Consider the following 57671-nt stretch of genomic DNA (forward strand, 5'->3'; position numbering starts at 1 on the left):
ATACAGCGCATTTTTGATACCGCGTCAGAGTTTGTTTCGGGGGAGCCGAACGGGCAACTGACCGATATGCGCTTTGATGTTGCGATGGTCGATGGGCAGGGCCGGATTGAGATTTTGGAGAATGCTCTGGGCATTTAAAGTGAAAGTGTCATTGCAACCCGGCGCGTGGCGGGCCATGTAATTCCCTGAACATTGGGAGAGTTTTGCATGTCGCTCAAAGTTGCCATTCAGATGGACCCGATCGAACCGATCGACATCAACGCTGATAGCACGTTCCGCATCGCCCTAGAGGCGCAAAAACGCGGGCATGAGTTGTTCTATTACACACCGGACAAACTTTATTGGAACAACGGTCGCGTGATGGCGCGTGGCTGGCCGCTGACGCTGCGCCGTGAAAAGGGCAACCATTTTACGCTGGGCGCGGAAACAGATGTGGACCTTGGCGAATGGGATGTTGTCTGGCTGCGCCAAGACCCGCCCTTCGATATGGGGTACATCACGACCACCCATCTGTTGGAACGTATCCACCCGAAAACGCTGGTGGTGAATGACCCGTTCTGGGTGCGCAACTTCCCCGAAAAGCTGTTGGTGCTGCAATTCCCAGATTTGATCCCGCCCACCCTGATCGCGCGGGATTTGGCGACGATCCGCGAATTCAAAGACCATCATGACGATATCATTCTGAAACCGCTTTACGGCAACGGCGGTGCTGGCGTGTTCCGGCTGGACCCAAACGACAGAAACCTGTCGTCGCTGCACGAATTATTCACTGGGCTAAGCCGTGAGCCGCTGATCGCACAGAAATTCCTGCCCGATGTGTCCAACGGCGACAAGCGGGTGATCCTTGTGAATGGCGAACCCGTCGGTGCCATCAACCGCGTACCTGCCAGTGGCGAGACGCGGTCCAACATGCACGTTGGCGGGCGGCCCGAAAAGATTGGCCTGACCAAACGCGATCTGGAAATCTGCGAGGCGATTGGCCCAACCCTGCGTGATCATGGCCAGATCTTCGTCGGCATCGACGTGATCGGCGATTATCTGACCGAAATCAACGTGACCTCGCCCACGGGCATTCAAGAGCTTGAGCGTTTCGATGGAACGAATGTCGCTGAAAAAATCTGGGAAGTGATAGAGGCAAAACGCGCATGAGCGTAATGCGCGCCATCTTGAACCCCTTTTTGCGGCTGACGGAAAAGCCGCATCTGGCGCGCGCGACACCGGAAAAACTGCGCAGTGTATTGGAAAAGAAGGCACCTCTTTTCTTTCGCGCGCCTCGTGGCACTTTGTACGAGGATGCGCTGTTGCAAGACGGCGGTGCGAAGGTGCCCGCGCTTTGGGCCATTGGGCCGGGCGCAGATCGAAACGCGCCGGTGGTTCTATATTTTCACGGTGGCGGATACGTGTTTGGTTCGCCGAATACGCACAAAGCGATGTTGGCGCGTCTGTCTTCGTATTCCGGCATGCCGGCCTGTTTGCCCAAGTATCGTTTGGCCCCAGAACACCCGTTTCCGGCCGCGATTGAGGATGCGTTGACAGCGTACAAGGCGCTGCAAAACCATCCGGCAGGCGTGGTCCTTGGAGGTGATAGCGCGGGTGGTGGCCTTGCCTTGGCTTTGCTGGGCGAGATTAATCGTTTGGGTCTGGTCGCGCCGTTGGGCTGTTTCGCGTTTTCGCCGCTGACTGACCTGACATTTTCAAGCGATAGCTTAACCCAAAACGCAGCCAAAGATGTGGTTCTGCCAGCAGCCCGCGCCACCGAGATGGCGCAAATGTACCTGAACGGTCACGGCGATACGGACCCGCGCGTTTCGCCGCTGCATGCAGCGTTTGCAGGTGCGCCGCCTGTATGGCTGACGGTCGCCGATGCCGAAATTTTGTTGGATGATACACAAAAGATGGCGGCACATCTGCGCAACGAAGGCGTTGAAACCCATGTGACGGTCGAACAAAACCTGCCGCATGTCTGGCCGCTGTTTCACAACATACTACCCGAGGCGCGGCATAGTTTGCGTAACGTGGCGCAGTGGCTTAGCTCTCTACCGTCGCGCTGATACGGAAACTCGCCGCCTCTGCGATGTGGTTCTTGCGCACTGTCGAAGAGGCATCCAGATCGGCGATGGTGCGCGCCACCCTAAGCACACGATGATACCCGCGCGCCGAAAGGCCAAACCGTTCCGCGACTTTGCCCAGCAACGCTTTTCCATCGGCATCGGGTGTGGCTATTTCTTCCAACAGTTGGCCTTCTGCATCGGCGTTGCAGCGAAGGCCGTCATGATCCTGAAAGCGCGCTGCCTGAACTGACCGGGCTTGCGCAACGCGCGATGCCACTTGGGCAGAGGTGTCGCCGGTATCGGGCAGGTCCAGATCAGCGAACGACACAGGCGGCACTTCGACGCGAAGATCGAACCTGTCCATCAACGGGCCAGAGATGCGCCCAAGGTAATCGTCGCCGCATTGGGGAACGCGTGCACAGGCGCGCTCGGGCTCTGTTAGATAGCCGCATTTGCACGGGTTTGCCGCAGCCACCAACAGAAACTTGCAGGGATAACGCATGTGCGCATTGGCGCGGGCAACTACGACCTCGCCGTTTTCGATGGGCTGGCGCAGGGTTTCCAGAACCGTGCGCGGGAATTCCGGAAATTCATCCATGAACAGCACGCCGTTATGGGCCAACGAGATTTCACCGGGTTTCGCGCCCCGTCCGCCACCCACGATCGCGGCCATTGATGCCGTGTGATGGGGTTCGCGAAAGGGGCGGGCGCGGGAAATGCCCCCTTCGTCCAACAGGCCCGACAGCGATTGGATCATGGAGGTTTCAAGCGCCTCTGCCGCCGTAAGCGGGGGCAGAATTCCGGGCATCCGTGCCGCAAGCATTGATTTGCCCGACCCCGGAGAGCCGACCATCAGCATGTGATGTCGCCCAGCTGCCGCGATTTCCAACGCCCGTTTGGCGCGTTCCTGCCCTTTTACGTCGCGCAGGTCGCGATGATGGGGGGCGGCAGAAACCTCTCCGGGTTCTGCGGGGGTAAGGGGGGCTTGGCCGGTGTAGTGGCGTACAACTTCGCCCAAGGACGCGGCTGGCAATACCTGCGTCGCGCCAACCCACGCAGCTTCGGCTCCGCATGCCTTGGGGCACAGCAACGCGCGGTCATTTTCGGCGGCCGCCATCGCGGCGGGAAGGGCGCCGATGACCTGTACCAAAGACCCATCAAGGGACATTTCGCCAAGGGCAACCGTTTGTTCCACGTCATCGCGCGGCACCACATCCAACGCCGCCAACAGGGCAAGCGCGATGGGCAGGTCGAAATGGGACCCCTCTTTCGGTAAATCGGCCGGGGACAGGTTGATGGTGATCCGCTTTGACGGAAGGGCAAGCGCCATGGCCGACAGCGCCGCGCGCACCCGTTCGCGGGCTTCGCTGACCGCCTTGTCGGGTAGTCCCACGATGGAAAACGATGGCAACCCGGCTGTGACGGCGCACTGCACCTCGACCAAGCGCGCCTCTATGCCTTGGAATGCCACCGTATAGGCCCGAGCGACCATTCCCGCCTCCGTGTTATTGGTTGATTAACCGTTAACGCGGGAAGGTTTACGAATGGTAAATGTCCATGAACGCAGGAAATGCCTCTGGATCATTCGCAGTTTTATCGCGGCAATTTGAATTGCAGAACCCAAAGACGCGGCCCTCTACTTCCAGGAAATCTGTGACGGGGTTGCCGGAATATGGGCACATCGCATTTTCGGATGGGCCTTTGGCAACGGCACGTGCGGCAAGGGGCGCGGGGCCGGGCCAGGCAACGGTTTCAAGGTCCATCGCATAAGGTTCGGGATCGTAACTGTTTGTCAGCCCCTCGGCCCGCCAGCGGCGGAAGGCGGGGTCTGCAAGATGGGTCGCGACGTAGTCTTGGGCGGCTTTTCCAACCGGCAAGCCGTATCCTGCAATCCGCGCGGCGATGGGCGCATAGAACACATCCGCGACTGAATACGCGCCGAAAAGCCATGGGCCTTCGGTCTGAAACCGTTCACGCGCCGTCGTCCAAAGTTGTTCGATCCGGGCAAGGTCGGCACGCACTTCTTGCGAAGGAGCAAACCCTTTGTACGCCTTGCCAAGGTTCATCGGGCACGCGCCGCGCAACGCCATAAAACCGGAATGCATTTCAGCGGTCAGCCAGCGGGCAAAAATACGCTGTGACGGGTCCGCAGGCCAGAGCCCGGCATCCGGATGCCGCTCTGCCAATGTTTCGGCCATCGCCAAGGTATCCTGCAGCGGGTCACCTTCTGGGGTGCGCATAACAGGGACCAAACGCGCCGGTGCCAAGGGCAACAGGTCTTGCGCCATCGTTCCTGAATAAAGGCCAACCATTTTCACCCTGACGGGCAAGTCGAATTTTTCGAACATCAACCAGCCGCGCAATGACCAACTGGAGAATGTTCTGTCACCAAGGAAAAGTTCATAAGTCATAAGGTTAGCCTATCCAAAACGTTTTGCCCGATAAAATGATCTGTTGTGCGGGGTAACATCACAGTCGTTGATAATAGTCAGATTCGCGCAGGCGTTGTGCGCTTAATCACGGCAATTTTTCTGTTTTAGCGCCTGATGCTGAAATACAAAGTCAAAACAACGCTTGGGATGTTTTAGGTTCGCCAGCCACCTGTTCAGATCGTTCAAAGACGCCTTTATCGTCGAAGCTCCGTCGCCGCCACTGAAACTATTCCTGATCCAGATGCGTTGAGCCTTCGTAATGAAAATATACGACGTCAGTTAAATATCGACAGCCACGCAAACCCAGGGGGGCGCAAATGGCACTTGATGGAAACCCTGAACGGACCTTTTCACGCCGCGCAATGACGGCGGAATTACTGGACGCGGAAACAGAGCTTCAACTTGCGTATGCATGGCGCGATCAGCGCGATGAACAGGCCCTGCATCGTCTGATAACGGCATATATGCGCTTGGCTATTTCCATGGCGTCCAAGTTCAAACGCTATGGCGCCTCGATGAATGATCTTATTCAGGAGGCAAGCCTTGGGTTGATGAAGGCCGCTGACAAGTTTGACCCCGATCGCGGCGTGCGCTTTTCGACCTATGCCGTTTGGTGGATCAAAGCGTCGATCCAAGATCACGTGATGCGCAATTGGTCGATGGTGCGGACGGGTTCAACCTCTTCGCAGAAATCGTTGTTCTTCAACATGCGCCGGATACAGGCTCAGTTGGAACGGCAGGCGATGTCGAAGGGCGAAACGCTTGACCGCCACCAACTGCGCCAGCTTATCGCAACCGAAGTCGGCGTTTCCCTTGGCGACGTAGAAATGATGGAGGGGCGGCTTTCCGGGTCTGACTTTTCGCTAAACGCGACCCAATCGACCGAGGATGACGGCCGCGAATGGATCGACGCGTTGGAAGATGACGGGGTGCAGGCCGCCGAAACTGTCGCGCAAGATCATGACTTGGCCACGCTGCGCGTTTGGTTGACCGACGCCATTGCGCAACTGAGTGACCGTGAACAGTTCATCGTTCGCGAACGTAAACTGCGCGATCAACCGCGAACGCTTGAAAGCCTTGGTGACGAACTTGGCCTATCGAAAGAGCGCGTGCGCCAACTAGAGGCTGCGGCCTTCGGAAAAATGCGCAAAACCCTTGAAGCGCACGGCGGTGAGGTGCATGAATTCTTGTTGTGAAACACGTCATCTCCCTTTGTTGCTTTCTTGCCGGTTTTGCGCACGCGTCTAGCGCGTCGTCGCAACAGATTGCGCCAGATGCGCTGACCCGCTTGCCGGATGCCGATGTGGTCATCTTGGGCGAAATTCACGACAATCCAGTCCATCACACCAATCAGGCCTTGGCCCTGCGCGCGCTTCAGCCCCGTGCGGTGGTGTTTGAGATGTTGGATAGCGATCAAGCCGCGCGGATTGAAGACGTTGACCGCGCCGATGCCAGCGCGCTTGAGCAGGCTTTGAATTGGGGCGAAAGCGGTTGGCCCGATTTCACGATCTATCACCCGGTTTTCACGGCTTCCCCCGGTGCCGTTATCTATGGCGGTGGGCTTGCGCGTGCGCAGGTGCGTCGCGCGATCACAGAAGGGGCCGCAGCCGTGTTTGGCCCTGACGCGGGTTCATTTGACTTGGCCGAACCCTTGGACGAAACGCAGCAATCCGAACGCGAAGAGGGGCAGCAGCTGGCCCATTGCAACGCTTTGCCACCCGAATTACTGCCCGGCATGGTCGAGGCGCAGCGCTTGCGCGACGCTGGCTTGGCGCGGGCCGTGAAACAGGCGCTGGATGAAACCGGTGGCCCGGTTGCCGTGATTACGGGCAACGGCCATGCGCGCAAAGATTGGGGGCTTGCCTACGCTTTGAACGCCGCGGCGCCGGATGTAAGCATTCTGTCCATCGGGCAATTCGAAGATGCACCAGACACCCCAACCCCGTTCGATCTGTGGCTGGTAACTCCGCCGACCGAAAGGGAAGATCCCTGCGCCGCTTTTCAATAGTAACGCCGCCCAAGGGTCGCGGCTTCTTGTAAGCTTGGTTTAATCGCCATACTGTCGGCCTTGCTAAAATCGGGGGCACGGATGCTGGCAGGCAAACGCATTCTATTGATCATCGGCGGCGGGATCGCGGCATTCAAATCCTTGGATCTGATCCGGCGGCTGCGGGAACGCGGCGCAACAGTGACGCCAGTTCTGACCACGGCGGCTGAAGAATTCGTAACGCCGCTGTCCGCTTCGGCATTGGCCGCGCAAAAGGTTTACCGCGATCTGTTCGATCTGACAGACGAGGCCGAAATGGGGCATATCGAACTGTCCCGCTCGGCGGATTTGGTGGTTGTTGCACCGGCGACGGCGGATCTGATGGGTAAAATGGCGGGCGGTTTAGCGAATGACCTTGCCTCAACCCTGTTGATGGCCACCGACAAGCGCGTGTTGATCGCGCCAGCGATGAATGTGCGCATGTGGCTGCACCCGGCCACACAGCGCAACATCGCGCTGTTGAAAGAAGATGGGGTGTTGTTCGCCGGCCCGACCGAAGGCGATATGGCCTGTGGTGAATTCGGCCCCGGCCGCATGGCAGAACCGTTAGAGATTGTGGCCGCCGTAGAAGCCGCACTGGCCGATGGGCCACTGAAGGGCAAGCGCATCATTGTGACTTCGGGGCCGACACATGAACCGATTGACCCGGTCCGCTATATCGCGAACCGTTCGTCGGGGGCGCAGGGCACGGCCTTGGCGCGTTCGTTGGCCGCGCTTGGGGCAGAGGTTGTATTTGTGACAGGCCCCGCCGATGTCGCCCCGCCTGATGGGGTTGTGGTGGAAAAGGTCCAGACAGCGAAACAGATGCTGGATGCGGTTCAGGCCGCTCTGCCGGCCGATGCTGCGGTTTTCGCGGCCGCCGTTGCCGATTGGCATGTGACCAACGCGGCCGACAGCAAAATCAAAAAGACCAAATCGGGCCTGCCGATGCTGGAATTTGCAGAAAACCCAGACATCTTGGCGACCGTAAGCCAGATGAAAACGGGCCGCCCGGGCCTAGTGGTTGGCTTTGCGGCGGAAACCGATGACGTGGTCGCCCACGCCACCGCCAAGCGCGCGCGCAAGGGGTGTGACTGGATCGTCGCGAATGATGTTTCGCCCGAAACCGGCATCATGGGCGGTTCGGAAAATGCGGTAACGCTGATTTCGGATGACGGGGCTGATAGCTGGCCGCGCATGGGGAAAGATCAGGTGGCCAACCGCCTTGCACAACTGATTGGCGAGGCGCTGAAATGACACCGACCGTTCAGATTCTTTGGGACGACTGGGCGGATACAGCCCTGCCACTGCCATCCTATGAAACGCCGGGCGCGGCGGGCGCAGATATTCGCGCGAACTTGCCCGCAGATATTCGCGAAACTGGTTTCACGCTGCAACCGATGGAACGGCGGATTGCGCCAACCGGCATTCGGCTGGAAATTCCGCAAGGGTATGAGGTGCAGATCAGGCCGCGTTCGGGGCTGTCATTGAAGCACGGAATTACGCTGCCCAACACGCCGGGCACGATCGACAGTGACTATCGCGGGCCGCTGGGGGTCATTCTGGTTAACTTGGGCACCGAACCCTACACGGTGCATCACGGCGACCGGATCGCGCAGATGATCGTCGCGCCGGTGGTTCAGGCCGCATTCACCGTTGTGGATGGCCTAACAGAGACTGACCGCGGGGCTGGCGGTTTCGGTTCAACCGGGCGCGGCTGATGGGGTTGGTCTTTGCCATGGCAGCGGTCCTGTGGGGCATTGGTCATGTGATGAAAACCCCGATCAAGGCGCGGATATTGATGATCGCGCTTTTGTATGTGGCGGTTCTGATTGTTCAGGTCGTCTTTCCCGATGGGCACGCGTTGCGCCAAGCCACGGGCGGTTCAAAAGAAGCCTGGTTCGGCCTTGGCGCGGTGGTTGGCATCGTTGCGGGGTATCGTCACCTTTTGGGGCGGCTTAAGGCCAAGGCGCGCCCGGCTGAAACTGCAAAGCCGAAAGGCACGTTTTCACCGGCAGAGTTGGACCGCTACGCCCGCCACATCGTCCTGCGCGAGGTCGGCGGCCCGGGTCAGAAAAGCCTGAAAGACGCCAAAGTTCTGGTGATTGGGGCAGGGGGTCTTGGTTCGCCTGTGTTGCTCTATCTGGCGGCGGCAGGCGTGGGCACCATTGGCGTTATTGATGATGACGAGGTGGATGCCTCAAATCTTCAGCGTCAGGTTATTCATACCGACGCGCGCATCGGCATGCCCAAGGTCTTTTCCGCCGAAGAAGCGATGCGCGCGCTTAACCCCTATATCACCGTGCGCCCCTATCACCGGCGTCTGGAAGAGGCCGACGCCGCGGATTTGTTCGCCGAATACGACCTTGTGCTGGATGGCACAGATAATTTCCAAACTCGTTTCATGGTCAATCGCGTTGCTGTAGCAACTGAAACTCCGCTGATCGCTGCCGCGATTGCCCAGTGGGAAGGGCAGATCAGCCTGTATGCCCCCGCCGGTGATGCGCCGTGTTATCAGTGCATCTTTCCCGAAGCGCCCGCCGATGGGCTTGCCCCCAGCTGTGCCGAGGCAGGCGTGATGGGCGCGCTTCCCGGCGTTGTCGGTTCGATGATGGCAGTTGAGGCGATTAAGGAAATCACCGGCGCCGGGGCCAGTTTGCGCGGGCGGATGCTTCTTTACGATGCGCTTTATGGTGAAAACCGTCAGGTCACGCTGAAACGGCGCGCAAACTGCCCGATCTGCGGCAACCCGGATCACGCCTAAGCTAGACAGCGCCAGCAATCGCGCCCTAACGTGGCTTATATCGCCATTTTACGGGGAGCTTTCATCATGAAAATTATCGCCGCCCTGACCGGGCTTGCCACCGCCGCATTCGCCACCATAGCCACCGCTGAATTGCCCGATTTGAATGGGCGAGAGGTGGTCGTGGTCACCGAAAATGCCTATCCGCCCCTGCAATTTGTAGAGCCGGGTACCGGCGACGCCATCGGGTGGGAATATGACGCGATGGCCGAAATCGCCAAGCGTCTGAACTTTGCGCTGGAATACGAAAACATCAGCTGGGACGCGATGATCCCCGCCGTTTCTGAAGGGCAGTATGATCTGGGAATGACGGGCATTACGATCCGTGATGACCGCAAAGAAAAGGTCGATTTTTCCGCCCCGTATATGCGTTCGGAAATGGTGATGCTTGTCCGTGGCGATGAAGAGCGGTTCGCCGACGCAAAAAGCTTTGCCGCGAACGAAGACCTCTTGATGGCCGCACAACCGGGCACCACGCCGTTTTACGTTGGGGTTTACGATGTGCTGGACGGGAACGAACAGAACCCGCGCATCGTAACATTTGAAACTTTCGGTGCCGGGGTTCAGGCCCTGCGCACGGGTGACGTTGACCTTGCGCTGACCGATAGCACCGCTGGCAACGGGTACGTCACCGCGTCGAACGGCGGGCTGAAGATTGTGGGTGATCCGCTGGGAACCGAGGATTTTGGGTTCATCTTCCCCAAAGGTTCTGACCTTGTTGCGCCGATCAACGCAGCCATTGCCGCGATGAAAGAGGATGGCACCATCGATGCGCTGAACCAGAAGTGGTTCCTCGACTATAAGCTTGGGGAATAGGCCCGGCGTGGGCGCAACGCGATGATCCCGGATACAAAGCCGGACAAGGATTTTCCGTGGTGGCTGATCTTCGCGGGCGGGCTTGCCGCGATGTTCCTTTACCGGGTGATTGCCGATGACCTTTACGCGCAGGTGTTCAGGACCCTGAGCAAGGGCATCGGCATCACCGTTTTCGTGACCGTGGTTGGGTTTTCGCTGGCGTGTCTGATTGGGCTGGCGCTGGCCACCGCGTGTCTTTCGCGGTTCTTGGTGCTGCGGCAACTGGCGCGGTTCTACATCGAAATCGTGCGCGGCATCCCCATCCTTGTTTTGTTGCTCTATGTGGCTTTTGTTTTGGCCCCGGCAGCGGTGGCAGGATGGAACTGGTTGGCAGAGGGGTTGGGCCAAGACCCCATTCGAACGCGCGATTTCCCGTTGTTGTGGCGGGCCGTTATGGCGTTGACCATCGGCTATTCCGCCTTCTTGGCAGAGGTGTTTCGCGCGGGCCTTCAATCTGTCGACGAAGGCCAGATCGAAGCGGCAGAGGCGCTGGGCCTGAATGGCTGGCAAAGGTTTCGTTATATCGTATTTCCACAAGCTTTCCGCATGATCCTGCCCCCGCTGGGCAATGATTTTGTTGCAATGGTGAAAGACAGCTCTTTGGTTTCGGTGCTGGGCGTGGCGGATATTACGCAGCTGGGTAAGGTCACTGCCGCCGGGAACTTTCGCTATTTTGAAACCTACAATGTGGTGGCGCTGATTTACCTTATGATGACGGTTTCGCTTTCCCTTTTGCTGCGAAAGTTCGAGGCGCGTCTAAGAAAACGCCCCGGTTAGCTCTGGAACTTCGCCCGGTCCGCGCATAGCTTTTCCCGCAAAGGAGAACGCAATGACAAACCCGCTTCTGTCTGACTGGTCCACACCGTTTGAAATCGCGCCATATGCCGATATTTCGGACGAAGATTTCGCCCCCGCGTTCGATGCGACGATGGATGAAAGCCGCGCGAACATCGCGGCAATCGCTGATAATGCTGACCCTGCGACCTTTGCCAACACCATCGAAGCCCTGGAAATGGCGGATGGGGCGCTGGACCGAATGCTGGGCGTGTTCTATTCCTTGGCGGGCACCGACAGCAACAAAACCCGCGAAGGGTTGCAGCGGGATTTCGCGCCAAAGCTTTCGGCCTATTCGTCCGAAATCACAATGAACGCAAAACTGTTCCAGCGGATCGAAGAGCTTTGGCAAAAACGCGAAACGCTTGGCCTGAACGATGAACAGATGCGGGTGCTGATGCTGACGCGCCGTGGTTTCGTGCGGTCCGGAGCGTTGCTGGAAGGGGCGGCGCGTGATCGGCTGAAAGATGTGAACGCGCGGCTTGCGGTGCTGGGCACAGAATTCACGCAGAACCTTTTGGCTGATGAACGTGAATGGTTCATGGACCTGTCCGAAGATGACCTGGAGGGGCTACCGGATTTCGTGATCGCCACGGCCCGCGCCGCAGGTCAGGAAAAGGGTGCAGACGGGCCGGTTGTGACGCTGTCACGGTCGCTCATTGTTCCATTCCTGCAATTTTCGCCGCGTCGTGATTTGCGCGAAAAAGCGTACGAGGCATGGGTCGCGCGCGGCGCCAATGGCGGTGACACCGACAACCGCGCCATCGCAGCAGAGGTGCTGAACCTTCGCGCCGAACGGGCCACGCTTTTGGGATATGCGGATTTCGCCAGCTATAAGTTGGAAACCGAAATGGCCAAATCGCCCGACCGCGTGCGCGACCTGTTAATGGCGGTGTGGGAGCCGGCAAAAGCATCGGCAAATGCAGACGCCGAGGTGCTGGCCGACATGATGCACAAGGACGGCGTGAATGGTCAGCTAGAGGCATGGGATTGGCGGTATTATTCTGAACAGCGCCGCAAGGCGGAACATGATCTGGATGAGGCAGAGCTAAAGCCATATTTCCAGCTTGATCGCATGATCGACGCATCGTTCGACTGCGCAAACCGGCTTTTCGGGTTAGAGTTCGCCCCGCTGGATGTGCCGCTGCACAACCCCGATGCCCGCGCATGGGAGGTGACGCGAAACGGTGAACATGTCGCCGTGTTCATCGGTGATTACTTCGCGCGCGGGTCTAAACGGTCCGGGGCGTGGTGTTCGGCCAGCCGTTCGCAAAAGAAACTTGGCGGAAACACACGGCCCATCGTGCACAACGTCTGCAATTTCGCCAAACCCGCTGCGGGTGAGGCGGCGTTGTTGTCCTATGACGATGCGCGCACCCTGTTCCACGAATTCGGCCATGCGCTGCACCAGATGCTGTCGGATGTAACGTATGAGTCCATCTCTGGCACATCGGTCGCGCGTGACTTTGTTGAGCTGCCCAGCCAACTGTACGAACACTGGCTAGAGGTGCCAGAGGTGCTTGCGAAATATGCCACGCATGCCAAAACCGGCGAACCCATGCCAAAGGAAATGTTGGATCGCCTGCTTGCCGCCGCGACATATGACATGGGCTTCCAGACGGTTGAATATGTTGCCTCGGCCTTGGTCGATCTGGCCTTCCACGAAGGGCAGGCACCCGCCGACCCGATGGCGAAACAGGACGAGGTGCTGAATGCCCTTGGCATGCCGCACGCCATCCGTATGCGCCATGCCACGCCGCATTTCGCGCATGTGTTCTCTGGGGACGGATATTCCAGCGGCTATTACAGCTATATGTGGTCCGAAGTGATGGATGCTGACGCGTTTGAAGCGTTCGAAGAAGCCGGCAACGCGTTCGACCCAGAAACCGCCAAAAAGCTGGAAGGGTTCATCCTGTCCACCGGTGGTTCGCAGGAAGCCGAGGACCTTTACACTGCCTTCCGCGGCCGCCTGCCGGGGGTTGAGGCATTGTTGAAAGGGCGTGGCCTGAACGCGGCTTAACGCACCGGGTCTTTGTGGATAATGACATCGGTGCCGGGGTAGGCGTCGATAATCGCGCGTTTCAATGCCGCGCCGATGTCATGCGCTTCTGTCAGGGTTTGGTCGCCATCAAGTTCGATGTGCAGGTTGACGAACACCTTGCTGCCCGCCGTGCGGGTTTGCATGTCGTGAAAACCGTGAACGCCGGGCCAGTTTCCGGCGATCTTTTCGATGCCTGCCACGATTTTGGGATCGGCGGCACGGTCCATCAGCGCATGCCACGCGTTTCTGCCGATGCCCAATGCGCCGACGGCCAACATCACAGCCGCACCCAAGGCAACCACGCTGTCCAACCGGGCGAACCCGAATTGCGCGGAGGCCCAAAGCGCCAGAATGGCCCCGATGTTGGGCAGGAGATCCCCCAGATAATGAAGCGAGTCGGCCTGAACCACCTTGCTTCCTGTGCGCCGCGCGACACGGCGTTGCCATAGCACCAGCGCGATGGTCAGCACGATAGAGATGCTCATGACCAAAATCCCGCGCCCCTCGGCGGCCAAGGGGGCGGCGGTTTCGGCAAGCAGCCGTTGCGCAGAGGCCCAGAAGATCACGCCAGCAGATACAAGGATGAACAAAGATTGCCCCAGCGCGGCAAGGTCTTCGGCAGAAGAATGGCCAAATGCGTGGTCTTCATCCGGTGGCCGCGCGGCATAGATGATCGCGGCAAGACCACCCAGCGATACCATCAGATCCAGCGCGCTGTCGGCAAGGGATGCGGCAACTGAAAGGGCGTGCGTTTCGCCAAGCGCCCATAGTTTCAGAAGCACCAGAACGAATGCCACCGTCACAGAGCCCAGCCCGGCCGACAGGTTCAGACGGCTATCTTGACGGGTGCTCATCGGATTCTCCGAACAGTGGTGGCGATGGCCTCTGCCTATCGAATGAAACGCACCACGCGCAACCGGTTAGAAAAGCGCAGGGTGGGTTATTCCAGTATTTCGTCGGGGTCTACGCCCCAAAGGGCGGTCTTGGGAACCCATCCGGTTTGCCCGCCCGCCGTGATCTTGCACCAGTCTATGTGGCACGCGCCAAGCTTGGCAACGACACCGAATTCGGCGTTGGCGGCAGTGGCGGCATCTTTGGTGGGTTTGCGGCGCAGGGGCAGCAGGTCAACCTCGACCAATACGGTGCGAACGCCGGATAGCAGAGAATAATGCATCCAGCCGCCAGCACCGTCTTTGTCACGAACGCGGCGCCAGTGACCGTATTCGGCAGTAACCTCTAGCGGTTGATTGCGGTGCTTATAGACCCAGTCGATGCGATGGGTTTTGCCCGGACCATGCCGCGCATACCCTTCTGCGGCCTTCATCGACACATACCGCGGCAACGGCAAATTCGTCACCGGCCCGCGTTCCTGTGCCGTACTGGTGGTTCCAAGAATCGCGGAAAGAACAAAAACCGCTAAAAACGCCCGCATACTCGCCTCGTCCGTTCACTGATTGACGTGAAAACTGCCACTATTGTCGCGGGGTCTTGTACCTTGCCCCGATCTCGGACAGTTTGCCATTAAGCCTGAGGGTTGAAAAGAAGGGGAGGCCTCGGATGCCCGCTGAACGTCTAAGTGTTGTCGTGACGCGACGGTTACCGGAACCCGTGGAGACACGGATGAAGGAACTTTTCGATGTCGAGCTTTCCGAAGATGATAAGCCGATGTCGCGTGAGGCGCTTGTTGATGCGATGCAACGTGCAGATGTCATCGTGCCGACAGTCACAGACACAATCGACCAAATCTTGCTGTCGCGCGCTGGTGACCGGCTAAAGCTGATCGCCAACTACGGCGCTGGTGTTGACCACATCGACGTTCACACGGCGCGTCAACGCGGGATATTGGTGTCCAACACGCCCGGCGTGGTGACCGAAGATACCGCCGATATGACCATGGCCCTGCTATTGGCCGTCACGCGCCGCATTCCCGAAGGATTGGCCGTGATGCAGGCAGGCCGCTGGGACGGATGGGCGCCAACTGCGTTTCTTGGGGGGCGTATCAGTGGTCGCCGCCTTGGTATTTTGGGCATGGGGCGCATTGGTCAAGCTGTGGCACGCCGTGCCAAGGCGTTTGGCATGCAAATCCATTACCACAACCGCCGCCGTCTTCGCCCCGAGGTCGAACAAGAGCTTGAGGCGACCTATTGGGAAAGCCTTGATCAGATGGTCAGCCGAATGGACGTGGTTTCCATCAACTGCCCGCACACGCCATCAACCTTCCACCTTATGAACGCGCGCCGTTTGAAGCTGATGAAACCTGATGCGGTGATCGTAAACACCTCACGCGGGGAGGTGATCGACGAAAACGCACTGACGCGAATGCTGCGTGCGGGTGAAATCGCCGGGGCGGGCTTGGATGTGTTCGAACATCGGCACGAAATTAACCCACGCTTGCGCGAACTGAAGAACGTGGTGCTGTTGCCCCATATGGGGTCAGCCACCGTTGAAGGCCGCCTAGAGATGGGCGAGAAGGTCATCATCAACATCAAAACCTTCGCCGATGGGCACCGCCCGCCGGATCTTGTTGTTCCCGCAATGCTTTGAGTGATCGTATCATGGTTACGCCTTCTTCCCCGCAAGCGCGCCGCGTTACTGCGGTTTTCCTCGCCGCGATAACGCTGTATTTCGCTGCTCAGATCGTGCTGCGGCTTGTTCTGGGCGGTGCTCTGGAAACAGACGAGGCTGAAATGATGGTCATGACGCCGGGCTTTCAGCTTGGCTATGGGCCGCAATTGCCGTTGTATAACTGGCTTCAGGTCGCTTTGTCCGCGGTGTTCGGTAAGTCTTTGTTTGCGCTTGCGATTCTAAAGAACACGCTGCTGTGGCTGACTTATCTTCTGGTGTTTCTGGGGCTTCGTTTGTGGGTGCCTGCGTCGCTGGCGGCGATTGGCGCGCTTTCTCTGTTCATCCTCCCCGATGTCGCATGGGAGGCGCAGCGCGCCACGACCCATTCCAACATGCTTTTGGCCACCTGTGCGGCCACCTTGGCGGCGTTCCTGTGGGTGCTGAAATCGGGGCGCTGGGCGGCCTATGTGGCGCTGGGCGTTGCAATTGGCCTTGGCGGGCTGGCGAAATACAATTTCTGGCTGGTTCCCGTTGGGTTGTTCGTGGCAGGCGTCACGGTTGAACAGCTGCGACCGCGGTTGATCGCGGCGCGTACGGCGGTTGTACCCGTGATTGCGGCAGCGATTGTTGCGCTGCCTTATGCGTGGATGTTCCAGAACCCCACACTGGCGTTTTCATCCACCAGCAAACTGGCGATGGAAGAGGTTGAAAAGTCCTTCTCGTTCGACGGGCTGATCGCGTTGATCGGGGCAATGGCGATTTTGGCGGTGCTGCCTGCACTGGTCGCCGCGGGGATTTATCTGTTCAACCGTCGCCACGTGTCGGATGCGATCAACCCTGCGAACCTGACCACGCTGCTGTGGCGCGCGTCGGCACTGTTGGCGGCTGTGCTTGTGGTGGGTGTCGCTGCGGCGGGCGTTGGCCACATCACGCCGCGCTGGTTATTGCCGTTGTTCTTCCTTGCGGTCCCTGCGCTGTTTATCGATGTTTTCGGCAGGCTTAACGGGCATGGGCAACGCGCATTTTCCGTTGTTGTCGCGGTGATCGCAGTGGCCGTGCTTGTTGGCCTTGCCTTTGATCGCAACAAGCCAACCGCGCGCCGCGCTGTGGATTTCACTGGCCTGCCTGCGCAGCTTCAAGAAATCGCACCGATGAACACAACGCCGGTTATCGCGGAATTCTTTGTGGCCGGGAACTTGGCCCGCCAAGAACCCGATTGGCGCGTTGCGCCCTATCTTGGCTTCGCGGGGCCGGATTTCGCGGGCGAAACCGTGTTGTTCCTGTTCCGCAAAAACATCCCGCCTAACCTGCGCGCAGGGATGCGCCAAACGGGCTGGCCCGAAGGGGCCGAGGGGGAAATCCTGCAAGAAGGGCGCATTATCCTGCCTTACGACAGTGGCCCCGAAAAAATGCTAAAGCTGGACTATAAATTGGTGAAAACACCGGCCCTTCCATAGCGCAGGTCGGATTTGCACCATGTTGGGTCGGATGAACCTCTCTTAACGTCGCGGAATTCGCATAATTGATGGGAAACCGGTCCTGAAAAAGAAGAGTCGCGTCCTATGAAAACCCATGTCAAAGCCCTTGTCGTCGGCGGTGGTGCGGTCGGAACGTCCATCGCGTACCACCTTGCAAAAGCGGGTTGGTCCGATGTGATGCTGTTGGAACGCGACGAGCTGACCAGTGGGTCAACATGGCATGCGGCGGGGCTTTTGCCGTATTTCAACATGTCCTACGCGACGACGCATATCCACGACTATTCGATCAAGTTCTATAAAACGCTTGAGGAAGAAACCGGCCTGAACGCGGGCTTTTCCGTCGTTGGTAACCTGCGAATGGCGCAGTCCAAGGCGCGGATGGATGAATACATGCTCTATGCCTCCACGGCCGAGACATGTGGCGTACCCTATGAATGGATGACGCCAGACCAGATCAAACAGCGCTGGCCGCTGGTGCGCACCGAAGATCTGGAAGGTGCGATTTATCACCCGACGGATGGCTACATTAACCCCGCTGATGTGACCATGGCGATGGCCAAGGGCGCGCGTCAACGTGGTGTGGTAATCGAACGCAAATGGCAGGTTGATGCCTATCATTGGAACGGGTCCGAATGGATCGTGACCTGCACCAAGATGGCCGACAAGGGCGGCAACCTTGTTGCCACGGATGAGCAGATCGAAATCACGGCCGAACACGTCGTTACCGCCACCGGCAACCACGCGCAGCGCACGGCAAACCTGCTGGGGATCAAGATTCCGGCCATTCCGGTGGAACATCAGTTCATCGTGACCGAACCCGACCCCGTGCTGGTGGAATACCGCAAGACCCACGGCGAACACCCCGTTTTGCGCGATGCCGATGCCAAATGGTACGTGCGCGAAGAGCGTGGCGGCTGGATCCTTGGCCCTTATGAACGCAACGCGCCCGCGCGGTTCGAATATGGCTGCCCCGATAGCTTCCGCGCCGATCTGTTCCCGCTGGATCTGGAACGGATCGAAGAAGAATACATGTCGATGATCCACCGTATTCCGTCGTCGGAAACGGTTGGTTTGAAGGACGATTTCAACGGCCCGATCTGTTACACGCCCGACGGCAACCCGCTGCTTGGCCCCGCGCCGGGCCTGCGTAACATGTGGCTGGCCGAAGGGTTCAGCTTTGGCATCACTGCGGCCGGCGGTGCCGGTGAATACCTTGCCCAACTGATGGTCGAGGGCGAGGCAGAGATCGACATGGCCAGCCTTGACCCCAAGCGGTACGGCAGCTGGATGACCACCGAATACGCCGCCCGCAAGAACGAAGAGGCCTACGAACACGTTTACATCCTGCACCACCCAGATGAAGAGCGGCCCGATTGCCGCCCGCTGCGGACCTCGCCTGCGTATGACCGCCAAAAGGCGGCTGGCGCGCAGTTTGGTCAGGTGAACGGCTGGGAACGCCCGAACTATTTCGCGCCCGAAGGGTTCAACGACCATGACGCGCGCAGCTTCCGCCGTGGCGGTTGGTGGCAATATGCGGCGGACGAAGCAAAGGCCATCCGCGAAGGCGCAGGCCTGATCGACGCGACCGCGTTCACCAAGCATCTGGTGCGCGGCCCCGGCGCGACGGCGTTCCTTGACTGGTTCACCACCAACAGCTTGCCCAAGGTCGGGCGCATCAACCTGACCTATGCCCTGACCGGGGCGGGCACCACGCGCACGGAATACACGATCGTGCGTTTGGCCGAAGATGAATATTACCTCGTCTCTGCCGGGGCGTGGCAAGCGTATGACAGCGATTTCCTGCAAAAGGCTGCCGAAGATAAACGCGGCGAATTCGGCTGGATCGACATTCATGATGTAACCACGCAGTGGGGCGTTTTCGCCATCGCGGGACCGAAGTCTCGCGAAATTCTGAAGGAAATCGTGAAGGACGCGGAACCGGATACAGTGCTGACAAATAAGCGCTTTCCGTGGCTTTCGATGCGCAACATCGAACTGGGCATGTGCCCCGTCCGTGCCATCCGCGTAGCCTATACCGGCGAACTTGGTTGGGAGCTTCACCACCCGATTGAGATGCAGAATTACCTTTACGACCAACTGATGGCGGCGGGCGAAAAGCATGGGCTGAAACTGGTTGGCGCGCGGGCGCAGAACTGGCTGCGGCAGGAAAAATCCTATCGTGCGTTCGGCACTGAACTGGGCCGCGATGCCACCCCGCTGGAGGCTGGTCTGGATCGCTTCGTCGACCTTGAAAAGGACTTCCATGGCAAAGCCGCGATGGAGGCGGTGGGCATCCGCTCCAAATGCGTGACGCTGCTGATCGACGGGCCGGATGACGCGGACCCATGGGGGCGCGAGGTGCTGTATCACGGTGAGACGCGCGTTGGCCGCCTGACGTCGGGCGGGTATTCTGTGGCCTTCGGCAAGTCCATCGGCATGGGTTATGTGAAGCCCGACCTGACGGCGGTTGGTACCAAGCTGAAGGTTAAGATGTTTGATCAGCTTTGGGATGCAGAGGTTGTTGAAGACAGCCCCTATGATCCAACCAACACCACGATCCGCGTTAACGGTTAAGTCGCGCGTTAGGAAAACGGGCCGGTGACTGCTATGATGCCTGTATTGTTTTACAGGTATTATGGGGGGTCGCTCGTGTTTGAAACACTTGACCAGCGCGCCTTGGGCGTTGCGATTTTCGTCTTCTTTCTGGCGCTTATCATGGCGTGGGCTTTGAAGAAGTTCCAAGTCACTGACAGCGTAGGTTTTATTGCGCTGATCGTGCTGCCGCTGGCCGCTTATGGCGTGGCCTCGGGCTATGTCGCTAAAATCTCTGTCCCCGGCGGCTGGGCGGCAGAGTTCCGCGAGATCGCAACCGCAGAAATCAAACCCGCCAAATTGGTGGAAGAGGTCGAAGACCTTAGCATCATCGAAAAGGGCGGCATCTCTGCGATACAAGAATACCGTGAGAATCTGGAGGTCGGGAAGCCAATCGCTATTTCCCTGCGCATGGGGCGGCAGGGGTATTATTCCGAACGCGCCATTGCCGAATACATCCGATCATTCCTGACATTTGATCCGGACCTGACGGTCATCTTCGTCGAAGAAGGGTCGCGGCGTTTCGTTGCATCGTCCAACGGCAACAGCGTGTTGGCGGCGTTGGAAATTCAAGACTACGATCAGCGTTTCCTGCGCGCGATTGAAGGCGAAGACCTACTGGAGTTACGTCGCCTTGTGGTGCTGACAAGCAGTTCAGTCCATGAGGATACCACCAACGCCGAGGCGCTTCAGATGATGGTGAATGACGGCGTGGATGCGATCATCAAAACCGATGGCGCGGGCCTGCCCGTGGGGCTGGTACGGCGAGACGAGATTATCTCGCGATTGATGGTTAAACTGGCCGAGGGGTAGGGGCCTTTCGCGCCAAGAACGTCAGGTTGCTTGCGGGCATTTCGACCGTTTCCACCTGATCGAAACCGGCGGCGTTCAGGGCCGATGTGACGGCGGTGACATCCTTATACCCAATCTCGGCCTCCTGACTTTGCAGGCTGGCGTGAAAGGCGGCGTCCCCGTCAGAGGCAAAGCCCGTTTCGCGCCGGAACGGGCCGTAAAGGAACCACAGCCCCCCGGGGGCAACGGCCCGGCCTGCCTGTTCGATAATCGCCCGCATTTCCGGATCACTGATCAGGTGCAACAGGTTCACGGTGATCAACAGATCGACCGGCCCGTGTTCACCCGCCCACGGCTGCGCGGCGTTCATCAGGATGGGCGGCAATAGGTTTGGGGTGCCTTCGGACCATGTGCGGATGCTGACAAGGTTTTGTTCGGCCAGATCGGTTGGTTGCCATGTCAGGCGCGGCAAAGCTTCGGCGAAGGCGCGGATGTGCTGGCCGGTGCCCGAGGCGATTTCCAGCGCTTTGCCTGTTTCGGGCGCGTGTTGCAGCAGCAGTTCCAGAATGGGCGCGGCATTGCGGCCTGCCGATGGGGCAAAGCGGCGGCCATCGTCGGCGGCCTCATTCACCGCTGTGGTGTCGGGCAGATGCAGCTTGCGTGTCATCGGGCGAACCTTTGCGGGGAAAGCTGGGTGGCCAGTTCGGTACCAACCTCTGGCGCGCGGCCTGCGATCAGGTCGGCAGCCAGTTGGCTGGCGGCGGGCGAGGTTTGAAAGCCGTTCCCGCCTTGCCCCGCATGCCAGAAAAACGCGGGATCGTGCGGGTCGTGGCCGATGACCATCACGCGGTCGGGCGACATGGTGCGCAGCCCTGCCCAGGATGTTTCAAGCCGGGTTACAGGCTCTGTCACCATCTCTTCATACCGGGCCAGCCCTTCGGCCAGCACCATATCATCGGCCCATGCGTCGTGGGGCTCTTGCAGGTCTTCCTCGGCCGGGGAGACCAGAAGCTTGCCTGCGTCGGGCTTGGCGTACCACGTTTCCCCGGCGCCAAGCACCATTGGCCAGCCGCCAACATCATGCCCGCCCGGCGCGGGCAGCCGCGCCATTGAGCGGCGCATGGGTGTGAAGCCCAAAGGCGTAATACCGGCCATCTGCGCGATCTGATCGACCCACGCACCGGCGGCGTTCACCAGTATCCGCGCCTCATGCGCCTGATCCTTGGTGTGAACGCGCCAACCCTGCGCGGTGCGTTCGATCCGTTCGGCGCGTTGGGTGGTCAGGATATTGCCGCCGTTGCGGCGCACCTGTTTCGCGAAGTTCTGCATCAGCAGGTCGGTATCCATATCCCACGCATCGGCGTGAAAGGCCGCGCGAGACAGGGTTTTGGGGTTCAGTATGGGGATCATATCGCGCGCTTCGCTGGGCGCGATTTCGTCCATCTTCATCACGCGAATGTCGTGCTCAAAAGCCGCGTCATCCTGCGTGCGTGCCACGATCATCAATCCCCGATCCGACAGGATGCCGCCATTGGCGGTGGCGTGATAGTCGCGACTGGCCCGGTTAAGCGCCGTGGCGGTGGGGTGGCCATAGGTTTCATCGAAGAGGGCCGCCGACCGCCCCGAAGCGTGATAGCCAAGCGCCTCCTCTGCCTCCAAAATGGTAACAGTGCCAAGCGCGGACAAGCGCGCGCCAACCGAAAGCCCGGCGATGCCGCCGCCTATGATCAGGAAATCATTCATCCGCTGATGGGGCATTTCGTGCTGTCAGGTGTCAAGCCACGAAAAAGGCCCGCGCGGGTGTCCGTGCGGGCCTTCGTTGTCTATTCGAACAGAAATCAGTTCGGGATTTCGGCGGTGATACCTTCGACGTAGAAGTTCATGCCAGCCAGCGTGCCGTCATCGGCCACTTCGCCTTCGGCCAGCCAGTCCGAACCGTCAGCCTTTTTCAGCGGACCAGTGAACGGGTGGTATTCGCCAGCACCGATCGCGTCTTTGATGGCCAGTGCTTCGGCTTTTACGTCGGCCGGAACTGCGTCGGTGATTTCACCGATACCAACCATGCCGGTGCTGATGCCGTCCCATGTATCAACGCTTTCCCATGTGCCATCGATAACGGCCTTGGTGCGGGCGATGTAATAGGGGGACCAGTTGTCGATGATCGATGTAACGCGTGGGCTGGGTGCGTATTCAGCCATGTCAGACGCTTGGCCAAAGCCGATCACGCCTTCAACTTTTTCAGCCGCTGCCAGTGGTGCGGTGGAATCGGTGTGCTGCATGATCACGTCAGCGCCTTGTTCGATCAGCGCGTTTGCGGCGTCAGCCTCTTTCGCCGGGTCGAACCATGTGTAGGCCCAGATGATCTTGAACTCGACATCCGGGTTCACCTTTTTAGCGTGGATGTAGGCAGAGTTGATGCCGCGGATAACCTCTGGGATCGGGAAGGACGCGATGTAGCCGACGATGTTCGACTTGGTCATCTTGCCCGCAATGTGGCCCTGAACCGCGCGGCCTTCGTAAAAGCGAGCGGAGTAGGTAGAGACGTTATCGGCGCGCTTGTAACCTGTCGCGTGCTCAAACTTCACATCTGGGAATTTCGCGGCAACGTTGATCGTTGGGTCCATGTAGCCGAACGAGGTGGTGAAGATCAGGTCGGCACCCGAAAGGGCCATCTGCGTCAGAACGCGTTCAGCATCGGCGCCTTCTGGCACGCTTTCCTGATAGACGGTTTCAACCGCATCGCCAAATTCTGCTTCCACGGCCAGGCGGCCTTGGTTGTGTTCATAGGTCCAGCCGCCATCGCCGATGGGGCCAACAAATACGAAGCCAACCTTTGTTTTGTCTTGCGCGAATGCAGCGCCGCCAAAGCCAATTGCCAGAGCTGTAGCAGCAAGCAGTGTTCTGCGTTTCATGTGGGATACTCCCCTGTTGGTGTGGGCGCGTGGCCCGTGGTTGCTAGTTTGAGGCATGGAAAATTCGGCCCAAAGAGGCGGGCGCATTCAGCGCCGCGCGGCTTCGGTCCGCCGACATGATGACCAGCACTAGGATGGTTATCAGATAAGGTGACATCGACAAATACTCGACCGGGACAGCGACGCCTGCGGCCTGAAGGTTCAGCTGCAAAACGGTGACGCCGCCGAAAAGATAGGCGCCCAGAAGGGCGCGACCGGGTTTCCACGATGCGAAGACAACAATCGCAAGCGCGATCCACCCGGCACCTGCGGTCATGCCTTCGGTCCATTGTGGAACGCGCACAAGGCTTAGATACGCGCCGCCAAGCCCGGCACAGGCCCCCCCAAAGGCAATCGCCATCAGGCGGATACGGATCACCTTGTACCCCAAGGCGTGGGCCGCATCATGGTTTTCACCCACGGCACGCAGGATCAACCCGGCGCGGGAATATTTCAGCACAGCCCAAACCACCAAGACCAGCGCCAGCGACAGATAGACAACCAGATCGTGCTGAAACAGAACGCGGCCCAGCACTGGGATATCCGCCAAAGGCCCAAGGTCCAGTTTGTCCGTCGCAGGCGGTTTCACCCCAACATAGCTTTGCCCCATCAGCGCAGACAGCCCAAGCCCGAACAGGGTAAGCGCAAGGCCGGTCGCCACCTGATTGGACATCAAAACCTGTGTCAAAAACCCAAAGACCAGCGACAGTATCGCGCCCCCAGCCATTGCCGCCAGAAACCCGATTGTGGGGCTCCCTGTTTCGACGGCGATTGCGAAGCCACAGATCGCGCCGGTGATCATCATGCCTTCGACGCCAAGGTTCAAAACCCCGGCTTTTTCGACGACAAGTTCGCCAATCGCGGCCAACAGGATTGGCGTGGCCGCCACCATGATAGAGGCCATCAAGACCAGCGGGTTGATTGCGGAAAGATCCATCACGCCACCTCTGACCGGCCAAAACGGATGCGGAAGTTGGTAAGAACATCCACCCCAAGTAAGAAGAACAGCAACATGCCCTGAAACGCCTGAATGGCTGCGGCGGGAAGGCCTAGCATGAACTGCGCCAGTTCGCCTCCGATATAGGTAAGGGCCATCAGCAGCCCGGCCAGCAAAATGCCAATCGGATGCAGCCGCCCAAGGAAGGCAACGATAATCGCGGTGAAGCCGTAGTTCTGGTTAAAGTCGATGCTAATCTGCCCGGCGGGGCCGGACACCTCGAACAGGCCGGCCAGCCCGGCTAGCGCGCCGGAGGTACCCATGCAGAACAATGTCAGGGCCGTTGGGTTGACCCCAGCAAACCGTGCCGCGCGCGGGCTTTCGCCCGTCAGCCTGATCTGAAAGCCCAGCATGTGACGGTTCAGCAGGATATAGGCGAAGATGACCGCAATGAACGCGGCAACCACGCCCCAGTGCATCCCGGTGCCTGCGATCAGTTCAGGGTTTGAAGCGGCAGGGTATTGCTGCAAGTTCCGGCTGCCCGGAAAACCACCGCCCTCTGGGTTGCGCATCGCGCCCAACGCCATGGAGGCAAGCAATTGTTCGGCCACATAGACCAAAAGTAGTGAGACTAGGATCTCATTAGTGCGGAAATGCGTTTTTAATAACGCTGGAATCATGGCCCAAGCCCAGCCCCCCAACGCCCCCGCGATCACCATTAGCGGAAAGATGTACCACGCCTCTGCGGGGTAAAACGCCAGCCCCACACCCGCGCCGCACAGCGCGCCGATGATGTATTGCCCTTCGGCGCCGATGTTCCAAATGCCTGCGCGAAAGCCCAGTGACAGGCCAATTGCGATCAGGATCAATGGCCCGGCTTTTACCAACAACTGAGGGCGCGAATAGCTGGCGAATTGCTCGTTGAACAACGGGTCCCAAAAGATCGTGCGGATCGCTTCGAACGGGTCTTTGCCCAATGCCGCGAACAACAGCCCGCCCGCGATCATCGTTAGGGCAACTGCCAGCAATGGCGTTGCCGCCATCCAAAAGCGTGACGGGGTAGGCCGTTTTTCAAGCCGGATCATTCCGCCACCTCCAGGTCATGCGCGCCGCCCATCATCAGGCCGATTTCTTCCATCGTCAGGCCGCGTGCGGGGCGCGGGGTCGAAAGGCGCCCTTCGTTCAGCGCGGCAAAATTGTCGGAAACCTCTAGCAATTCGTCCAAGTCCTGACTGATCACGATCACGGCGGTGCCGTTGCCCGCCAGATCAAGCAGGGCCTGACGAATGGCCGCTGCGGCCGAGGCATCAACGCCCCATGTCGGCTGGTTGACGACCAGCACATCCGGGCGCTGCAAAACTTCGCGCCCGATGACGAATTTCTGAAGGTTGCCGCCGGACAGGGATCGGGCCGCGTTGGCGGGGCCAGGCGTGCGCACGTCAAAGGCTTGAATGATGCGTTCGGCAAAACCGCGCGCCGCAGGCCATTTCAGGAAGCCCCGGTTCACAAGCCCCTCGCGGATTGCCGCCGTCAGTAGGGCATTTTCCGTCAGGCTCATGTCGGGCGCGGCGGCGTGGCCCAAGCGTTCCTCGGGGGCGGCAAGAATGGCGATCTTGCGGCGTGGGTTCGGGCCCAAATGGCCGACCCCATCCCCATTAAGCTTGACGCATCCGGTTGGCGTAGGTGCCTCGCCCGACAGGGCGGCCAACAGTTCGTCCTGACCGTTGCCCGCGACGCCGCCAATCCCAAGGATTTCACCGGCGCGCACGGTAAAGCTGATGTCTTTGAGGGTGGTGCCAAACGGGTTCGCCGATTTCAGCGAAAGCGCGGTAACCTGCAGCAGCACGTCACCGGGTTCAGTGCGTTCGCGGTTGGGGACATGCAGCTTGGTGCCCACCATCATTTCCGCCAGTTCTGCCGCGGATTTTTCGCGCGGATTGCAACTGTCCACGACCTTACCCAGCCGCAACACCGTTGCGGTGTCGCACAGGGACCGGATTTCTTCCAATTTGTGCGAAATATAAAGAATCGCGGTACCTTCGGCCGACAGTTTGCGCAGGGTGGTGAACAGAATCTCCACCTCTTGCGGGGTCAGAACAGAGGTTGGTTCGTCCATGATCAGCAGCTTGGGGTCCTGCAGCAGGCAGCGAATAATTTCGACCCGTTGCCGTTCCCCTGCGGAAAGGTCGCCAACCGTGCGATCTGGGTCAAGCGGCAGGCCGTAGTTTTCGGAAACGTCGCGAATGCGTGCTGCCAGTTGGCGTTGGGCGGGCGGGTTTTCCATGCCCAGCGCGATGTTTTCAGCAACGTTCAGCGCATCAAACAGCGAAAAATGCTGGAACACCATCGCAACGCCAGCCGCGCGCGCGGCGCGTGGTTCTGCGGGTTCAAACGGGGCGCCGCGCAGCGTCATGTGCCCAGAATCCGGCTTCACCAAGCCGTAGATCATTTTAACCAGCGTCGATTTCCCTGCGCCGTTTTCCCCCAACAGCGCATGAATTTCGCCTTCGCCAATCGCGAACGAGACGTCGTCATTGGCCACGACGCCGGGATAGGCTTTCGTTAGCCCGTCGATAGTTAAAAGTTCCGTCACCCCGTCGCGCCTTTTGCAGCTTCGTCCGCGCTTTTTTCCATGATTAGCGCGGCAGCGACGCCAACTGCAATGGCTTGCGGGTGTTTGCCCAGCTCTGGTTGCCCAATCGGGCAGCGAATGCGCGAAATTTGTGCGCTTGTGTGGCCCAAACCCGCCAACCGCTTACGGAATCGCGCCCATTTGGTTGCAGAGCCAATCAGGCCAGCGCTGGCAAACCCGTGGCACAAAAGCTGGTGGCAAAGCTCCAGATCCAGCGCGTGGGAATAGGTTAGGATAAGGTGATGCGCATCGGCCGGGGCATAGCGGGCCACTTCGGCGGGATTTTGGGCGATGATACGCTCTACGTTATCTGGGATCGTGTCGGGAAACCGGTTTTCGGCGGTGTCGATCCAGCTGATGTTGAAGTCGGGCAAGGGGGCCATGGTGTGAACCAAGGCGCGCCCAACATGGCCTGCGCCAAACACCCAAAGCGCGCTTGCGGGTTTTTCCATGGGTTCAACCAGCCAACCATCTAAAAGCTGCGCCTGAACCGGTTGGCCGGCGTTGCGCGCCCCTTGAAGGATGCGGTTGACCGAAATTGGGCAATCGGACGGCGCGCCAATCGGGCGGGCAAAAACGTCTTGGGGAAGAGTGGCCAGCCGGGCGTCGTCAAACACTTCGGTCAACAAGGTAACGGCACCGCCACAGCACTGCCCCAGCGTTGGGCCCAGTGGAACGCGGGCCATTGCCTGTGTCTTGCCGATGGCCAACTGCGCGCGCGCGCCTTTTGCGGCCTCGTACTCCAACGTGCCGCCGCCAATTGTGCCGGATTGCCCGTCGGGCCAGACTAGCATTGCCGTTCCGACTTCGCGCGGGGTGGAGCCATCGATGGCGGCAATCACGACGCGCGCGACCGGGCCGTGGGTGCGGATTGCTGCGGCAAGCTGGTGACGATCAAAGCTCATGATGTGCGCCCCCGGTTCACTGCGTTGAACACGCATTCTGGGGTCGCGGGTGCGTCCAGCGCCGGATAGGCATCGCCACAGGCGGCAACCGCATCTGACAGGGCCATGAAGCCAGATATGCCCAGCATGAACGGCGGCTCTCCGACTGCTTTGGAGCGATAGATCGTATCTTCGCGATTGCGCCCCTCGGACCAGAGGCTGACGTTGAAAATGTCGGGCCGGTCCGAACAGGCCGGGATCTTATAGGTCGATGGCGCGTGGGTGCGAAGGCGACCTTTCGCATCCCAGATCAGCTCTTCCGTGGTCAGCCAGCCAGCCCCCTGAACGAACCCGCCTTCGACTTGGCCGATATCCAGTGCGGGGTTCAGCGATGTCCCCGCGTCGTGCAGGATATCGGCGCGTAGCATCCTGTTTTCACCGGTCAGGGTGTCGATCACAACCTCTGTCACGGCCGCGCCATAGGCGAAGTAAAAGAACGGCCTGCCTTGGCCCTTCAGCCTGTCCCACGCCAAATCAGGCGTTTTGTAGAACCCGGTCGTTGAAAGGCTGACCCGCGCCTGATAGGCCGATTGAGCGGCTGCCGCGAATGTCATCTCGTCATCGCCGACAAAGACTTTGCCGTTTTCAAAATAGACCCGTCGGGGGTCCGTTTGGTGCGTTTGGGCCAGATGTTCGGCGATCCGTTCGCGGATTGTGTCACAGGCGGCCTGCACAGCCATACCGTTCAGGTCAGAACCAGACGACGCCGCCGTGGCGGATGTGTTTGGCACCTTGCCCGTATCGGTGGCGGTGATTTTCACGGCCTCAACGTCCACGCCGAAACTGGCGGCGGCAACCTGCGCGACCTTCTGGAACAGGCCTTGCCCCATCTCTGTCCCGCCGTGGTTCAGGTGGATTGATCCGTCCTGATAGACATGCACCAACGCACCGGCTTGGTTTAGGTGAGTCAGGGTAAAGGAAATCCCGAACTTCACGGGGGTATAGGCGATCCCCTTTTTCAAGACGGGGTTTTGCGCGTTCCACGCGGCCACCGCTTTGCGTCGCGCGGCATAGTCGGATTGCGCAAGCAGGGTTTCGGTAATCTCGTGCAAAACGAAATCATCCACGGCCTGGCCGTATGGCGTTGTTTGCGGCTTGGTCGTTTCGGAAATCTGTTGGCTGGCGGTGTAGAAGTTGCGTTGCCGCACCTCAACCGGATCATATCCCAGATGGTGCGCAATGTGGTCCATCACCCGTTCGATCCCGACCATACCTTGCGGCCCGCCGAACCCGCGAAACGCGGTGGCCGATTGGGTGTTGGTCTTAAGGCGGTGGCTTTCGATCCGGGCGTGGGGCAGGTGATAGGCGTTGTCGGCGTGCAGCATGGCGCGGTCGGCGACGGGCAGCGACAAGTCCTGCGCCCAGCCGCAGCGGGCATAGTGCACAAACTCCACCCCGCGCAGCAGCCCGTCATCATCAAACCCCGCACGATAGGTGATGCGGAAATCGTGCCGCTTGCCCGTGATGATCATGTCATCGTCCCGGTCATAGCGCATTTTGCACGGGCGCTGTGTCAGGCGGGCAGCAACGGCGCAAGATACGGCCAAGGCGTTGCCCTGACTTTCCTTGCCGCCGAACCCGCCACCCATCCGGCGGACCTCAACCCGGACGGCGTGCATTGGCACGTTCAGCGCCTCGGCCACTTTGTGTTGAATTTCGGTCGGGTGCTGGGTTGAGGAATGGACCAGCACATCGTCGCCCTCTAACGGCAGGGCAAGGGCGGCTTGGCCTTCTAGGTAAAAGTGTTCCTGACCGCCGATTTCCATCGACCCTTCAATAGTGTTGGGGGCGTCTTTGATCGCCGTGGCGCTGTCGCCCTTTTCATAGACGCGCGGCCCATCTTCGAAGCGGCTGTTGGCGGCCATGGCTTCGTCGATTGTTAGGATCGCGGGGTGTTCATCATAGGTGACCGTGGCCAGACGTGCGGCTTTGCGCGCTGCCAGATGCGTTTGCGCGATGACCAGAAAAAGCGGCTGTCCGACATAGTGAACCGTGCCCTCGGCCAAAAGCGGTTCATCGTGTGCAGAGGGGGACACATCATTGGCGCCGGGCAGATCAGCCGCTGTCAAAACCGCGACAACGCCGGGGGCCGCGCGGACCTTGCCAAGGTCAAGTTTCGTGATCTTGCCATGGGCGATTTCACTCAGCCCAAAGGCCAGATGCAGGGCGTCACGCGGGGGTGGGATATCATCAACATATCGGGCTTGGCCGGTGACATGCAGGCGGGCTGCGTCATGTGGCAGGGGTTTGGCGATGCTCATGCCTGAACCTCCTGCACGCGGGTTTGATGGCCGGTATGTTCCGCGAAATAGCGATGCAGCATGCCCTTGGCCGCATTCATCCGATAGTCAGCCGAGGCGCGCATATCGCTAAGCGGGGTATAGTCGTTGGCGAACTCATCGGCGGCGGCGTTTATCGTGTCTTGTGTCCACGCGCGGCCTATAAGGGCGCGTTCGACATTGGCGGCGCGTTTCGGGGTGCCGGCCATGCCACCAAAAGCGATGCGGGCCGCGGTGACAGTGCCGTCGGTGATCACGACGTTGAAACACCCGCAAACGGCAGAGATATCCTGATCAAAGCGTTTGGAGAGCTTATAGCATTTCAGATTGTCAGGCTGGCGGGGCAGGCTGACGGCCTCGACAAATTCGCCGGGCTGGCGGTCTTGTTGGCCGTATTCGATAAAGAAATCCTCTAACGGGATGGCGCGTTGTGCCTTGCCCATTCGCAGGTGAAGCGTCGCGCCCAAGGCGATCAGCGCGGGCGGGCCGTCACCGATTGGCGACCCGTTTGCGATGTTTCCACCAATCGTTGCGGCATTACGCACCTGTACAGACCCGTACCGCCGGATCATCGCGGCAAAATCGGGATGATAGGCGGCGATCAGCGCCCCCAGATCCGTGATCGTGACCCCTGCGCCGATCTGAATGTCATCGTCGGTCACCGTGATGTTCTGTAAATCGCGACAGGCACCAAGGAATGCGATGGGTTCAAGGTCACGCAGCCCCTTTGTGACCCACAGTCCAACATCCGTGGCCCCGCCGATCAGCGTTGCATCGGGGTTGGCGTGATACCAATCGGCCAGCTCCTCCACAGTTTGGGGAAGGGCGACGCCGGGCGCATCAAGGCCTTGAAGATCGGCCAAATCGTCGGCCATCCAATCAGGCACGGGGGCATCTGCGGCGGCTTCGGCGGCGCGTATGATCGGGGCGTATCCAGTGCAGCGGCACAGGTTTCCGGCCAGCTGATCGTCAAAGTCGGTCGCGCCGTTGCGGTGGGCTGTTGCCATCGAAACAACAAAGCCGGGCGTGCAGAACCCGCACTGCGACCCGTGGTGTGTGATCATTGCGTCCTGCACAGGGTGCAGCGCCCCATTGGGGCCTGCGATGCCTTCGACTGTACGCACGGCTTTGCCATGAAGCTGGGGCAGGAACAGGATGCAGGCATTCAGGGCGCGCGCACCATTGGCGTCACTGACCATTACGGTGCAGGCGCCACAGTCCCCTTCATTGCAGCCTTCTTTGGTTCCGGTTAGTCCGCGCCGTTCGCGCAGCCAGTCAAGAAAGGTGCGCGTGGGCGGCTCATCACCGATGCGCACTGTTTCACCGTTCAGATGAAACACGATGTCTGACATTAGATAACCCGCCGCTTTCTCTGCATCAGGCCAATGCGCCCCCGCCCGATGCGGCGTAAAGCAGTGCGGCGCGGCCCGCCATTGCGCAGGAAAGCGGCATTTGCCATCGTTTGCAAGCATATCACTGGGGCGGAGCGCCAAAATATCTACCGGATGATCAAAATATGGGCGACTTGATTTTGAGGCTGATCAAGGGCGGGTCATACTGCGCGTGTCATGCTGGCACCCGTGCGGAGGGTTTGATTTGAAAATACTGTTGGGGCTGATCGGGGTGGTCATAGCTGCCGTATTATGCGGCAGCATCTGGCGCGTGCGCGTGGTCGAACGGCTGCGCGACACGGTGTTGACCGATGACCTGCCCAGCGCCGCCGTGCCGTCCTTACCCCCGATCATAGAGGCCTTTGCCGCAAAGGCGGGGTCTGTCCGTGGTGATCTGGCAAGTCAGATTGCGATGTCACAATCCGCCGAGATACGACGCGGGAAGGGCGCGGATTTTATGATGTTGACGGCGGACCATCTGGCATCGGTAGGGCACACCGCATTTGTCTGGAACGCGCGGGTGCCGATCGGCCCGTTTTCAGCGGTTCGTGTGATCGACAGCTTCACGGCGGGCACCGGATCGTTGCAGGTTTGGCTGCTGGGCGCGCTGCGGGTGGGTAACGCAACAGGGCCTTGGCTGAACAAAGGCGAAGCCATGCGCTATTTGGCCGAACTTCCCTGGTTCCCTGATGCAATTCTGGGCAACCCCGCCTTGCGGTGGCAGGTGGTCTATGCCGACCGGGTGCGTGTTTCCACCAGTGTCGGCAATGAAGACGTCGCAGTTGAGTTTCTGTTCAACGCGGCCGGGGACATCGTTGAAATGCATGCCAAGGACCGCCCGGATGATGTGGGGGGAACGACTGTTCTGCGGGACTGGCGCGGGTACTATCGCGACTATGGAGAGATTAACGGACGGCGCATCCCCCTTTCGGCAGAGGTTGGGTATGACTACCCCGACGGGTACGAGGCGTATTTCTTTGCCACCGTCACCGACTACACGCTGACGCACCGCGATTGACGGCTTCCCCTTTGCCGCGAAGCTGGGATAGTTTCACCGGATGAACAGCACCCCTCGATTCATCCATCTTCGCCTTCACACCGAATACTCGCTTCTTGAAGGCGCGGTTCGGGTCAAGAAACTTGCCGGAATGTGCGAAGCGGCGGGAATGCCCGCAGTGGCCGTGACGGACACCAACAACATGTTCGCCGCATTGGAATTTTCGGTCGCGGCCGAGGGTGCGGGTATTCAGCCTATCGTGGGCTGTCAGGTTGATGTGGCATACGATCAGGCTGCGCCGGGTGAAAAACCACGTGCGCCTGCGCCGGTCGTTTTGTTGGCGCAGAACGAAACCGGCTATGAAAACCTGATGAAGCTGAATTCGTGCCTGTACCTTGATAACGGGGGCGAACTGCCGAAGGTTTCGTTGGACGAGTTGCAGCAATACTCCGACGGTCTAATCTGTTTGTCCGGCGGGCCAGAGGGGCCGGTGGGCAAGTTTCTGGAAGCAGGTCAAAGACCAAAGGCCGAGGCGTTGATGACCCGCCTTGCCGCGACCTATCCCAACCGTCTGTATGTTGAGCTTCAGCGCCATCCGGGCGAAGGCGGGCAAGTCACGGCCGCAGAACGCGCGACAGAGCGTGGGCACGTGGAAATGGCCTATGCGATGGATCTGCCGCTGGTTGCGACCAACGATGTCTATTTTCCCAAGTCGGATATGTACGAAGCGCACGATGCGCTGATCTGTATTTCCGAAGGGGCCTATGTTGACCAACAACAAGACCGCCGCCGGCTGACCGCACAGCACTATTTCAAAACGCCCGAAGAAATGGCGACACTGTTCGCCGACCTTCCCGAGGCGTTGGAAAACACCGTTGAAATTGCCCGCCGCTGCGCCGTGAAATCGGTGCGGCGCGATCCGATCCTACCCAAGTTTGCCGATAACGAGATCGAAGAACTGCGTCGCCAAGCCAAAGAAGGCCTGAAAGCGCGGCTAGAGGTGATCCCCCACGCCGCACCAGTTGAAGAATACGAAGCCCGTCTGGATTTTGAGATGGGTATCATCGAAGGGATGGGATTCCCCGGTTACTTCCTGATCGTTGCCGACTTTATCAAATGGGCCAAGGATCACGACATTCCGGTCGGCCCCGGCCGTGGTTCGGGTGCGGGCAGTCTGGTGGCCTATGCCCTGACGATTACCGACCTTGACCCGCTGCGGTACAGCCTTCTGTTCGAACGGTTCCTGAACCCCGAACGGGTTTCGATGCCTGACTTCGATATCGACTTTTGCATGGACCGCCGGGAAGAGGTGATCCGTTATGTGCAAGAAAAATACGGCCGCGATAAGGTGGGGCAGATCATCACGTTTGGTGCGCTGTTGTCTAAAGCCGCGGTGCGCGATGTGGGCCGGGTTTTGCAGATGCCTTACGGGCAGGTTGACCGCCTTTCCAAGCTGATCCCGGTGGAAGGGGTGAAACCCGTTTCCATCACCCAAGCGTTGAACGACGAACCCCGCCTGCGCGAAGAGGCAAGGAACGAAGAGGTCGTGGACCGCCTGCTGACCTATGGCCAACAGGTCGAAGGACTGCTGCGTAACGCATCCACCCACGCGGCGGGTGTGGTGATCGGCGACCGGCCACTGGATGCGCTGGTGCCATTGTATCAGGATCCGCGGTCCGACATGCCAGCGACCCAGTTCAACATGAAATGGGTGGAACAGGCCGGGCTGGTAAAGTTCGACTTTCTGGGCCTGAAAACGCTGACGGTTATTCAGGGCGCGCTGAACCTGTTGAAACAGCGCGATATCGAATTTGATATCGGCCTGATCCCGCTGGACGACAAAAAGACCTACGACCTGTACGCCAGCGCTAAAACGGTTGCGGTGTTCCAGGTTGAAAGTTCGGGCATGATGGACGCGCTGCGCCAGATGAAGCCCACCTGTATCGAAGATATCGTTGCGCTTGTGGCGCTGTATCGCCCCGGCCCGATGGAAAACATCCCGACCTATTGTCAGGTGAAGAACGGCCAGAAAGAGCGTGAATCCGTTCACCCGCTGATTGACCATATCCTTGAGGAAACCCAAGGCATCATCGTCTATCAGGAACAGGTGATGCAGATCGCGCAGGTCATGGCGGGCTATTCGCTTGGCGGCGCTGACCTGCTGCGCCGCGCGATGGGTAAGAAGATCAAAGAGGCGATGGACGCCGAGCGCCCGAAATTCGAAAAAGGCGCGGGCGAAAACGGGGTTCCGGCCAAGAAAGCGTCCGAAGTTTTCGATCTTCTTGAAAAATTCGCCAACTACGGCTTCAACAAATCCCACGCGGCGGCCTATGCGGTGGTCAGCTATCAAACCGGGTATCTGAAGGCGAACTATCCGGTGGAATTCATGGCCTCGGTCATGAATTGCGATATCCATCTGACCGACAAGCTGAACACCTATGCCGAAGAGGTGCGCCGCGGGCTGGATATCGAAATTATCCCACCTTGCGTGAACCGTTCGGGCGCGGTGTTCGGGGTGAAGGACCAAAAGCTGGTCTATGGTCTTGGCGCGCTGAAAAACGTCGGCGCCGACGCGATGCGCCTGATCGAAGAGGGGCGCGGCGATAAACCCTTTGCCACGCTGTTTGATTTTGCCCGCCGGGTTGATCTGAAACGCATCGGCAAACGCCCGATGGAGATGCTGGCCCGCGCCGGTGCCTTCGATCAGCTTGACCCGAACCGCCGTCGGGTGTTCGACAGCCTTGACCCGCTGGTGAATTATTCCGCCGCGATCCATGAACAGCGTGCCTCGAACCAGGTGTCCCTGTTTGGCGAGGCGGGCGACGATTTGCCCGAACCGCGCCTTTCCCCGGTCGGCGATTGGCTGCCTAACGAACGCTTGGCCGAAGAACACAAGGCAATCGGTTTCTACCTGTCTGGCCATCCGTTGGATGACTACATGGCGGCGCTAAAGCGCAAAAAGGTGATGACGTTAGTTGAAGTCACCGAAGCCGCCCGATCTGGCCCCACGATTGCAAAGATGGCCGGGGCGGTCGCTGGGAAACAGGAACGCAAATCCGCCAAGGGCAACAGATTTGCCTTTGCTCAGCTGTCGGACCCGACCGGGCTTTACGAGGTTACGCTGTTTTCCGACGTGCTAGAGTCTTCGCGCGATCATCTGGAAACCGGGGCCAACGTCGTGCTGTCGGTTGAGGCGACGATGGAAAGCGAACAGTTGAAGCTGTTGGCCCGCGGGGTTCAGCCGATTGACAATGTCGTGGCTGACGCGGGTTCGATGGGTTTGAAAGTGTTCATCGATGATGGCTCTGCCGTGGCTGCCGTTGCGGGCGTACTTGAGCGTGCGAAAAACGAAAGCGGCATGCGCGGGCGCGGCCCGGTTCAGTTCTGTCTGATGGCACCTGACCTGCCGGGCGAGGTTGAGATCGCCTTAGCCGAGGATTTTCCCGTGAACCCGCAGATCAAGGGCGCAATCAAATCGCTGCCCGGCGTCATGATGGTCGAAGAGGTTTAGCAAACTCCACTTGTCTTTTCCCGATTTCAGGCGCTTCCATTAACGGTAAATCGTCAGTGAAAGGCTGAGTCGTCCGGTGGAAGAGTTTCTGTTTTTCGTTCTGGTCGGTTTTATCGCCCAGCTGTCAGATGGCGCGCTGGGCATGGGATTTGGAGTGATCTCGTCTTCCATGCTGTTGGCGCAAGGAACGCCTCCGGCTTTGGTGTCTGCGACGGTGAATGCAGCAAAGATCCCGAATGGGTCGGTTGCGGCGTTCTCGCATCATCTGAACGGGAATATCGATTGGCGGCTTGCGCGCAAGCTGGCCATTTTCGGTGCGATTGGCGGCGTGGTAGGCGCGCTGCTTTTGTCCAACCTGAAGGGGCGTTTTTTGCACCTGATGATCGGCATCTACCTTGTGCTGATCGGCGCGTTGATCATCCGCCGTGCGCTTAGGGGTATTACACCCAGAAAACTTAAGGGCCGGGCCTTGAACCTGGTTGGTGGGGCAGGCGGCCTGATCGAAGGTATCGGCGGAAGCTGGGGGCCGATTGTTGCGCCCGCGTTGCTGGGCGGGGGGGTGTTGCCACGCAAAGCCATCGGCAGTTCCGCGTTCGGGGAATTCATCGTGTCAATTGCCGTGGTTTGCGTGCTGACAGCCACGTTTTTCGGCGGCCTATGGGGCGACAAAAGCGACATTGCTGGCGCGGTGGCCCCAATTGCGGGGCTTATCGTCGGTGGTATCCCCGCAGCATTCATCGGCGGGTATTTGGCGCGACGCGTTCCCAAAAAGCCACTGTCCGTGGCGATCGGTATTCTGGCGTTTTCGATTGGCGTTCAGCGATTGGTTATCGCCTTTTAAGGCCTACCAATGCGGTGGTTTCTGATCGGCAAGCGGGACGGTTCCGCCTGCGTCATATTCCCGCTCTGCCTCGCGTTCCATCAACATACGCACGCGGTTCGTTAGCAACGCAATCTCATTCGCTTGCGTGGCAACGATGTCTGAAAGGTCGTCTACCGCAGCAGTAAGATGCGCGATGCGTTCTTCCATTTTGGTTGTGCTGTCGTCGCTCATTGGCCACTCCGGTGCGTGAAGGTGTTACATTCATTTCATATCGGTAAGGGGCGGTCCACCTTGCCCCTTGCCCCCCCATCCGCTATGCCCCGCGCGAACCCATTTCAAGGGACGATTGAACGATGGCCAAGGATAAGAAACCCCGGCGCCCCAAGGCAGAGACGCCAAAAGGCTTCCGCGACTATTTCGGTATGGACGTGATCGAGCGTAAGGCGATGCTCGATACGATTGCCGAAGTATACCATCGTTACGGGTTTGACCCGCTGGAAACTTCGGCCGTTGAAACGGTCGAGGCGTTGGGAAAATACCTTCCGGATGTAGATCGCCCCAATGCAGGCGTCTTTGCTTGGCAAGAAGAAGACGGCGATTGGCTGGCCCTGCGGTATGACATGACGGCACCGTTGGCGCGTGTCGCGGCGCAGTTCCGCAATGACCTGCCCAGCCCATACCGCCGGTTCACGATGGGCCCGGTTTGGCGCAACGAAAAGCCCGGCCCGGGCCGGTTCCGTCAGTTTTATCAGTGCGATGCCGATACGGTTGGCAGTGGCTCGGTCGCTGCTGACGCGGAAATCTGCGCTATGCTGTCTGATACGTTGGAGGCCGTGGGCATTCCGCGCGGCGATTACATCGTGCGCGTGAATAACCGTAAGGTTCTGAACGGCGTGATGGAGGTTGCAGGCGTTCTGGACCCATCCGACCCCGAAAAATTCGAACACGAACGCGGCATTGTTCTGCGTGCGATCGACAAACTTGACCGCCTTGGCCCGCAGGGTGTGCGCGCATTGCTGGGCGAAGGTCGCAAGGACGAAAGCGGTGATTTCACCGATGGTGCTGGGCTAAGCGAAGCACAGGCCGATATCGTTATGGGCTTCATGGAAGCCAAGCGTGACACAGGCGCCGAAACCTGCGCCCGTCTGCGTGAACTGGTCGAAGGATCGGTTGTGGGTGGCGAAGGCGTGACTGAGCTTGAAACCATTGCCGAACTTCTGGACGCGCAGGGTTACAGCGCCGACCGGATCGAAATTGATCCTTCGGTCGTTCGCGGCCTCGGCTATTACACCGGCCCGGTTTACGAGGCTGAACTGACGTTCGAGATCAAGGATGAAAAAGGCCGTCCGCGTCAGTTTGGTTCTGTTGCTGGCGGTGGCCGCTATGACGATCTGGTCAAGCGTTTCACCGGGCAGGCCGTTCCGGCGACGGGTGTTTCCATTGGCGTTGACCGCCTGCTGGCCGCGCTGCGCGCCAAGGGGCGGAGCGGCGGCGTTGAACAGGGCCCCGTGGTTGTCACCGTGATGGATCGTGACCGCATGGCCGACTATCAAGCGATGGTGGGTGAACTACGTGCCGCTGGCATCCGGGCAGAGGTGTATTTGGGTAACCCCAAAAACTTCGGCAACCAGTTGAAATATGCGGACAAACGGAACTCTCCGGTCGCGATTATTCAGGGTGGCGATGAAAAGGATCGCGGCGTGGTGCAGGTGAAAGACCTGTATCTGGGTGCTAAGATCGCAGAAAGCGCCAGCCTTGAAGAATGGAAATCGCAGCCCGCGCAATACGAAGTGCCGCGCGACGATCTGATCGCCGCTGTGCGCAAGATCATTGATGGGGCGGAGGGCTGAACATGGCCTCTAAATCCGCGATCCGCGCAGAGGCGGCCCGCTTGTTTGATCGGTTCCAAGCCGCCGGAGCCCAACCGGTAGAGGCATCGGTTCTGCAATCTGCGGACACGTTGTTAGACCTATACGGCGAAGACATCCGTTCGCGCGCCTATGTCACCGCCGACCCGTTGCAGGGCGAAATGATGCTGCGCCCGGATTTCACGGTTCCGGTCGTTCAGATGCACATGTCCGATGGCGCCGAACCCGCGCGCTATACCTATATGGGCGAGGTGTTTCGTAAGCAGGAACATGACGATGGCCGCCCGTCCGAATATTTTCAGGTCGGGTACGAGGTGTTCGACCGCGAAGACCCCGAAGCTGCCGACGCCGAGGTGTTCGCGCTGTTTGCCGATGTGCTGTCACCGCTGGGCCTGCGTGCCGCGACAGGCGACATTGGCATTCTGTTGGCCGCGGTCGATGGGTTGAACACATCTGATCGCCGCAAAGCTGCGTTGAAGCGCCACCTGTGGCGCCCGCGCCGTTTCCGCACGTTGTTGGACCGGTTCGGCGGGCGCACGTCCATGCCGGAAACGCGGGCTCGGTTGTTGAAGACGGTTAAGAAGGTCGGTGTTGACGGCGTGCTTGATCAAGCCGGCGCTGAAATCGGGCTGCGGGATCGCAGCGAAGTTGCCAAACGCATCACCGCCTTGGAAGAAGACGCCGCAACGCCGCCAATCGCGGCGGGCGAGGTCGATATTCTGGACCACATTCTAAGCCTGCGCGAAAAATCGCCCAATGCGTTGGAAAACCTGCGCGATATCGCGGTGGACCTGCCTAATATAAGCGGTGCGGTTCAGCGGTTGGAACGCCGACTGGACGCGCTTTCGGCCAAGGGCGTCGATGTTTCCAAGTTGGATTTCGAAGCCAGCTATGGCCGCACCACGATGGAATATTACGACGGCTTCGTCTTCGGTTTCTACGCCGAGTCGCGCCCCGATCTGCCACCACTTGCATCCGGTGGGCGCTATGATGCGCTGACCCGCGTTCTGGGGCAGGGGCGTTCTATTCCGGCTGTGGGGGGCGTCATTCGCCCGGCGCAGGTGTTGACCCTGACGGAGGGCAAGCAATGACCCTGAAACTGGGTGTGCCGTCCAAGGGGCGGTTGATGGAAAAGACCTTCGACTGGTTCGCAGAGCGGGGCGTAACGCTGCGCCGCACGGGCAACGAACGCGAATACGCGGGCGCGGTTGACGGGCTGGATGGGGTTGAACTGGTGCTGCTATCGGCGGGTGAAATTCCGCGCGAATTGGCGGCGGGGCGCATCCAGCTTGGCGTTACGGGGTCGGACCTTGTGCGCGAAAAGATCGCCGACTGGGAAAACAAAATGCGCGAGCTGGAGCCGATGGGCTTTGGCCACGCGGACCTGATCATTGCGGTTCCTAAATGCTGGGCCGATGTTGAAACGCTGGACGATCTGGATGCGGCTGCGGCGGCGTTCCGGTCCGAACACGGTTTCCGCTTGCGGATTGCTACGAAATACCACCGTTTGGTGCGTGAATTCCTGCGCGAAGCAGGTGTTGCGGATTACCAGCTGGTCGATAGCCAAGGCGCGACCGAAGGCACGGTGAAAAACCTAACGGCCGAGGCCGTGGCCGACATCACCTCAACCGGGGACACGCTGCGCGCGAACCACCTGAAAATCCTGACAGATGGCAGCGTTCATAAAAGTCAGGCCACCCTGTTCCGCAGCCGCCGTGCAGACTGGACCGATGAGATGCGGGCAGATTTCATGGCGCTTGCGCGCAAGCTGGGCCTAGAAGACTAACGAACGCCGATTTCGGCAAGGGCCGCCATAAGGCTTGGTGGTAGGTCTTCGTTGCGCTTGCGCCCTTCGGGCAGGTCTTGGGGGCTGTCTTCGGGTTTTAGATAGCGCCAGCCCTGAAAGGGGCGGCGCGGTACGGCCTCTGTGCGGATCACGTTGGGTTCCAACACAATACCGCAGCGCCGGATGCCATCGTCGCCATGCACTTCGTCCAGACGCAAAACCCGCTGGCGGGCCAGAATCACCCCTTTGAAAACCCAATAAAGCGAACCACCGCTTAGAAGCTCATCAGATTTTTTCGGCCACATGCGTGTCACGTGCTGTGTCAACGCGTTGGGATTTAGGGCGCGGCGTTGCTGTTGCCAATGCTCCAAATCCTCAACCTTTTCGGCGCCAACGCAAAGTTTCACGAGGTTGATATGCTTCTGTTCGACCATGCGCTGCAAGATAGAGTTGGCGGCGGCGAAGTCCATGCTAATTGTTGCGCCCACCCACCTGAATGCGTATTGTGAAAAACCTTCCCGCCTGACCAAGGACACCGCCGTATGAGCCGCTTTTCCGCCCCGATCGCAGAACAAATCTGGGACATGAAATATCGTCTGAAAGAGGCTGACGGCACGCCCCTTGATGTAACAGTAGAGGATTCGTGGCGCCGCATCGCCCGCGCCTTGGCCGAGGTGGAGCAAGAACCCAAACATTGGGAAGAAAAATTCTTCGACGCGCTGGAGGATTTCAAATACCTGCCGGCGGGCCGGATCACTGCGGGTGCTGGCACGGCGCGTTCCGTGACCCTGTTCAACTGCTTTGTCATGGGCACGGTCCCTGACAGTATGGGCGGCATTTTCGATATGCTGAAAGAGGCCGCACTGACCATGCAGCAGGGCGGTGGTATCGGCTATGATTTCAGCACGATCCGCCCCAAGGGCGCGGGTGTGAAGGGCGTGGCGGCCGATGCCTCTGGCCCGCTGTCATTCATGGATGTGTGGGACGCCATGTGTCGCACGATCATGAGCGCAGGCAGCCGCCGTGGCGCGATGATGGCCACGATGCGCTGTGACCACCCCGATATCGAAGATTTCATCACGGCCAAGGAAGACCCGGCGCGCCTGCGAAACTTTAACGTGTCCGTCCTTGTGACTGATCCGTTCATGGAGGCCGTAAAGGCCGACGGCAGCTGGGATTTGGTGTTCGACGGCACGATCTATCACACAGTTCAGGCGCGTGATCTGTGGAACAAGATCATGAACGGTACCTACAGCTATGCCGAGCCGGGCGTGATTTTCATCGACCGCATCAACCAGATGAACAACCTGTCTTATTGCGAAACCATCGCAGCGACGAACCCGTGCGGCGAACAGCCCCTGCCGCCCTATGGCGCGTGCCTTTTGGGTTCCATCAACCTTGCACGCCTGGTGAAAAACCCGTTCGACGCGATTTCGGAACTGGACGAAGCAGAACTGGACGATCTGGTCGCGACTGCGGTTCGGATGATGGACAACGTCGTCGATGCCTCGCGCTTCCCACTGCCCGCACAAGCCGAAGAGGCGAAGAACAAGCGCCGCATTGGCCTTGGCGTAACGGGGCTTGCCGATGCTTTGCTGATGGTCGGCTTGCGCTATGGTTCAGAGGAGGCGGCGCGTCAGACCGAGCGTTGGCTGCACCGGATCGCGCGCGCCGCGTATCTGGCGTCGGTGGACTTGGCGAAGGAAAAGGGCGCGTTCCCCTTGTTCGATGCCGACAAATACTTGGCCACAGGGCACATGTTGCAAATGGACGATGACGTGCGCGATGCGATCCGTGAACACGGCATCCGCAATGCGTTGCTGACCTCTATCGCGCCTACGGGCACGATCTCTCTCTATGCTGGCAACGTCTCGTCCGGGATCGAGCCTGTGTTCGCCTATGCCTATACCCGCAAAGTCCTGCAAAAGGATGGCACCCGCACTGAAGAAGAGGTTGTGGATTACGCCGTTCAGATGTGGCGCGAAAAGAACGGCGATGCCGAACTGCCCGACTATTTTGTGAACGCACAAACACTGGCCCCGCTGGATCACGTGCGTATGCAGGCGGCGGCGCAGAAATGGATCGACAGTTCGATCTCCAAAACCATCAACTGCCCCGAAGACATCAGCTTTGACGCGTTCAAAGACGTCTACATGGAGGCGTACGAGACCGGCTGTAAAGGCTGCACCACATATCGCCCGAATGACGTGACGGGCAGCGTGCTGAGCGTTTCGGAGAACGATGAAGAGACATTCGCCGGCAGATTGAGGCTAGCACGCAAAGGAACGGGTCTGACGCAGGAAGAGCTTGCTCGGAAACTCGGGATAACCAAATCGGCAATTTCCAACGCAGAGAACGGTATCGCGCAGAGCATGAGGAATCTTGCGAAATTGGCGGAGGTTCTAGGCGTCCAGCCGGGTTGGTTGCAGTTTGGGTCAACTGCTCCTGAAGTCATGGCGAACTCGGGGTTGGAAAACACGATTCCTCACGGTGACGTGATCTATATGGCCGAACCGCTGGACCGCCCACAGGCCTTGGAAGGCAATACCTACAAGCTGAAATGGCCCGACAGCGAGCATGCGATCTACATCACGATCAACGACGTGGTGATCAACGGCCACCGCCGCCCATTCGAAGTGTTCATCAACTCCAAGAACATGGAGCATTTCGCCTGGACGGTTGCGTTGACGCGCATGATCTCGGCCGTGTTCCGTCGCGGGGGCGATGTGTCTTTCGTTGTGGAAGAGTTGAAAGCCGTTTTCGACCCGCGCGGTGGTGCTTGGATGCAGGGCAAATACATCCCTTCGATCCTCGCGGCGATCGGCGGTGTCATCGAACGCCACCTTGTGACCATCGGCTTTATCGAAGGCGAAGGCATGGGTCTGAAGACGGACCCACAGGCCGAAGCCATGGCCGTGGGGGAGCGCCCCAAAGGCAAAGCATGCCCAAGCTGCGGACAGTTCGACATGCGCATGGTCGAAGGATGCATGACCTGCATGAGCTGCGGCCACTCGAAGTGTGGTTAGGTGTTGATGTTCCCCGTTGTGGATGCCCCCATAGTCTTGCCATTTTGACCCTGAAAACTGCCATTCTGGTCTGATAAAACTGCCATCGTCCATTTTGGCTTGCTGGAACGCAATTTCTTTCCTAGCTCCAAGGGGCTTGGGTACTCAGAGTTGGCCACGATCAGAATGGCGCATTGGTATACGGCGGATACCCACTTTGGGCACGAAAACATCATTACGTTCTGCAACAGGCCCTTCGCTAATACTGACGACATGGATGCAACCATGCTCAAGAACCTCGCAGATCGTGTGGGGCCGGATGACGAACTGTGGATCATCGGCGACTTCGCCTTTGGTCGAAAAGCAAAAGTGTAGATATGTACGGACTCTCGGGACACTTCCTGTAAATTACCCAATCTTGGGTGGAGGAAGTTTTCATGACGAACGAAGATCGGGACATTCAACGCAAGCTTAGAGTGCTTCAACATGCCGAGAAGATCGGCAACGTACGCAAAACTTGCCGATATTTTGGGGTTGGGAGATCGAGCTTCTATAGATGGCGGGACGCATACCAGAAGCATGGTGAAGCCGGTCTTAAGAACGCCAAATCTGTTCCGAAGAACCCTGCCAATCAGACACCTGCCCAGATTGTCGAGAAGGTCCTGTATCTTCGCCGCAAATATCACCTGGGGCCTATCCGGATCGTCTGGTATTTAGCGCGATATCACGACATCAAGATCTCTGACGCCGGGGTCTATCGCATTCTCAGACGCAACGGCCTCAACCGGCTGCCCAGAGGCACGCGCATGCGGAAGTTGCACACCAAGCGTTATCAGAAGCAGGTTCCTGGTCATCATATCCAGGTAGACGTCAAGTTCCTGACGTTTAAGGGGAAACGCGGCGAAAAGGTGCGCCGCTTCCAGTACACGGCAATTGACGATGCGACGCGTGTAAGAGCGCTAAAGATCTACGACAAGCACACGCAGGCAAACGCGATCAACTTCATTGATCATATCATTGAGAAGTTCCCGTTCCGCATTCGCGAAGTTCGTACTGACAATGGCCATGAGTTCCAAGCCAAGTTCCATTGGCATGTCGAGGACAAAGGCATTCGACACTCCTACATCAAGCGGGGCACGCTACAGCTCAATGGCAAAGTTGAGCGATCCCACCGATCCGATCAGCAAGAATTCTATCAACTCCTCAGCTATAAAGGCGATGTCGATCTGGAGGCAAAACTGAACGAATGGGAGCGGTTCTATAACTTCGCAAGACCGCACGGCGCACACAATGGCCAGACCCCTTATGAAGCTCTCAGAGACAAGCTACAGTGATCGGATAAGTGTCCCGCCGGTCTGTCTAGGTTACTCACTGGCAGCCTGGATGACGATGAACGCAGGGCTGGTGATCAGATCATGGGCTTTCAGCACGCGATACACTGTAGATTCTGAGACAAAGTAGCGTTCCTGATCCGTGAACGTCACTGCCAGTTCGCGCGGCGACAGTTCCGTTTCCTGCAACGCCAGTTTCACAACCTTGCGCTTCACGTCATCAGGCACGCGGTTCCAAACGTGCTTTGGCTTGGGGGATTGATCCTGCAATCCAGCCTCACCGCTCTGCAGACACCGATCATACCAGCGATAGAACGTCGTGCGCGGAATACCCAGCTTGGCCAGTGTACGGCGCGCCGACAGGTGGCTGTCTTCGACCAACCTGATGATCTCCAGCTTCTCTTCTGCAGGATACCTCATTCGCCGTCGTCCCCACCGTCGTACATGCTTTTTTTGAGAAGACGCAGTTCGAGCGTCTGTTCGGCAACCACCTCTTTGAGGTCCTTTGCCTCCCGGCGCAGTTCTTTCACCTCATCGGTGCGTATTCTCACCTGACTGACACGGCGTTCTCAGTAACGCTGCCGCGCAATCCTAGTAAGACTGCCGTCTGTTAATTGGAGGTGATTGACGGGAGAAGGCGAGAAGCGCGAAGACCTCATCTATCGCAGCGGTTCTCGCCTTCGGGCAACAATCGCCCAGCTCTGAGGGCGGAAAGCGGAACTACGCTGCGAGTGCAAGCGTGACCTTTAGAAAACGGACAATGAGCTTGTCGTTTTAATTGCAGGCCAGCTGCGTTTTCGGATTGGTGAGATTTGCGCCTTCTCCGGGGTGTTATGGCTTCACTAGGAAGTCTATTTCCTACCGTCACCAGGGGTTTTGCCAGAAGGCAGCTTAATCGCTTTGCAATTTTGTCTCATGTTCAGCTTCAGTGGGGCTCGGGTCAAAGTCGTTGGATGGAGAAAGCCGCTCATTCGTATTATTGTTGGCTCCGGGTTATCAGCACGAGTTGATTGGTATGGACCGGTTTCAAAGTCTTAAAACCTGGAAGGTTTGGTGCGTTACGACAGTAGTGACGTGCTTGGGGACGGTATTGGTAGGCGATGCGAACGTCAGTCCACAGGCCTATTTCGTCGATACATCAATATTGGCTGCACCGAATGCCGACGAAGTCATCATCGATGTGCCAAGCGCCTTTCATTGGTCAAGATATCAGCAAGGCAAGCTCGGGGAGTTTACCTATACGATTTACCCGGATGGCTCTGCCAAGGTCATGTCCGGGACCGATAGACTTATAGAAGAGGCGCGGATTGAGTGCGTCGCGGCTTTGATGTGCTCTGTCGAGATGGCTGACAGCACTAATTTTACTGTGCCCGTCGAACGAGGGCTTCGTCCCGCCCTGCCAGATGCGTTCGACGAGCGAAGTGCCGCGACATATGTGGCGCAGTGGATTTTGATGGGCACGGCACCTGAGATTGTCGCTGTGCCACCGGAAGCCGCGCCAGAGCAGCCCGAAAATGAACCGCTTGAAACCGGAATCTCGAATGGCGATGGAAACATCGTGCAGCCTGCAATCGAACCTCCCATCGAGCTTACGCAAGCTTCCAATAACACGGTTGATAACACTAACGACCCAGACGCTGTCGGTGAAGATGAAGGTAACTCTGCAAGTCTTGACGGGACGCTAAATGACGCACCGCAAGAACCCGTAAAAGACGTCGCCGTGGCTCAATCTGACGAAGGCGACGACCGCCCATCCGAGATCGAATGCGACGAGGTCGACCCGTTCTTCCCCGAATTGTGCACCGGCCCCAGGCCGCTGCGGCCTGAGGTCTCGGATCCTTCCACGCCACCAGCTGTCGTGCCCCGCAGGGAACCGACGGGCGCTATGCCCCAATCGACTGCGGCAATCGTGGAAGAGCCCGAGGCTGCGCCCGCATCGGCCGACGAAGGCTGGAGCCTGTCAGATCTGAACTGCTCCGTAACAGCAAGTGCGAGCCTTGCGGGCCTTGACGGCGGCAATGCAAAGCCGCGTGTCAGCCTGGGCTGCGGCACCCGGATCACCGATCGCCTGTCGTTCCGCGGGGCATTGATCGGCTATGCCATTCCCAGCCATCAAGAGGACTTTGATCCGGATTTCACCTACGCCTTCAACTACAAGGTCAACGATCGCATCAACCTCAGCTATAGTAACTATTCCGCCAGCTTTTCCGACAGCGATGGAGCCCTCGCCGGGCTTCTCGACGGAAACCTACGCGCGAGTTACAAGTTGCCAGACATTCCTTTGCCAAATGATCGCTCGCTTCCCTGTACGGCAAGCATCGGATTGCCAGACGTCGCGTCATCCAGCTTGAACCTGTCTTGTGGCTATTCCATCACGCCCGACTTGCGGGTGGGAGGCACCGCATATCTTTACCTTTTGGGCGAGCAGGACGAATTCAGCCCTGATTACAGCTATACCGCCAGCTACCGGATCAACGACGACTGGCGATTGTCCTACAACAATTACAGCAACAACCGCTTCCCGTGGAACCGCGGGGCGTCACCCGGGCCGGGTCTGCTGGGGGGCAGTATATCGTTGACTCATCAGATCGAATTTTAGCCGACAGCCAAACAGCCTAGTGCTTCAGAATGGCACTGAGTTCTGTAAGCTTTGCGCTGAACTTTTCGGCCGTCTCTCGAACGGTCATGTCTTCTTTTTCCGTCTCGCCCAGTTCGATCTTCTTCGCCCAATCGGCCATATCGGGAAACCCGAGCGCAAGTGCTGCACCCTTGAGCGAATGGGCCTGCGCATTTACCTCTGCAGCATCGCCGTTTTCATTGGCTGCGATGAGTTTCGCAATCCGGTTGCTGGAATCCAGCAGGAACTTTTCAGCAAAGTCGGACAAGCCATCGAGACCAAACATATCGACAAGGTGCTTGTGAACGTCCGGTGCCATCAGATCCATCAAGGACCGCGCATCACCGGTTTCCGGCTGGGCCTTTGCTTTTCGGGGCTTTGCCGACGTTCTCGCCTCCTGCAAGCCCGACTTCAGGCCGCCCGCCACGACATCTTCGATGGCGCTTTTGAGGTCTTGGAAAGGAATGGGTTTCGACAATATCCGGTCAATACCGACCTGCTCTGCCTCGTCTTCGATTGCGTCCATGACATGCGCCGTCAGCGCAAGGATCGGTGGTATCTGATCTTGCTCCCATTTGTCGCGGATACGGCGCGTTGCCTCTAGCCCGTCCATCACAGGCATCGCGATATCCATGAGGATCAGATCATATTTCCCCGGTGCAAATTTCTGAAGCGCGACACTTCCGTTCTCGGCCAAATCCGCGATCAGGCCCATGCGATCCGCATAGGTCAAAAGCAGTTTCTGGTTGATGGTGTTATCTTCCGCAATCAGAACGCGGGTGCCGTGAATGACCTCCGGGGGGAGCTTCGGGTCGGAGCTTGCACCATCAGATCCTGTGGCGTCAATCATATCGACGGTTTCGATCTCGATCTCGAACCAGAAGGTTGATCCCTCGCCAAGGGTGCTTTCGACAGAAATCTCTCCACCCACCCCATTGATGATGCGTTTGCAGATCGCGAGCCCCAGTCCAGCGCCCTGCGCCGCCGCGGTCAGGGGATTGGATATCTGCGTGAAATCCTTGAACAGGTTTGAAATGCCATCAGCGTCGATGCCAACGCCGAAGTCTTCAACTTCGAGACGCAGAATTGTATTGTCTGCATCGCCCTTTGTTGTGGCTTTGATAATGATCGGGCCGTCAAAAGAATAGCGAATGGCGTTGCTGACGAAATTTGAAACCACCTGCCGGATTCGCGTGGCATCCCCGAGAAATAGCTTGGGCACACTGTCGCTCACCTTGGTGACAATCTGACGGTCTGATCCTGTTTCGTGGGAGGTGGCAAGAATCTTGACGCTCTCGATCAGCGCTCGGATATCGACGTTTTCTTCTTCGAACAAAAAGACGCCAGCTTCCATTTTCGAGAAGTCCAGAACGTCGTTCACGATCTTACTTAGTCCGATACCGGCCGTCTTTGCGTAGTTTAGCAACTCGAGCTTCTCAGGCTCGCGTTCGTCCATTTCAAGAAGGTCGATCATCCCCAAAAGCCCGCCCAACGGCGTTCGGATTTCATGGCTCATGGTAGCAAGGAATCGGCTGCGCGCGGCAGAAGCAGCTTCCGTGCGTTCTAACGCCAAACGCACTTCGGCTGTCCGCTCCAAAACTGCCTGCTCTAGATCAGTCGAATACTTCTCCAGCTTCTGATTGGCCAAGAACAAGTCGCGACTTTTCGCTTCCAGCAAGGCTTCCGCCTCAGCGCGGGCAGCCTTCTCTCGTTCGTATCTTCTCCGTGAGACGCGATCGTCAGTGTTTTCAGACATCACAAGCAAAGCCTACGCAGTCGTGGTAACGTCAAAGGTGATCGTGTTTTCGGTTGTAGGGTCCAGCGTTCGTGCAATTTCGCCTTCTTCACCGAAGTGCAGCAAGCAGGCTTCGATCAAGCCTTGGCAAAAGCTGTCCAAGGGCCGCGGAGATGAATAAACCATAGTCAGGTGGCTGTCGGAATGGCGCATGGTGTCAAAACGGGGCAGTTCCGCGTCAGGATAAAGCTTACGCACCTCAACGTGGATTTCCTGATCCACAGACTCCAACAGAGCAAAAGCAGAGGTCTTATCTTTGAAAAACTCGGGGTAATGTTCAATAAAGAACCCCATCATCCAGTGCCCGAACTTGATCTGGAGCACTTCGGGGCTTAGCCCCGAGTGTTCGCTGAAAGCCACAACGATTTTCACCAACTCAGAGCAAGGGTAATTGCCAACTGTCGTGAACGCGCCGCCGTTTTCCAGATCGGCCTTATCAATAACACTGTCGACGGCGTTCTCACCGAACGCATCTTCAGCCATTTTCAATAGCTCGACAAAAACTACACCCTTCATACTACACTCCTGCTTCTGTTTCAGCCGCCGATACAGCATCGCCTTGCACAACGCTACTGCATGATTGGAAACAGGCAAAGACTGCATGGGCACTGAGGGGCGTAAAATCAGGCGAAGCGAGGGGGCAGGGCGACTGAAACGGCGCTTGCGCTGCAAAATGCCACAATTTCCCCGTTTCGATGACGTATTTTTATGGTTGAATCAGTATTCCGTGGATCCGTCCTCGGTTGTAGTTCCACGCTTGAGTAAAGCATCTTTGAGGGGTTTCGCAACTTGCGCGAGCAGATTGAAGTCATCGTCGCTGAGGATAACGTGGTGCAGCGCACCTATATGCGTCGTCTCATCGAAAATGCCGGCGTCACATGTTTCAAGGTTATCGAAGCAGAGGACGGACAAGCCGCGCTTGAACTTCTGAAAACCTCTCGCGCCGAAATCCTGATCACTGATTATCAAATGCCGGGCCTGAACGGCGTCGAGTTGACCCGCGCGGCCCGTTCCCTTGATCTTGGTCGCTATGTCCACATCATCCTTATTACGGGAACGGATATGGGCGGTTACGACGTGCGCGCCGATGCACTGAATGCTGGTGCCGATGACTTTTTGAACAAAGAGAAAGATCCGACTGCCCTCAAGGCGCGCTTGAGAACCGCGATGCGCCTTATTCACCACGGCAAAGAGCTGGAAGAGCAACACAGGGCGATGAAAGAGGCCAACGATCGGATCAATGAAGATCTTGCCGCCGCCGCCCATGCCCAACGCAATCTTTTGCCGGACATCAACACCAACATCCTCGGCGCGCATGTTGCGTCTGTCTTTGTGCCATCCTCTGTGGTGTCAGGCGACATGTTCGGGTGTTTTCCACTGAACGACAGTCAAATAGGGTTCTATGCGGTCGACGTTTCAGGGCACGGCATTCGCGCCTCGCTTATGTCGGTTGCGATCGGCTACCTCATCACGCCAGAGTTCTTTACAAAGTCGGTTCTGGACGAGGACGGAATCCCCCGTCCGGCGCGTCTGGTTCGTGAGTTGAATGAACGTTTCTGCACCGATGCCCATGACGATTACTTTACGATGTTGTGTGGCGTGATGGATACGCGAAGGGTTAAGTTGTTTTTCTGTCAGGCCGGATATCCCTCTCCTTATTATGTTGATGCAAATGGCAATGCGACGCCCATTGGCGACGGCGGGTTCCCCGTGGGCATGTTTAGCGGCGTGGATTATGAAGATGGGAATATCGGCGTCGATCTGGACGGAATGCTGCTGTGCTGTTCGGATGGTGCATTTGAGGCCGAAAACAATGAAGGTATCCCCTTTGGTGAGCAGCGGATGGAAGAGATTGTGAAACAGATTTACCACGAACCGGCCGACAAGGTGCCCGAGAAGATCGTAAAAGCCTTGGCCGACTGGCGCGGGCGCAAACCGCTAGAAGACGACCTGACCGTGGTTGCAGTTAAAAGGAATATGAGATGATCCATACAACCCAGGCGGATGCTGGTATTACAGTCGTGCGTACAGGCATGGAACGGCTGACAGCCATCAACTCCAAAGCGTTCAAAGATGGAATCGTAGAACTGATCGACGCGGGCAATAGCGTGATCGTTATTGATTTCACCAAAACAAACTTCATGGATTCCTCTGGTCTGGGGGCGCTTGCGGGCGTCCTGAAAAAGATCGGGCACCGCGGCGATCTGGCCGTCTGCGGGTTGAACGCGGAAGTCACACAGATGTTCAAAATCTGCCGAATGGATCGGGTGTTTTCGATCTACGCGGATGAAGCAGCTGCCGTGCGCGCGCTGAGCGAAAAAACGTGATTTCAGATTCCTTCCGTTTGGATCACGCCCTCGAGAGCATCGATCCAATGGTACAGCTCCTGAGCGCGAAAGCCGGAAGAGTCCTGCCGCCCGAAGCGCAGGGGCGTTTCGCGATATGTGTAAGCGAGGCTTTGACCAATCTGGTCTTGCACTCAAAGAACAGCAACCCAGACGCGCAAATCCAAATTGAGCTCTGCGAACAGGATACGGCCGTCACCGTTGAGATTTATGACCCCTGTGGCGCAGATCCTTTCGATCTTCGCGAATACGCCACAGATTTGTCAAAACTTGATGTGATGGCTGAGTCTGGTCGCGGCTTGGGGCTTATCATGGCCTGCGCGGATCACGTCACCTATGACCCGGTGGGCAATAAACACCGGTTGAAACTAACGATAAACAAAGAAGAGAGAGTCGGCTGAAGGCCGCAACCGCACCCCGGGTATTGGAGAGAGTAATGGTAATTTCGACGTTTACACGAAAACTGGCGGCAGCGGTTGTCTTTGGCACCTTTGGCATGGTTTCGACCACGGCGAATTCGCAAGAGGACGCGGCCACCAGCGATGTGAAGCAGATCACAATCGACAATGTCACGGTGAACGGCGCAGAATTCAATTCCGTGACGATTACGTCAGAATTTCCGCTTGTGATCCATCACGGCGGCGCGACGCGCGTGGGCGAATGCGAAGGCCGCGTCGATCCGGTATCGGGCGTCCATTTCGGGCGTAACGGCGCGCTGACCGATCGCGAATACCGCATGGCGCAGGTGGCTTGGTCCTATTTTGATCGCTATTTCCAAGAGGAAACCGGCCTTGTGAACGCGGTCGGAAATTACCCGTCGACCACCCTTTGGGACACGGCCTCGTATATCTCTGCGCTGGTCGCCGCATTTGAGCTGTGCGTGATCGACAAACGCGAATTCGACACCCGCGTTACCCAACTGACAAACACCTTACGCAACCTTGATTTGTTCCGCGGCGAGGCCCCGAACAAGGTTTACAATACCCAGACAGGTGAAAAGGTGAACTATGCGAACGAAGCCGGCGAGGTCGGTATGTCCGCACTGGATATCGGCCGGATGCTCGTTTGGCTGCGCATTCTGAAAGAACGTCATCCGCATCTGGCCAACAGCGTCGACAATATTCCGATGCGCTGGAATTTTTGTAACCTCGTCAGTGACGATGGACGTATGTATGGCTCTTTCGTTCAAGGCGATGGAAACGTACGCTATGTTCAGGAAGGTCGGCTTGGCTATGAAGAATACGCCGCCAAAGGCTTTGCGCTCTGGGGTTTTGATGTTCCGCGCGCCCTATCGCCAGAGCCATTGAACTATACAACGATCTACGGAGTCGATGTGCCTTATGACGGGCGCGATCCACGGATTTTCAAGAACCAGAACTATGTCCTCACCGAAGGCTACATCCTCGACGGGATCGAAATGGGCTGGGATCTTCCATCTGATCGCAGTGGTGACGGGCTCACGGCATCCCATGGTTGGCGGGCAGAGTTCGCGCAGCGGATATATCTGGTTCAGCAGCGCCGGTTTGAGCAGACGGGTATCATCACGGCGCGCTCTGAACATCAGGTCGATGGGCGTCCTTACTTTGTATACGATTCCATCTTCGCGGATGGCTATCCGTGGAACACTCTCGACCCGACAGGTGAATACCAGCCAGACCGCGCGGCCGTTGCGGCCAAGGCAGCGATTGGCCTTTGGGCGCTTTGGGAAACCGATTACACCGATCTGCTCTTTGAAACGGTTGCGGACCTGTATGATCCCGAATTGGGCTTTTACGAAGGCCTTTATGAGAACGGCAACGGCTACATTCCTTTGCAAACCGCCAACAATAACGGAATTATCCTCGCCGCGCTTTTGTATAAGGTGCAGGGGCCGATCCTTCAGCAGACCAATGACAACACGCAATATTGGGACACGGCCTATGCCGGAACTGATTTGCGCGACAACAAATGTCACCCGCGTCAGATGGAAGAGGTCGTGAACTGCTGCAATTGTGCAGGCGTCCAGATTCCGCCGGTTATCCCATTCGAAGAATTCACCTACTGCCGCCCAGTCCCGACAAGTGGCGAAACCGCGGCAATCGAATGTGGCACGACGGAACACAGCTTCCCATTGCCTGAACCCCGTCCGGTTCTGCCGCAATCTTGCAGCGCACAGTAGTAGGTCGGGGGCATGGCCACTTCGAAACAGAGAATGGTTTGGTTCGATGCCAATCGCGTCTTTGCCGCGATGGGTGTCGTACTGATCCATTCAACCACCGATTTCGGCGGTAAACCATTTGAGGCAGCAGAACCGGCGGAACGCCTGTTGCCTGTCTTTCTGCGCTCCATTGGAGAGTTTTCCGGCTCCGAGATGTTCTTTCTCTTCTCGTTGTTCCTGATGGCACTTCGCGTGGATCGAAAACTGCCCAGTTACCGCGAGACGGTGCTGACACAGGCCGAGCGCCTTTTGGTGCCTTTCGCCTTCTGGGTCGTGTTCTACGCGTTTTTCCGCCTCTTGAAGGCCGATGCCTTCAATTACACCGATTATATCTGGGCGCAGGTATCAGACCTTAAGAACTGGTACGGCTATTTCCTGCTTGGGAACGTGCAATATCACATGCATTTCCTACCCACATTGTTCGCATTGTTCCTGTTCTATCCATTGATGCGCGGGGCGACACGGTATCCGATCTTCGGACTGATCCTGTTTCTTACGCTCGGGATCATGAACAACACCCAAGCCTTTGTCTGGGGGCTGGATCTGGACCCGACCCTGCGCGACTACATCATCCGCGCCCTTAAAATACTCGGCTATGTCGGCTATGGCTTCGCGGCCTTCGCACTTTACGGGGTCTGGAAAGACGGCGTGCCACGGGGCGAAAGCCGCCTGATGCGCCGCTTTGGGCTATACCTCGCCTTGCTCGCCTATGTCGCGACGATCCCGTTCTTTGCCACGGCGTGGCAGACTGGCGATTGGGGCGTGCGCAGCGGTTGGGATTTCTACGGCCATTTCCTGATGCCGATCTGCATTTTCCTGATCTTCATGGGCGGACAATTCCTTGATTGGTCGCCGCAATGGTCGAAGTTGGCCAAGTATTCCTTTGGCGTTTATCTGGTGCACCCTGCGGTCATCGACTTGTTCGATATCGCCCTGTTCAAAAGCGGGATGTCGGGTGAGATGTCCCCGACGATCATCGTGCTGCTGCGCTACGCCGTGGCACTGCCCGGCTCCTTCGGCGTTGCCTATGCCCTGTCCAAAATCGGGTTCCTAGCGTGGACGATCGGCCTTGGGGCGCCGCCTTGGCAATGGGGCAAATCAACAGGCGGGGCGGCATGATCCAAGACGATTATTTCCTGAAGTACGAAGACCGCACGCCGCCGCCGCCGCTGGAGTATAACCCGTGGAGAGAGGCGCTTTGGCAATTCCTCGCGGTCCTCGCCTTGGTGATCGGGGCCTGGTACATCATCTGGCGGTGGACGGGGTCGCTGAACCCCGACGCGATGTGGTTCGCCGTGCCACTGGTTGTGGCGGAAACCTGCGCGTTCATCGGCATGGTTCTGTTTGTTTTCAACCTCTGGAAGGATGATCCGATCAAGATCGAAGAGCCGCCCGCTCTGCTTGGGGATGTTGTGGAGACCCATCCCGAAGCGGACCGTGCGATCGTTGTAGATGTGATGTTTGCAACCTACGATGAAGACCCTGAATTGGTCCGGCTTGGCATTCTGGATGCCAAGAAGATGACCTATCCCCATCCAATTGATGTACGTATCCACATTCTGGATGACGGTCGCCGTCCGGAGATGAAGGCCGTGACTGAAAGTGAGGGCGCGAACTATATTTCGCGCACAACTAACGAAGGCTTCAAGGCCGGCAACCTGCGCAACGCGATGGAGCAAACCCACGGGGATTTCCTCGTGATTTGCGATGCGGATACGCGGCCTTTCCCGACCATGCTGGAACATACGCTGGGCTATTTTCGCGATCCCAAAATGGCCTGGGTGCAGACCCCGCAGTGGTTCTATGACCTGCCCGAAGGTGAACGCCTGCCACAAAGGCTCGGGCGTCGTTTCGGAAGCCGTGGCCATACCTTCGGCACATGGATCGAACGGCTGTTCGGCCCCGTGCGCGTGGGCGAAGACCCTTTCGTGAACGACCCCAAGATGTTCTACGACGTCATCCAAAGACGCAGAAACCGTGCGAACGCCTCGTTTTGTTGCGGGGCGGGGTCCATCCACCGCCGCGAGGCGGTGATGATGGCGGCCTTGCGCAGTTTTGGCGCCAAAGTCGAAAAACGGACGTGGGACGTTGAAGAGGTCGTCACCGTGTCGTCCAAGGAACGCGAACTGGCCCCGGACCTTATGGAGGCGATCAAGACCGAAGCCGCGGCGACCGAAGCTCTGACGCCCTATAAATTCCACGTCTCCGAAGACATTTACACCTCGATTGTCCTCCACTCAGACCGTGAAAGTGGATGGAAGTCGAAGATGCACCCCATCGTGGAAAGCAAAATGCTCTCGCCCCAAGATTTGCTAACGTGGACAGTGCAGCGGTTCAAATACGCGGGCGGAAGCCTTGATATTCTTGTCAACGACAACCCGATCTTCCGCAAAGGTCTGACGTTCGGGCAGCGTATGATGTATGCAACGACGTTCTATTCCTACCTCGCGCCGCTGTGGAATATCATCTTCCTGCTGGCGCCGGCGATCTACCTTTTCACGGGCGTTTCACCCGTTGCAGCCTATTCGGCAGAATTTTTCTTTCACCTGATCCCGTTCCTTGTCACGCTTGAGCTGGCAATCATGGTCGGGACGTGGGGGATAGCCGGATACGCCCCAAAGGCAAGTTATCTTGCCTTTTTCCCCCTTGGCCTGAAGGCGATCTTCACTGTCGCACGGGGCGAGAAGATCACCTTTAAGGTAACGCCAAAGGTCCGCCAGTCGGGCAACTTCCTCGGGCTGGTTTGGCCGCAAATCGGGGTGGTGTTTCTGACAGGAATAGCCACGATTTACGCCATTGGCGCGCTCATTTCAGGAGCGACAGATCACTCCGCCAGCGGCGTCATCGCCAACATCATGTGGGGCATCAACAACTGCCTTGCGATGGCAGGCATGATTGCCGCCGCGATGTGGCAACCCAGCGAGACAGAAAAGGAGAGCTAAATGAGCTTTCGCGAAAACATCATTAAAGCCCGCGGCAGTTTGATCTTCTTGGCCGCCTTGATCTGTGGTCTGTTGCTGGTCACGACTTTGGAAAGAAACATGCCAGCCACATCCGAAACCGCGGACGGCGCCAACGCGCCAACCGAACTCTCCGCCCCGATTGCGGTCGCTGCACCCATCACCGCCTTTGACGACGTCGATCCTTTGCCATTGGCCAATACAGGGGAAAGCAAACCCGGCGATCTGGACTACGCCCGCATCGCGTGGCGGTATTTCGCGAACAATACAAACCACGACACGGGCCTTGTGAATTCTGCCGACAAGTACCCATCCACAACGATGTGGGAAACGGGGTCCTACTTCATGGCGGTGATCTCGGCGGACCTGTTGGGCATCATCGAAACCGAAGAGGCCGTTTCGCGGCTGTCTTTGGCGCTCGACACGCTGGCGCGCATTCGCCTGTTTGACGAGATGCTGCCAAATAAGGCCTACAACACGCGCACGGGTGAACTGGTCGACTATTCCAACCAGCCTGTGGAACGCGGGCTTGGCTGGTCTGCCCTTGATATTGCCCGCATGGTTGCCGCGATGAGCCATGCCGAGCAAAGCTATCCCGAACTGGCCGTAAAAGTCGACGCAGTGATTGATCACTGGGATTTGGATCAGATGGTTGAGAACGGCGAACTGATTGGCGGCAACATCGCCGACGGCAACCTGCGACGCGATCAAGAAGGCCGCGTGGGTTACGGCCAGTACGCTGCCAAAGCCATGATGCTGCGAGGCTTCGACATGGTCCTTGCCTATAATGCCGAAGCAAACCTGATGGTGCAAACCGTCGAAGGCCAGCCCAT

48 protein-coding genes and 1 pseudogene (2 of these 49 cut by a window edge) are annotated in these 57671 nt (G+C 58.3%); 31 read left to right on the forward strand and 18 right to left on the reverse strand.

Going from position 1 to position 57671, the window contains the following annotated elements; genetic code table 11:
• The 3 genes from COL8621_RS01700 to COL8621_RS01710 form a co-directional block, all read left to right on the forward strand.
• Window positions 1-138, forward strand: the 3' portion of a protein-coding gene (locus COL8621_RS01700) for a YraN family protein (protein WP_093965609.1). 216 nt of this gene lie to the left of the window's left edge; 138 of the gene's 354 nt are visible here — the last part of the coding sequence; its start codon lies off the left edge, out of view; it ends in the stop codon at window positions 136-138.
• Between the two features lie 69 nt (window positions 139-207).
• Window positions 208-1149, forward strand: a complete 942-nt coding sequence (gshB, locus tag COL8621_RS01705; protein WP_093965610.1) for a glutathione synthase — start codon at window positions 208-210, stop codon at window positions 1147-1149.
• On the forward strand, window positions 1146-2051 hold the full coding sequence (locus COL8621_RS01710; RefSeq protein ID WP_093965611.1) for an alpha/beta hydrolase: 906 nt from the start codon (window positions 1146-1148) through the stop codon (window positions 2049-2051). The genes gshB and COL8621_RS01710 overlap by 4 nt, the downstream gene beginning before the upstream one ends.
• Here the strand turns inward: COL8621_RS01710 and COL8621_RS01715 are convergent.
• Both COL8621_RS01715 and COL8621_RS01720 read right to left on the reverse strand, forming a co-directional pair.
• On the reverse strand, window positions 2029-3543 hold the full coding sequence (locus COL8621_RS01715) for a YifB family Mg chelatase-like AAA ATPase (protein WP_093965612.1): 1515 nt from the start codon (window positions 3541-3543) through the stop codon (window positions 2029-2031). The two genes, COL8621_RS01710 and COL8621_RS01715, sit on opposite strands and share 23 nt — an antisense overlap.
• A gap of 46 nt (window positions 3544-3589) precedes the next feature.
• Window positions 3590-4462 (reverse strand): glutathione S-transferase, encoded by an 873-nt coding sequence (locus COL8621_RS01720; protein WP_093965613.1) that lies wholly within the window; start codon window positions 4460-4462, stop codon window positions 3590-3592.
• A 338-nt stretch (window positions 4463-4800) separates the two neighbouring features.
• Here COL8621_RS01720 and COL8621_RS01725 point away from each other — a divergent pair, with 338 nt between their 5' ends.
• The 8 genes from COL8621_RS01725 to COL8621_RS01760 all read left to right on the forward strand — a co-directional run bounded on the left by COL8621_RS01725 (window position 4801) and on the right by COL8621_RS01760 (window position 13021).
• A complete protein-coding gene (locus COL8621_RS01725) occupies window positions 4801-5679 on the forward strand; it encodes an RNA polymerase factor sigma-32 (protein ID WP_093965614.1) in 879 nt (292 codons plus the stop codon).
• Complete coding sequence (locus COL8621_RS01730) at window positions 5676-6491, forward strand: ChaN family lipoprotein (protein ID WP_235823689.1); 816 nt, start codon at window positions 5676-5678, stop codon at window positions 6489-6491. The genes COL8621_RS01725 and COL8621_RS01730 overlap by 4 nt, the downstream gene beginning before the upstream one ends.
• Window positions 6492-6572: 81 nt before the next feature.
• A complete protein-coding gene (coaBC, locus tag COL8621_RS01735; protein ID WP_093965615.1) occupies window positions 6573-7766 on the forward strand; it encodes a bifunctional phosphopantothenoylcysteine decarboxylase/phosphopantothenate--cysteine ligase CoaBC in 1194 nt (397 codons plus the stop codon).
• Window positions 7763-8230 (forward strand): dUTP diphosphatase, encoded by a 468-nt coding sequence (gene dut / locus COL8621_RS01740; protein WP_093965616.1) that lies wholly within the window; start codon window positions 7763-7765, stop codon window positions 8228-8230. Before coaBC ends, dut begins: the two co-directional genes overlap by 4 nt.
• Window positions 8230-9273: a HesA/MoeB/ThiF family protein gene (locus tag COL8621_RS01745; RefSeq protein WP_093965617.1), complete on the forward strand. Its 1044-nt coding sequence runs from the start codon at window positions 8230-8232 to the stop codon at window positions 9271-9273. Before dut ends, COL8621_RS01745 begins: the two co-directional genes overlap by 1 nt.
• Window positions 9274-9339: 66 nt before the next feature.
• On the forward strand, window positions 9340-10128 hold the full coding sequence (locus COL8621_RS01750; RefSeq protein WP_093965618.1) for a transporter substrate-binding domain-containing protein: 789 nt from the start codon (window positions 9340-9342) through the stop codon (window positions 10126-10128).
• Between the two features lie 21 nt (window positions 10129-10149).
• Window positions 10150-10944, forward strand: a complete 795-nt coding sequence (locus COL8621_RS01755; RefSeq protein ID WP_093965619.1) for an amino acid ABC transporter permease — start codon at window positions 10150-10152, stop codon at window positions 10942-10944.
• A 52-nt stretch (window positions 10945-10996) separates the two neighbouring features.
• Window positions 10997-13021, forward strand: a complete 2025-nt coding sequence (locus COL8621_RS01760; protein WP_093965620.1) for a M3 family metallopeptidase — start codon at window positions 10997-10999, stop codon at window positions 13019-13021.
• Here the strand turns inward: COL8621_RS01760 and COL8621_RS01765 are convergent.
• Together COL8621_RS01765 and COL8621_RS01770 are read right to left on the reverse strand one after the other, a co-directional pair.
• Entirely contained in the window at window positions 13018-13896 is an 879-nt protein-coding gene (locus tag COL8621_RS01765) for a cation diffusion facilitator family transporter (protein WP_093965621.1), read from the reverse strand. The two genes, COL8621_RS01760 and COL8621_RS01765, sit on opposite strands and share 4 nt — an antisense overlap.
• Window positions 13897-13982: 86 nt before the next feature.
• Window positions 13983-14474: an SH3 domain-containing protein gene (locus COL8621_RS01770; RefSeq protein WP_093965622.1), complete on the reverse strand. Its 492-nt coding sequence runs from the start codon at window positions 14472-14474 to the stop codon at window positions 13983-13985.
• A 125-nt stretch (window positions 14475-14599) separates the two neighbouring features.
• Between COL8621_RS01770 and COL8621_RS01775 the strand changes: the two genes are divergently transcribed.
• The 4 genes from COL8621_RS01775 to COL8621_RS01790 all read left to right on the forward strand — a co-directional run bounded on the left by COL8621_RS01775 (window position 14600) and on the right by COL8621_RS01790 (window position 20490).
• Window positions 14600-15586 (forward strand): 2-hydroxyacid dehydrogenase, encoded by a 987-nt coding sequence (locus COL8621_RS01775; RefSeq protein WP_093965623.1) that lies wholly within the window; start codon window positions 14600-14602, stop codon window positions 15584-15586.
• A gap of 11 nt (window positions 15587-15597) precedes the next feature.
• Complete coding sequence (locus COL8621_RS01780; protein ID WP_093965624.1) at window positions 15598-17064, forward strand: ArnT family glycosyltransferase; 1467 nt, start codon at window positions 15598-15600, stop codon at window positions 17062-17064.
• Between the two features lie 105 nt (window positions 17065-17169).
• On the forward strand, window positions 17170-19659 hold the full coding sequence (locus COL8621_RS01785; protein ID WP_093965625.1) for a GcvT family protein: 2490 nt from the start codon (window positions 17170-17172) through the stop codon (window positions 19657-19659).
• Window positions 19660-19734: 75 nt separating this feature from the next.
• Window positions 19735-20490: a hypothetical protein gene (locus COL8621_RS01790; RefSeq protein ID WP_093965626.1), complete on the forward strand. Its 756-nt coding sequence runs from the start codon at window positions 19735-19737 to the stop codon at window positions 20488-20490.
• On the opposite strand, the gene COL8621_RS01795 is transcribed toward COL8621_RS01790, so the two are convergent.
• The 9 genes from COL8621_RS01795 to xdhA all read right to left on the reverse strand — a co-directional run bounded on the left by COL8621_RS01795 (window position 20471) and on the right by xdhA (window position 31564).
• Window positions 20471-21136 carry a DUF938 domain-containing protein gene (locus tag COL8621_RS01795; RefSeq protein ID WP_093965627.1) on the reverse strand — a complete coding sequence of 222 codons (666 nt, stop codon included), beginning with the start codon at window positions 21134-21136 and terminating at the stop codon, window positions 20471-20473. The two genes, COL8621_RS01790 and COL8621_RS01795, sit on opposite strands and share 20 nt — an antisense overlap.
• Window positions 21133-22212, reverse strand: a complete 1080-nt coding sequence (locus tag COL8621_RS01800) for an NAD(P)/FAD-dependent oxidoreductase (protein ID WP_093966863.1) — start codon at window positions 22210-22212, stop codon at window positions 21133-21135. The genes COL8621_RS01795 and COL8621_RS01800 overlap by 4 nt, the downstream gene beginning before the upstream one ends.
• Before the next feature lie 95 nt (window positions 22213-22307).
• Window positions 22308-23381, reverse strand: a complete 1074-nt coding sequence (locus COL8621_RS01805; protein ID WP_093965628.1) for a BMP family ABC transporter substrate-binding protein — start codon at window positions 23379-23381, stop codon at window positions 22308-22310.
• 43 nt (window positions 23382-23424) lie between these two features.
• On the reverse strand, window positions 23425-24357 hold the full coding sequence (locus COL8621_RS01810; RefSeq protein WP_093965629.1) for an ABC transporter permease: 933 nt from the start codon (window positions 24355-24357) through the stop codon (window positions 23425-23427).
• Entirely contained in the window at window positions 24357-25442 is a 1086-nt protein-coding gene (locus tag COL8621_RS01815) for an ABC transporter permease (RefSeq protein ID WP_093965630.1), read from the reverse strand. The genes COL8621_RS01810 and COL8621_RS01815 overlap by 1 nt, the downstream gene beginning before the upstream one ends.
• A complete protein-coding gene (locus tag COL8621_RS01820; RefSeq protein WP_093965631.1) occupies window positions 25439-26950 on the reverse strand; it encodes an ABC transporter ATP-binding protein in 1512 nt (503 codons plus the stop codon). The genes COL8621_RS01815 and COL8621_RS01820 overlap by 4 nt, the downstream gene beginning before the upstream one ends.
• Window positions 26947-27894, reverse strand: a complete 948-nt coding sequence (gene xdhC / locus COL8621_RS01825) for a xanthine dehydrogenase accessory protein XdhC (protein WP_093966864.1) — start codon at window positions 27892-27894, stop codon at window positions 26947-26949. Before xdhC ends, COL8621_RS01820 begins: the two co-directional genes overlap by 4 nt.
• A complete protein-coding gene (gene xdhB / locus COL8621_RS01830) occupies window positions 27891-30194 on the reverse strand; it encodes a xanthine dehydrogenase molybdopterin binding subunit (RefSeq protein WP_093965632.1) in 2304 nt (767 codons plus the stop codon). The genes xdhC and xdhB overlap by 4 nt, the downstream gene beginning before the upstream one ends.
• Window positions 30191-31564, reverse strand: coding sequence for a xanthine dehydrogenase small subunit (xdhA, locus tag COL8621_RS01835; protein ID WP_093966865.1), 1374 nt, complete (start codon window positions 31562-31564; stop codon window positions 30191-30193). The genes xdhB and xdhA overlap by 4 nt, the downstream gene beginning before the upstream one ends.
• A 244-nt stretch (window positions 31565-31808) precedes the next feature.
• Here xdhA and COL8621_RS01840 point away from each other — a divergent pair, with 244 nt between their 5' ends.
• The 3 genes from COL8621_RS01840 to COL8621_RS01850 all read left to right on the forward strand — a co-directional run bounded on the left by COL8621_RS01840 (window position 31809) and on the right by COL8621_RS01850 (window position 36952).
• Window positions 31809-32621 (forward strand): DUF6544 family protein, encoded by an 813-nt coding sequence (locus COL8621_RS01840; protein ID WP_141137801.1) that lies wholly within the window; start codon window positions 31809-31811, stop codon window positions 32619-32621.
• Window positions 32622-32661: 40 nt separating this feature from the next.
• Entirely contained in the window at window positions 32662-36111 is a 3450-nt protein-coding gene (dnaE, locus tag COL8621_RS01845; protein WP_093965634.1) for a DNA polymerase III subunit alpha, read from the forward strand.
• A 76-nt stretch (window positions 36112-36187) separates the two neighbouring features.
• On the forward strand, window positions 36188-36952 hold the full coding sequence (locus COL8621_RS01850; protein WP_093965635.1) for a sulfite exporter TauE/SafE family protein: 765 nt from the start codon (window positions 36188-36190) through the stop codon (window positions 36950-36952).
• 3 nt (window positions 36953-36955) lie between these two features.
• On the opposite strand, the gene COL8621_RS01855 is transcribed toward COL8621_RS01850, so the two are convergent.
• On the reverse strand, window positions 36956-37165 hold the full coding sequence (locus COL8621_RS01855; RefSeq protein WP_093965636.1) for a SlyX family protein: 210 nt from the start codon (window positions 37163-37165) through the stop codon (window positions 36956-36958).
• Between the two features lie 122 nt (window positions 37166-37287).
• Here COL8621_RS01855 and hisS point away from each other — a divergent pair, with 122 nt between their 5' ends.
• From hisS to hisG, 3 genes are read left to right on the forward strand one after another with little or no spacing between them, the layout of a single operon-like run.
• Entirely contained in the window at window positions 37288-38784 is a 1497-nt protein-coding gene (gene hisS, locus COL8621_RS01860) for a histidine--tRNA ligase (protein WP_093965637.1), read from the forward strand.
• Window positions 38785-38786: 2 nt separating this feature from the next.
• Window positions 38787-39893, forward strand: a complete 1107-nt coding sequence (locus tag COL8621_RS01865; protein ID WP_093965638.1) for an ATP phosphoribosyltransferase regulatory subunit — start codon at window positions 38787-38789, stop codon at window positions 39891-39893.
• Entirely contained in the window at window positions 39890-40588 is a 699-nt protein-coding gene (gene hisG, locus COL8621_RS01870; RefSeq protein WP_093965639.1) for an ATP phosphoribosyltransferase, read from the forward strand. The genes COL8621_RS01865 and hisG overlap by 4 nt, the downstream gene beginning before the upstream one ends.
• Here hisG and COL8621_RS01875 read toward each other — a convergent pair.
• Window positions 40585-41058 carry a DUF1489 family protein gene (locus tag COL8621_RS01875; RefSeq protein ID WP_235823690.1) on the reverse strand — a complete coding sequence of 158 codons (474 nt, stop codon included), beginning with the start codon at window positions 41056-41058 and terminating at the stop codon, window positions 40585-40587. The genes hisG and COL8621_RS01875 overlap by 4 nt on opposite strands.
• 72 nt (window positions 41059-41130) lie before the next feature.
• Here COL8621_RS01875 and COL8621_RS01880 point away from each other — a divergent pair, with 72 nt between their 5' ends.
• Both COL8621_RS01880 and COL8621_RS01890 read left to right on the forward strand, forming a co-directional pair.
• Window positions 41131-43614: an adenosylcobalamin-dependent ribonucleoside-diphosphate reductase gene (locus COL8621_RS01880; RefSeq protein ID WP_093965640.1), complete on the forward strand. Its 2484-nt coding sequence runs from the start codon at window positions 41131-41133 to the stop codon at window positions 43612-43614.
• A gap of 416 nt (window positions 43615-44030) precedes the next feature.
• Complete coding sequence (locus tag COL8621_RS01890; protein ID WP_093965642.1) at window positions 44031-44927, forward strand: IS481 family transposase; 897 nt, start codon at window positions 44031-44033, stop codon at window positions 44925-44927.
• A gap of 33 nt (window positions 44928-44960) precedes the next feature.
• Here COL8621_RS01890 and COL8621_RS01895 read toward each other — a convergent pair.
• Window positions 44961-45463: pseudogene (locus tag COL8621_RS01895) on the reverse strand (helix-turn-helix domain-containing protein); the annotation flags it as partial.
• Between the two features lie 410 nt (window positions 45464-45873).
• On the opposite strand from COL8621_RS01895, the gene COL8621_RS01900 reads away from it, so the two are divergent.
• Window positions 45874-47523, forward strand: coding sequence for a hypothetical protein (locus tag COL8621_RS01900; RefSeq protein ID WP_141137802.1), 1650 nt, complete (start codon window positions 45874-45876; stop codon window positions 47521-47523).
• A gap of 16 nt (window positions 47524-47539) precedes the next feature.
• Here the strand turns inward: COL8621_RS01900 and COL8621_RS01905 are convergent, their stop codons facing one another.
• A complete protein-coding gene (locus COL8621_RS01905; RefSeq protein ID WP_235823691.1) occupies window positions 47540-49219 on the reverse strand; it encodes an ATP-binding protein in 1680 nt (559 codons plus the stop codon).
• 90 nt (window positions 49220-49309) lie between these two features.
• The gene (locus COL8621_RS01910; RefSeq protein ID WP_093966867.1) at window positions 49310-49852 is read right to left on the reverse strand and encodes a heme NO-binding domain-containing protein; all 543 of its coding nucleotides are present in this window, start codon (window positions 49850-49852) and stop codon (window positions 49310-49312) included.
• A 273-nt stretch (window positions 49853-50125) separates the two neighbouring features.
• Between COL8621_RS01910 and COL8621_RS01915 the strand changes: the two genes are divergently transcribed.
• The 7 genes in view from COL8621_RS01915 to COL8621_RS01945 are tightly spaced (at most 35 nt apart) and all read left to right on the forward strand, a layout consistent with a single transcriptional unit that may run on beyond the window.
• On the forward strand, window positions 50126-51322 hold the full coding sequence (locus tag COL8621_RS01915) for a SpoIIE family protein phosphatase (RefSeq protein WP_235823692.1): 1197 nt from the start codon (window positions 50126-50128) through the stop codon (window positions 51320-51322).
• Entirely contained in the window at window positions 51319-51663 is a 345-nt protein-coding gene (locus COL8621_RS01920; protein WP_093965645.1) for an STAS domain-containing protein, read from the forward strand. Before COL8621_RS01915 ends, COL8621_RS01920 begins: the two co-directional genes overlap by 4 nt.
• Window positions 51660-52082 (forward strand): ATP-binding protein, encoded by a 423-nt coding sequence (locus tag COL8621_RS01925; RefSeq protein WP_141137803.1) that lies wholly within the window; start codon window positions 51660-51662, stop codon window positions 52080-52082. The genes COL8621_RS01920 and COL8621_RS01925 overlap by 4 nt, the downstream gene beginning before the upstream one ends.
• A 35-nt stretch (window positions 52083-52117) precedes the next feature.
• A complete protein-coding gene (locus COL8621_RS01930; RefSeq protein ID WP_235823693.1) occupies window positions 52118-53839 on the forward strand; it encodes a DUF3131 domain-containing protein in 1722 nt (573 codons plus the stop codon).
• A gap of 33 nt (window positions 53840-53872) precedes the next feature.
• Window positions 53873-54997: an acyltransferase gene (locus COL8621_RS01935; RefSeq protein ID WP_235823694.1), complete on the forward strand. Its 1125-nt coding sequence runs from the start codon at window positions 53873-53875 to the stop codon at window positions 54995-54997.
• Window positions 54994-56820, forward strand: coding sequence for a glycosyltransferase family 2 protein (locus tag COL8621_RS01940; RefSeq protein ID WP_093965648.1), 1827 nt, complete (start codon window positions 54994-54996; stop codon window positions 56818-56820). The genes COL8621_RS01935 and COL8621_RS01940 overlap by 4 nt, the downstream gene beginning before the upstream one ends.
• Window positions 56821-57671, forward strand: partial view of a DUF3131 domain-containing protein gene (locus COL8621_RS01945; protein WP_093965649.1) — the 5' portion only. Its footprint extends 514 nt past the window's final position; 851 of the gene's 1365 nt are visible here — the first part of the coding sequence; the start codon lies at window positions 56821-56823; its stop codon lies beyond the right edge, outside the window.

The organism is Actibacterium lipolyticum (assembly GCF_900184935.1).
In the GTDB taxonomy this organism is placed as follows: Bacteria; Pseudomonadota; Alphaproteobacteria; order Rhodobacterales; family Rhodobacteraceae; genus Actibacterium_A; species Actibacterium_A lipolyticum.

Excerpts from the sequence above, each read along its gene's own strand:
- gshB (WP_093965610.1), top strand. The coding sequence starts at position 208 with ATGTCGCTCAAAGTTGCCATTCAGATGGACCCGATCGAACCGATCGAC.
- COL8621_RS01710 (WP_093965611.1), top strand. The coding sequence starts at position 1,146 with ATGAGCGTAATGCGCGCCATCTTGAACCCCTTTTTGCGGCTGACGGAA.
- COL8621_RS01715 (WP_093965612.1), bottom strand. The coding sequence starts at position 3,543 with ATGGTCGCTCGGGCCTATACGGTGGCATTCCAAGGCATAGAGGCGCGC.
- COL8621_RS01720 (WP_093965613.1), bottom strand. The coding sequence starts at position 4,462 with ATGACTTATGAACTTTTCCTTGGTGACAGAACATTCTCCAGTTGGTCA.
- COL8621_RS01725 (WP_093965614.1), top strand. The coding sequence starts at position 4,801 with ATGGCACTTGATGGAAACCCTGAACGGACCTTTTCACGCCGCGCAATG.
- coaBC (WP_093965615.1), top strand. The coding sequence starts at position 6,573 with ATGCTGGCAGGCAAACGCATTCTATTGATCATCGGCGGCGGGATCGCG.
- dut (WP_093965616.1), top strand. The coding sequence starts at position 7,763 with ATGACACCGACCGTTCAGATTCTTTGGGACGACTGGGCGGATACAGCC.
- COL8621_RS01745 (WP_093965617.1), top strand. The coding sequence starts at position 8,230 with ATGGGGTTGGTCTTTGCCATGGCAGCGGTCCTGTGGGGCATTGGTCAT.
- COL8621_RS01750 (WP_093965618.1), top strand. The coding sequence starts at position 9,340 with ATGAAAATTATCGCCGCCCTGACCGGGCTTGCCACCGCCGCATTCGCC.
- COL8621_RS01755 (WP_093965619.1), top strand. The coding sequence starts at position 10,150 with ATGATCCCGGATACAAAGCCGGACAAGGATTTTCCGTGGTGGCTGATC.
- COL8621_RS01760 (WP_093965620.1), top strand. The coding sequence starts at position 10,997 with ATGACAAACCCGCTTCTGTCTGACTGGTCCACACCGTTTGAAATCGCG.
- COL8621_RS01765 (WP_093965621.1), bottom strand. The coding sequence starts at position 13,896 with ATGAGCACCCGTCAAGATAGCCGTCTGAACCTGTCGGCCGGGCTGGGC.
- COL8621_RS01770 (WP_093965622.1), bottom strand. The coding sequence starts at position 14,474 with ATGCGGGCGTTTTTAGCGGTTTTTGTTCTTTCCGCGATTCTTGGAACC.
- COL8621_RS01775 (WP_093965623.1), top strand. The coding sequence starts at position 14,600 with ATGCCCGCTGAACGTCTAAGTGTTGTCGTGACGCGACGGTTACCGGAA.
- COL8621_RS01780 (WP_093965624.1), top strand. The coding sequence starts at position 15,598 with ATGGTTACGCCTTCTTCCCCGCAAGCGCGCCGCGTTACTGCGGTTTTC.
- COL8621_RS01785 (WP_093965625.1), top strand. The coding sequence starts at position 17,170 with ATGAAAACCCATGTCAAAGCCCTTGTCGTCGGCGGTGGTGCGGTCGGA.
- COL8621_RS01795 (WP_093965627.1), bottom strand. The coding sequence starts at position 21,136 with ATGACACGCAAGCTGCATCTGCCCGACACCACAGCGGTGAATGAGGCC.
- COL8621_RS01800 (WP_093966863.1), bottom strand. The coding sequence starts at position 22,212 with ATGAATGATTTCCTGATCATAGGCGGCGGCATCGCCGGGCTTTCGGTT.
- COL8621_RS01805 (WP_093965628.1), bottom strand. The coding sequence starts at position 23,381 with ATGAAACGCAGAACACTGCTTGCTGCTACAGCTCTGGCAATTGGCTTT.
- COL8621_RS01810 (WP_093965629.1), bottom strand. The coding sequence starts at position 24,357 with ATGGATCTTTCCGCAATCAACCCGCTGGTCTTGATGGCCTCTATCATG.
- COL8621_RS01815 (WP_093965630.1), bottom strand. The coding sequence starts at position 25,442 with ATGATCCGGCTTGAAAAACGGCCTACCCCGTCACGCTTTTGGATGGCG.
- xdhC (WP_093966864.1), bottom strand. The coding sequence starts at position 27,894 with ATGAGCTTTGATCGTCACCAGCTTGCCGCAGCAATCCGCACCCACGGC.
- xdhB (WP_093965632.1), bottom strand. The coding sequence starts at position 30,194 with ATGAGCATCGCCAAACCCCTGCCACATGACGCAGCCCGCCTGCATGTC.
- xdhA (WP_093966865.1), bottom strand. The coding sequence starts at position 31,564 with ATGTCAGACATCGTGTTTCATCTGAACGGTGAAACAGTGCGCATCGGT.
- dnaE (WP_093965634.1), top strand. The coding sequence starts at position 32,662 with ATGAACAGCACCCCTCGATTCATCCATCTTCGCCTTCACACCGAATAC.
- COL8621_RS01855 (WP_093965636.1), bottom strand. The coding sequence starts at position 37,165 with ATGAGCGACGACAGCACAACCAAAATGGAAGAACGCATCGCGCATCTT.
- hisS (WP_093965637.1), top strand. The coding sequence starts at position 37,288 with ATGGCCAAGGATAAGAAACCCCGGCGCCCCAAGGCAGAGACGCCAAAA.
- COL8621_RS01865 (WP_093965638.1), top strand. The coding sequence starts at position 38,787 with ATGGCCTCTAAATCCGCGATCCGCGCAGAGGCGGCCCGCTTGTTTGAT.
- hisG (WP_093965639.1), top strand. The coding sequence starts at position 39,890 with ATGACCCTGAAACTGGGTGTGCCGTCCAAGGGGCGGTTGATGGAAAAG.
- COL8621_RS01875 (WP_235823690.1), bottom strand. The coding sequence starts at position 41,058 with ATGGACTTCGCCGCCGCCAACTCTATCTTGCAGCGCATGGTCGAACAG.
- COL8621_RS01880 (WP_093965640.1), top strand. The coding sequence starts at position 41,131 with ATGAGCCGCTTTTCCGCCCCGATCGCAGAACAAATCTGGGACATGAAA.
- COL8621_RS01890 (WP_093965642.1), top strand. The coding sequence starts at position 44,031 with ATGACGAACGAAGATCGGGACATTCAACGCAAGCTTAGAGTGCTTCAA.
- COL8621_RS01910 (WP_093966867.1), bottom strand. The coding sequence starts at position 49,852 with ATGAAGGGTGTAGTTTTTGTCGAGCTATTGAAAATGGCTGAAGATGCG.
- COL8621_RS01920 (WP_093965645.1), top strand. The coding sequence starts at position 51,319 with ATGATCCATACAACCCAGGCGGATGCTGGTATTACAGTCGTGCGTACA.
- COL8621_RS01930 (WP_235823693.1), top strand. The coding sequence starts at position 52,118 with ATGGTAATTTCGACGTTTACACGAAAACTGGCGGCAGCGGTTGTCTTT.
- COL8621_RS01935 (WP_235823694.1), top strand. The coding sequence starts at position 53,873 with ATGGTTTGGTTCGATGCCAATCGCGTCTTTGCCGCGATGGGTGTCGTA.
- COL8621_RS01940 (WP_093965648.1), top strand. The coding sequence starts at position 54,994 with ATGATCCAAGACGATTATTTCCTGAAGTACGAAGACCGCACGCCGCCG.